The sequence below is a fragment of the Albibacillus kandeliae genome, assembly GCF_003116585.1.
GTDB classification, from domain to species: domain Bacteria; phylum Pseudomonadota; class Alphaproteobacteria; order Rhodobacterales; family Rhodobacteraceae; genus Albibacillus; species Albibacillus kandeliae.
The window spans coordinates 56,969-100,044 of record NZ_QEHM01000014.1; the positions used below are offsets into that span (position 1 = coordinate 56,969).

At 64.3% G+C, this 43,076-nt stretch carries 36 protein-coding genes, 1 pseudogene and 1 riboswitch (1 of these 38 cut by a window edge); of the genes and pseudogenes, 16 read left to right on the forward strand and 21 right to left on the reverse strand.

The window, feature by feature from the left end; all coding sequences use genetic code 11:
- The 6 genes from DDT93_RS24655 to DDT93_RS24680 all read right to left on the reverse strand — a co-directional run.
- Positions 1 to 45: the beginning of a glutathione S-transferase family protein gene (locus tag DDT93_RS24655; RefSeq protein ID WP_109468579.1), read on the reverse strand. It extends 594 nt beyond the left edge of the window; only the first 45 of its 639 coding nucleotides appear in the window; the start codon lies at positions 43 to 45; its stop codon lies off the left edge, out of view.
- 282 nt (positions 46 to 327) lie between these two features.
- On the reverse strand, positions 328 to 1,485 hold the full coding sequence (locus tag DDT93_RS24660; protein WP_109468580.1) for an acyl-CoA dehydrogenase family protein: 1,158 nt from the start codon (positions 1,483 to 1,485) through the stop codon (positions 328 to 330).
- Positions 1,486 to 1,506: 21 nt separating this feature from the next.
- A complete protein-coding gene (locus tag DDT93_RS24665; protein WP_109468581.1) occupies positions 1,507 to 1,719 on the reverse strand; it encodes a hypothetical protein in 213 nt (70 codons plus the stop codon).
- Between the two features lie 107 nt (positions 1,720 to 1,826).
- A complete protein-coding gene (locus tag DDT93_RS24670; RefSeq protein WP_109468582.1) occupies positions 1,827 to 3,608 on the reverse strand; it encodes an acyl-CoA dehydrogenase C-terminal domain-containing protein in 1,782 nt (593 codons plus the stop codon).
- Positions 3,609 to 3,665: 57 nt separating this feature from the next.
- Positions 3,666 to 4,067 (reverse strand): MerR family transcriptional regulator, encoded by a 402-nt coding sequence (locus DDT93_RS24675; protein ID WP_109468583.1) that lies wholly within the window; start codon positions 4,065 to 4,067, stop codon positions 3,666 to 3,668.
- A 217-nt stretch (positions 4,068 to 4,284) separates the two neighbouring features.
- Positions 4,285 to 4,653 (reverse strand): MerR family transcriptional regulator, encoded by a 369-nt coding sequence (locus DDT93_RS24680; protein ID WP_109468584.1) that lies wholly within the window; start codon positions 4,651 to 4,653, stop codon positions 4,285 to 4,287.
- Between the two features lie 116 nt (positions 4,654 to 4,769).
- On the opposite strand from DDT93_RS24680, the gene DDT93_RS24685 reads away from it, so the two are divergent.
- From DDT93_RS24685 to DDT93_RS24750, 14 genes are all read left to right on the forward strand, one after another.
- A complete protein-coding gene (locus DDT93_RS24685; RefSeq protein WP_109468585.1) occupies positions 4,770 to 5,189 on the forward strand; it encodes a PaaI family thioesterase in 420 nt (139 codons plus the stop codon).
- Positions 5,189 to 5,695 carry a PaaI family thioesterase gene (locus DDT93_RS24690; protein WP_109468586.1) on the forward strand — a complete coding sequence of 169 codons (507 nt, stop codon included), beginning with the start codon at positions 5,189 to 5,191 and terminating at the stop codon, positions 5,693 to 5,695. Before DDT93_RS24685 ends, DDT93_RS24690 begins: the two co-directional genes overlap by 1 nt.
- The gene (locus DDT93_RS24695; RefSeq protein ID WP_109468587.1) at positions 5,688 to 7,016 is read left to right on the forward strand and encodes an MATE family efflux transporter; all 1,329 of its coding nucleotides are present in this window, start codon (positions 5,688 to 5,690) and stop codon (positions 7,014 to 7,016) included. Before DDT93_RS24690 ends, DDT93_RS24695 begins: the two co-directional genes overlap by 8 nt.
- Positions 7,017 to 7,234: 218 nt before the next feature.
- A complete protein-coding gene (locus DDT93_RS24700) occupies positions 7,235 to 8,860 on the forward strand; it encodes an AMP-binding protein (protein WP_109468588.1) in 1,626 nt (541 codons plus the stop codon).
- 76 nt (positions 8,861 to 8,936) lie between these two features.
- Positions 8,937 to 9,611: a nitroreductase gene (locus DDT93_RS24705; protein WP_109468589.1), complete on the forward strand. Its 675-nt coding sequence runs from the start codon at positions 8,937 to 8,939 to the stop codon at positions 9,609 to 9,611.
- Positions 9,611 to 10,048, forward strand: a complete 438-nt coding sequence (gene dtd, locus DDT93_RS24710; RefSeq protein WP_109468621.1) for a D-aminoacyl-tRNA deacylase — start codon at positions 9,611 to 9,613, stop codon at positions 10,046 to 10,048. Before DDT93_RS24705 ends, dtd begins: the two co-directional genes overlap by 1 nt.
- The gene (locus DDT93_RS24715; RefSeq protein WP_109468590.1) at positions 10,045 to 11,166 is read left to right on the forward strand and encodes a glycerate kinase type-2 family protein; all 1,122 of its coding nucleotides are present in this window, start codon (positions 10,045 to 10,047) and stop codon (positions 11,164 to 11,166) included. Before dtd ends, DDT93_RS24715 begins: the two co-directional genes overlap by 4 nt.
- A 32-nt stretch (positions 11,167 to 11,198) precedes the next feature.
- A complete protein-coding gene (locus DDT93_RS24720; protein ID WP_109468591.1) occupies positions 11,199 to 13,193 on the forward strand; it encodes a CocE/NonD family hydrolase in 1,995 nt (664 codons plus the stop codon).
- 120 nt (positions 13,194 to 13,313) lie between these two features.
- The gene (locus DDT93_RS24725; protein WP_109468592.1) at positions 13,314 to 14,897 is read left to right on the forward strand and encodes an ABC transporter substrate-binding protein; all 1,584 of its coding nucleotides are present in this window, start codon (positions 13,314 to 13,316) and stop codon (positions 14,895 to 14,897) included.
- 1 nt (position 14,898) lies between these two features.
- Complete coding sequence (locus DDT93_RS24730) at positions 14,899 to 15,858, forward strand: ABC transporter permease (RefSeq protein WP_109468593.1); 960 nt, start codon at positions 14,899 to 14,901, stop codon at positions 15,856 to 15,858.
- A gap of 10 nt (positions 15,859 to 15,868) precedes the next feature.
- Positions 15,869 to 16,681 (forward strand): ABC transporter permease, encoded by an 813-nt coding sequence (locus DDT93_RS24735; protein WP_109468594.1) that lies wholly within the window; start codon positions 15,869 to 15,871, stop codon positions 16,679 to 16,681.
- The gene (locus DDT93_RS24740; protein WP_109468595.1) at positions 16,678 to 18,315 is read left to right on the forward strand and encodes an ABC transporter ATP-binding protein; all 1,638 of its coding nucleotides are present in this window, start codon (positions 16,678 to 16,680) and stop codon (positions 18,313 to 18,315) included. The genes DDT93_RS24735 and DDT93_RS24740 overlap by 4 nt, the downstream gene beginning before the upstream one ends.
- 205 nt (positions 18,316 to 18,520) lie before the next feature.
- The gene (locus tag DDT93_RS24745) at positions 18,521 to 19,288 is read left to right on the forward strand and encodes a hypothetical protein (protein ID WP_109468596.1); all 768 of its coding nucleotides are present in this window, start codon (positions 18,521 to 18,523) and stop codon (positions 19,286 to 19,288) included.
- Between the two features lie 64 nt (positions 19,289 to 19,352).
- Complete coding sequence (locus DDT93_RS24750) at positions 19,353 to 20,189, forward strand: alkaline phosphatase family protein (RefSeq protein ID WP_109468597.1); 837 nt, start codon at positions 19,353 to 19,355, stop codon at positions 20,187 to 20,189.
- Between the two features lie 42 nt (positions 20,190 to 20,231).
- Here the strand turns inward: DDT93_RS24750 and DDT93_RS24755 are convergent, their stop codons facing one another.
- Entirely contained in the window at positions 20,232 to 21,791 is a 1,560-nt protein-coding gene (locus DDT93_RS24755; protein WP_109468598.1) for a sensor histidine kinase, read from the reverse strand.
- Positions 21,792 to 22,089: 298 nt separating this feature from the next.
- Positions 22,090 to 22,259, forward strand: a riboswitch (yybP-ykoY riboswitch).
- A gap of 5 nt (positions 22,260 to 22,264) precedes the next feature.
- On the opposite strand from DDT93_RS24755, the gene DDT93_RS24760 reads away from it, so the two are divergent.
- Positions 22,265 to 22,828, forward strand: coding sequence for a manganese efflux pump MntP (locus DDT93_RS24760; RefSeq protein ID WP_109468599.1), 564 nt, complete (start codon positions 22,265 to 22,267; stop codon positions 22,826 to 22,828).
- A gap of 3 nt (positions 22,829 to 22,831) precedes the next feature.
- Here DDT93_RS24760 and DDT93_RS24765 read toward each other — a convergent pair whose 3' ends face one another.
- The 7 genes from DDT93_RS24765 to DDT93_RS24795 all read right to left on the reverse strand — a co-directional run bounded on the left by DDT93_RS24765 (position 22,832) and on the right by DDT93_RS24795 (position 34,563).
- Positions 22,832 to 23,758, reverse strand: a complete 927-nt coding sequence (locus DDT93_RS24765; protein WP_109468600.1) for an alpha/beta hydrolase — start codon at positions 23,756 to 23,758, stop codon at positions 22,832 to 22,834.
- Positions 23,759 to 23,773: 15 nt separating this feature from the next.
- Positions 23,774 to 25,654: an acyl-CoA synthetase gene (locus DDT93_RS24770; RefSeq protein WP_109468601.1), complete on the reverse strand. Its 1,881-nt coding sequence runs from the start codon at positions 25,652 to 25,654 to the stop codon at positions 23,774 to 23,776.
- Between the two features lie 211 nt (positions 25,655 to 25,865).
- The gene (locus DDT93_RS24775) at positions 25,866 to 27,671 is read right to left on the reverse strand and encodes an ABC transporter transmembrane domain-containing protein (protein ID WP_109468602.1); all 1,806 of its coding nucleotides are present in this window, start codon (positions 27,669 to 27,671) and stop codon (positions 25,866 to 25,868) included.
- A gap of 305 nt (positions 27,672 to 27,976) precedes the next feature.
- Positions 27,977 to 29,368, reverse strand: coding sequence for a sulfatase-like hydrolase/transferase (locus DDT93_RS24780; protein ID WP_232825565.1), 1,392 nt, complete (start codon positions 29,366 to 29,368; stop codon positions 27,977 to 27,979).
- Between the two features lie 457 nt (positions 29,369 to 29,825).
- Positions 29,826 to 31,631, reverse strand: coding sequence for an amidohydrolase (locus tag DDT93_RS24785; RefSeq protein WP_109468603.1), 1,806 nt, complete (start codon positions 31,629 to 31,631; stop codon positions 29,826 to 29,828).
- Positions 31,632 to 31,846: 215 nt separating this feature from the next.
- Complete coding sequence (locus tag DDT93_RS24790) at positions 31,847 to 33,010, reverse strand: carbohydrate porin (protein ID WP_109468604.1); 1,164 nt, start codon at positions 33,008 to 33,010, stop codon at positions 31,847 to 31,849.
- A 212-nt stretch (positions 33,011 to 33,222) separates the two neighbouring features.
- On the reverse strand, positions 33,223 to 34,563 hold the full coding sequence (locus DDT93_RS24795) for a metal-dependent hydrolase family protein (RefSeq protein ID WP_109468605.1): 1,341 nt from the start codon (positions 34,561 to 34,563) through the stop codon (positions 33,223 to 33,225).
- 172 nt (positions 34,564 to 34,735) lie between these two features.
- Between DDT93_RS24795 and DDT93_RS24800 the strand changes: the two genes are divergently transcribed.
- The gene (locus DDT93_RS24800) at positions 34,736 to 35,692 is read left to right on the forward strand and encodes a helix-turn-helix domain-containing protein (protein WP_157960286.1); all 957 of its coding nucleotides are present in this window, start codon (positions 34,736 to 34,738) and stop codon (positions 35,690 to 35,692) included.
- A gap of 511 nt (positions 35,693 to 36,203) precedes the next feature.
- Here DDT93_RS24800 and DDT93_RS24805 read toward each other — a convergent pair.
- The 7 genes and pseudogenes from DDT93_RS24805 to DDT93_RS26835 all read right to left on the reverse strand — a co-directional run.
- Positions 36,204 to 37,739: an arylsulfatase gene (locus DDT93_RS24805; RefSeq protein ID WP_109468607.1), complete on the reverse strand. Its 1,536-nt coding sequence runs from the start codon at positions 37,737 to 37,739 to the stop codon at positions 36,204 to 36,206.
- An 833-nt stretch (positions 37,740 to 38,572) separates the two neighbouring features.
- Complete coding sequence (locus DDT93_RS26620) at positions 38,573 to 38,740, reverse strand: hypothetical protein (protein ID WP_157960287.1); 168 nt, start codon at positions 38,738 to 38,740, stop codon at positions 38,573 to 38,575.
- Positions 38,741 to 40,722: 1,982 nt separating this feature from the next.
- Entirely contained in the window at positions 40,723 to 41,469 is a 747-nt protein-coding gene (locus tag DDT93_RS24820) for a lysozyme (RefSeq protein ID WP_198654965.1), read from the reverse strand.
- 67 nt (positions 41,470 to 41,536) lie between these two features.
- Positions 41,537 to 41,791: a holin gene (locus tag DDT93_RS24825; RefSeq protein WP_109468610.1), complete on the reverse strand. Its 255-nt coding sequence runs from the start codon at positions 41,789 to 41,791 to the stop codon at positions 41,537 to 41,539.
- Positions 41,791 to 42,210, reverse strand: a complete 420-nt coding sequence (locus DDT93_RS24830) for a DUF4376 domain-containing protein (protein ID WP_109468611.1) — start codon at positions 42,208 to 42,210, stop codon at positions 41,791 to 41,793. Before DDT93_RS24830 ends, DDT93_RS24825 begins: the two co-directional genes overlap by 1 nt.
- Positions 42,207 to 42,533 carry a hypothetical protein gene (locus DDT93_RS24835; RefSeq protein ID WP_109468612.1) on the reverse strand — a complete coding sequence of 109 codons (327 nt, stop codon included), beginning with the start codon at positions 42,531 to 42,533 and terminating at the stop codon, positions 42,207 to 42,209. Before DDT93_RS24835 ends, DDT93_RS24830 begins: the two co-directional genes overlap by 4 nt.
- A 12-nt stretch (positions 42,534 to 42,545) precedes the next feature.
- Positions 42,546 to 43,076: pseudogene (locus DDT93_RS26835) on the reverse strand (hypothetical protein); the annotation flags it as partial.

Sequence of the window (43,076 nt, forward strand, 5' to 3'; positions counted from 1 at the left end):
GTAGGAATTCCCGCTTTCGCCGAAGCAATGCAGTTTGATGGTCATCGGAAGGCCCCTCCCCGGGCGCATGTGGGTGATGTGGGATTTGAGTATTTAGAAAGAGAAGAAAAAACTATGAAGGTAACCCTGTCTTAACTTTGCTCGAGTTTTATCGATGTCGCGGTACAGGCTGGAGAGCCGATGACCGCAAGGGAAGAAGCCCCGCCCTCCGACCTGAGTGACGGAGCGTTGGATCGGCGCCGGAGGGCGGGGTATTTTCGAAAGCTGCATTTCTTCTCTTTCCAAATACTCAAAATCCGAACGTCGCCGCCCTCGCCGCGCCAGAGGTCAGAGCGACCGCGCGATCAGTTCCTTCATGATCTCGTTGGTGCCGCCGTAGATGCGCTGGACGCGAGCGTCCGCCCACATCTCGCCCACCGCGTATTCCATCATGAACCCGTAACCGCCGTGCAGTTGCAGGCATTCGTCCAGGACCTGGCCCTGGGCCTCGGTGGACCAGAGCTTGACCATTGCCGCCTTGTCGACCGTGAGGTCTCCGGTCAGGTGCTCGGCCATGCATTCGTCGAGGAAGGCGCGCGAGACCATGGTCCGGGTCTTGCACTCCGCCAGCTTGAACCGGGTGTTCTGGAACTGGGTCAGCGGGCCGTTGAAGGCCTGGCGTTCCTTGCAGTAGGCGATGGTGCGTTCCAGCGCGCCTTCCATGGCGCCTTGCGCGGTGCAGGCGATGGTCAGCCGTTCCTGGGGCAGCTGGTTCATCATCTGGTAGAAGCCCTGCCCCTCGGCGCCGCCGAGGATGTTCTCGGGCGGGATCTCGACATTGTCGAAGAAGAGCTCGGAGGTGTCGGCCGCGTGCATCCCGACCTTCTCGAGGTTGCGGCCGCGCTGGAAGCCTTCCGCCTTGTCGGTCTCGACCACCACCAGCGACACGCCTTTGGCACCCAGCGCCGGGTCGGTCTTGGCGGCGACCACGATCAGGTTGGCGTGCTGACCGTTGGAGATGAAGGTCTTCTGCCCAGAGAGGCGGTAGGAATTGCCCTCGCGCACCGCCTTGGTGCGGATAGCCTGAACGTCGGAGCCGGTGGCGGGCTCGGTCATCGCCAGCGCGCCGATCAGCTCGCCGCTGACCATCTTCGGCAGCCAGCGCTGTTTCTGCTCCTCGCTGCCGTAGGCGAGGATGTAGTGCGACACGATGGGCCCGTGGATCGCCGCGCCCCAGCTGGAGAGATTGGCGCGGGCGGCCTCGATCAGGATCACCGCCTCGTGGCCGAAGTCGCCCCCGGCGCCGCCGTAGGCCTCGGGGATCGAGGGGCAGAGCAGGCCGAGTTCGCCGGCCTGGGTCCAGGCCTCGCGGTCCATGATGCCGGCGTGGCGCCAGGCCGCGAACTTCGGCGCCCATTCCTTCTCGATGAACTGCGCGGTCATGTCGGCGAGCATCCGGTGCTCGTCGGTCATCCACCCGCTCTTGGCGGCACTAGCGTCTTTCATGTCATCCTCCCCAGGGTCGTGTCATCGCTTGCGGTCGTCCAGCTCGGCGTTGAACAGCCGCAGCCGGTGCGCGAGGTTGTCGTGGTCGACAACGCTCGTGAAATTCTCGAACAGGAAGGACAGCGCCTCGCCCTCGTCCAGCCCGGCCTCGGCGGCGAAGCTTTTGAGCCTGCGGTAGCCGTCCTCGGTCATGGCCGCCTGGAAGCGGCGCGTCAGCCGGAAGCGTTTCGGCATCTCTCTCCTCCTGTCGACGGCGCTCCGTCCGATGGCGCGGGGGCGGACAGGATGCCCGCCACCACATCGTTCCGGTGTCGGGTGGGCGCGGACGCCCACCCCGGGTCTCAGAAGTTCGCCGCGTCGAGCGCCATGACGGTGGCGCCGCCGCTCTGGATGCGGGCGAGGTGCATGCCCGTCGCCGGCAGCTGGCGTGCCATGTAGTAGCGCCCGGTGGCGAGCTTGGTCTCGTAGAACTCCGGGTCGGAGGTCCCGCCCGCAAGCGCTTCCATCGCGACCTTGCCCATGCGCGCCCACATCAGGCCGAGGCAGACATGGCCGAAGAGGTGCATGAAGTCGGTCGAGCCCGAGAGCGCGTTGTTGGGGTTCTTCATGCCCTCGGCCATGAAGTACATGCCTGCCGCCTGCAGGTCCTTCGACGCCTGCTTGAGCGGGTTCAGGAAGTCCTTCACGAAGGCCTCGTCAGCCTCGCCGTTCTCCTTGATGAAGGTCTTGACCAGATCGAAGAAGGCCATCACGTGCTTGCCGCCGTCGGCGGCCAGCTTGCGGCCCACGAGGTCCAGCGCCTGCACGCCGTTTGCGCCTTCGTAGATCATGGCGATGCGGGCGTCGCGGGTGAACTGGGACATGCCCTGTTCCTCGATGTAGCCGTGGCCGCCGTAGATCTGCTGGGCCTGGACGGTCATGTCGTAGCCCTTGTCGGTGAGGAAGCCCTTGATCACCGGAGTCATCAGCGAGACCAGCCCGTCAGCGTCCTTGTCGCCCATGCGGTGTGCACGGTCGATCAGCGAGGCGCCCCAGAGCATGAAGGCGCGACCGCCCTCGGCAAAGCTCTTCTGGTCCATCAGCGAACGGCGGATGTCCGGGTGGACGATCAGCGGATCGGCCGGGCCGTCGGGGTTCTTGACGCCGGTCACGTCACGGCCCTGGAGCCGGTCCTTGGCATAGGCCACAGCGTTCTGGTAGGCGACCTCCGCCTGGGCAAGGCCCTGCATGCCGACGCCGACCCGCGCTTCGTTCATCATGGTGAACATGGCGCGCATGCCCTTGTGCTCTTCGCCGAGCAGGTAGCCGGTGGCGCCGTCGTAGTTCATCACGCAGGTCGAGTTGCCGTGGATGCCCATCTTCTCCTCGATCTTGCCGCAGGCCAGAGCGTTGCGGTTGCCAAGGGAGCCGTCTTCCTTCACCATGAACTTGGGCACGATGAAGAGCGAGACGCCCTTGATCCCCTCGGGGCCGCCGACGATCTTCGCCAGCACGAGGTGGATGATGTTGTCGGCCATGTCGTGCTCACCGGCCGAGATGAAGATCTTCTGCCCGGTGATCTTGTAGGTGCCGTCGGCCTGCGGTTCGGCCTTGGTGCGCATCAGGCCCAGATCGGTGCCGCAGTGCGGTTCGGTCAGGTTCATGGTGCCCGTCCATTCGCAGGCGACCATGTTCGGCAGGTAGGTGTTCTTCTGCTCATCAGAGCCATGCGCGAGGATGGCCGAGGCGGCACCGTGGGTCAGGCCCTGGTACATCGTGAAGGCCTGGTTCGCCGAGGAGAACATCTCGCCCACGGCGGTGTTCAGCACGTAGGGCATGTTCTGGCCGCCGTATTCCTCGGGCATGTCGAGCCCGGGCCAGCCGCCGGCCTTGACCTGTTCGAAGGCCTCCTTGAAGCCGGTCGGCGTGCGCACCACGCCGTTCTCCAGCTTGCAGCCCTCGGTATCGCCCACCACGTTCAGCGGCGCCAGCACCTCGGAACTGATCTTGCCGGCCTCTTCGAGGATGGCCGCGGTGAAATCCGCTTCCAGCTCGCTGTATCCCGGAACATCGGCCTCGGCGATCTTCAGGACGTCGTGCAGGACGAACTGCAAATCCTTGGTCGGTGCGGTATAGGTGGGCATGTCGTGCGCTCCAATCGTTAGACGTTGTCCCGGCGGGCAGACCTCCGGGCGGCCGTGTTACTCGGCCGCCTTCTGCTCGCCCTGGCTGGCGGCGACCATCTTCTCGCCCCAGTTCAGTTGCTCCTTGAGCTCCTCGATCGCCGTCGTCAGCTCGTCGCGCTGGCGCTCCATGTCGGAGAGACGCTCGCGGGCGATCTCGACCGTCCGCTTCAGCTGCGTGTGCTGCTGATCGCCGACGTAGTACAGGTCGAGCAGCTGGCGAATCTCTTCCAGCGAGAACCCGAAGCGCTTGCCGCGCAGGATCAGCTTGAGCCGCGCGCGGTCACGCTTGGTGAACAGCCGCTTCTGCCCCTGCCGGATCGGCGCCAGCAGTTCCTTGGATTCGTAGAACCGCAGGGTGCGCGGAGTGACTTCGAAAGCCTCGCACATTTCGCGGATCGTCATGGTCGTTTCTGTCATCGTTCCATTTTCCACTTGCTTGAACGGCGACGAATTGAGGATCTCGCCCACCGTTTACAACAGCAGTTGACGTGCACGTAAGCTCGACGTCACGTCACAGCCAGATTGACGTAACAGTATGTCGTGAAGTCACGGTATCCCGAAATTTCGTATCGCGGCCTCGTGCTCGGGGTCCGACCGGCGTCGCAGCGCGTGACCGGCCGGGCGGGCCACCGGACTACTCCAGACCCCGGGCGAGTTCGTCCCGTTGCTGCTTGAGTTCGGACATCGCCTCTTCGATCTGGCGACGCTGCTCGGCGAGGTCCAGAAGCTGGCGGTCGGCCATCTCGATGAAGGTCTGCATCTGCGCCGCGTTCCCCTCCTCGTCGTAGAGAAGCAGCCACTGGCGAATCCCCTCGAGCTGGAATCCCCAGCGCCGGCCCCTCAGGATCAGCTTCATCCGCGCCACTTCGCGCGGACCATAGAAGCGCGAGCGCCCCTCCCGCTCGGGTTTGAGCAGCTCGATATACTCGTAATACCGCAGGGTGCGCGGGGTCACATCGAACTTGGCGCACATTTCCTTGAATGACAGACGGGTGTCAGACATAGGGCCCTCTTGTTTCTGACGTGACCCTACGGCGGGTCGCGACCAAGCGCAACCGGCGGGCTTGCCCTTTCGGCAACGTCCTGATCAAAAGGAACGGCAGACGACCGGAGCCGCAGATGGATCACAAGGAAAAGCTGGCGCAACAATTCATTACGGCCTTGCCGCACGCCCGCGAGCTGGGCCTGACGGTGACCCGGATCGGCGACGGACACGCCGAGATCGCCATGCCCTACGACCCGCGACTCGTCGGTGATCCAGCGACCGGCGTCATCCACGGCGGCGCCGTCTCGACGGTCATGGACACCTGCTGCGGCGCCGCGGTGATGAGCCACCCCAAGTCGACCGGCGTGACGGCCACCATCGACTTGCGCATCGAGTACATGCGCGCGGCCACGCCGGGCCAGACCATCGTGGCCCGCGCGACCTGCCACCACATCACCCGCTCAGTCGCCTTCGTGCGGGCCGAGGCGGTGGACGACGATACCGGCCGCCCCGTCGCGGTGGCCTCCGGCTCCTTCACTCAGGAGGGCCGGTGATGCCTCAGCCCGAACCGGTGCAGGTGGTCAAGCAACGCCGCGACGCCGCGCTCAAGGCGCTGGTCGCCGGGGTCCCCTACATCCGCTTTCTGGACATCACCTTCGACCGCCGCGGTGACGAACTGACAGGCGTGCTGCATTTCTCCGACCGCGTGATCGGGAACCCCACCCTTCCGGCGATCCACGGCGGGGTGACGGCGGCCTTCCTCGAGGTGACCTCGATCATCACCCTCAGCTGGGCCTACCTCTGGCCCGACATCGAGAGCGGCGAGATCGACCTGACCGATGTCACGCCCGAAACCATGCCGCGGTTGCCCAAGACCATCGACTTCACCGTCGACTACCTGCGCACCGGCCTGCCGCGTGACGCCTACGCCCGCGCCACGGTGAACCGTCAGGGTCGGCGCTATGCCTCGGTCCGCGCCGAGGCCTGGCAGGACAACAAGGACCGTCTCTTCGCCCAGGCGACCGGCCATTTCCTGATGCCGGGCAAACGCGGTGGCTGACGCGGCAAGGCCGATCACCCACGGCCGAGTCCTCAAGATCGCCCTGCCGATCGTGCTGGCCAACGTCACCGTCCCGATCCTCGGGGCGGTCGATACAGGCGTGGTGGGCCAACTCGGCCAGGCCGCACCGATCGGGGCCGTCGGCATCGGCTCGATCATCCTGACCTCGCTCTACTGGTTCTTCGGCTTCCTGCGCATGGGCACCACCGGGCTGACCAGCCAGGCCCACGGCGCCGGACGAACGGGCGAGGTGACCGCCCTGCTGGTGCGCGCCCTGATCGTCGGCGCCGCGGCGGGTGTGGCGCTGATCCTGCTGCAGTTCCCCCTGTTCTGGGGGGCCTTCCGCATCTCGCCCGCCTCGGAAGAGGTCGAGACGCTGGCGCGGCAGTACATGACCATCCGCATCTGGTCGGCCCCCGCCGCCATCTCGATCTTCGGCATCACCGGCTGGCTGATCGCACAGGAGCGCACCCGCGCCGTGCTGGGCCTGCAACTGTGGATGAACGGCATCAACATGGGGCTGGACCTGCTCTTCGTGCTCGGGCTTGGCTGGGGCGTGCGCGGCGTAGCCTTTGCCACCTTCCTCGCCGACTGGAGCGGCCTCGCGCTGGCGCTCTGGCTCTGCCGCGACGCCTTTGCCAGCCCGGCCTGGTGCGACTGGCCCCGCGTCTTCGACCCCGCGCGGCTGAAGCGGATGATCGCGGTGAATGCCGACATCATGATCCGCTCCATGCTGCTGGTCTCGATCTCGGTCTCCTTCCTGTTCCTCGGTTCCGATTTCGGCGACGTCACCCTCGCCGCCAACCAGATCCTGCTGCAGTTCATCGAGATCACCGCCTGCGCGCTTGACGGCTTCGCCTTCGCCGCCGAGGCCCTGGTGGGTCAGGCCGTGGGCGCCGCCAACATCCCGCGCCTGCGCCGCTCGATCCGCCTTGCCAGCCTATGGTCGCTCGGCGGCGTGCTGCTGCTGACTCTCGCTTTTACCCTCTGGGGCGGAAGCATCATCGACCTGATGACCACGTCGGTCCCGGTGCAGAGCGAGGCGCGGGTCTATCTGATCTACATGCTGTTCCTGCCGCTGATCGGGCTGCTGCCCTTCATGCTCGACGGCATCTTCATCGGCGCCACCCGCACCGCCGACATGCGCAACATGATGATCGTCTCGGCGCTGGTCTACGCCGTCGCGGTCATGATCCTGCTGCCCGCCTTCGGCAATCACGGCCTATGGCTCGCCTTCCTGATCTCCTTTGCCGCGCGCGGCGTGACCCTGGCCCTACGCTACCCCGCGCTGGAACGCGCGGCGGCAACGGGCGCGGCCTGAGACGCAGGCCCCCGTCCCCGGCGTTGCGCAAACGTCGGTTAGAATTTGAGTATTTCTGGAGAAAAGAAGTCAGGGGCGCGGCGCCAGTCCCATCTCTTTTCTTCAAATACTCACGGCCCGACGGCCCCGCCGGGATCGCCGCGAGGGTGGTCGCGCCCCCTTTTCAATCCCGGTTTTCCATCGCAGTATCCGCGCCATAGCAGGAGGGGAGGCTGATCATGGGCTGGATGAAGGACGAAACCGGGCTGGGCCGCAGCGCGGCCAATTACATGCCGCTGACGCCGCTCTCGGGCCTGCAGCGGGCGGCGCGGATCTATCGTGACGAGCTCGCGGTGGTCTATGGCGCGCACCGCAAGACCTATGGCGAGTATCATGACCGCGTGACCCGCCTTGCCTCTGCCCTCGCGGCGATCGGGGTGAAGCCCGGCGAGGTGGTGGCGACGCTGATCCCCAACCTGCCCGCGCAGGCCGAGGCGCATTTCGGCGTGCCCGCCTGCGGCGCGGTGCTGAACACCATCAACACCCGGCTCGACGTGGCCACGGTCGCCTATATCTTCGACCACGGCGAGGCGAAGGTGGTGCTGGCCGACAGCCAGTTCGTCCCCCTCGCCGAGGCGGCGATGGCGCAGATGAAGGGCGAGAAACCTGTCCTGATCGAGGTGCCGGATGCCGAGCACGGACACCCGGCCACCGGGCGCCACCCGCTCTACGAGGACATGCTGTCCAAGGCCGACCCCGCGTTTCAATGGGTCCTGCCCGAGGACGAGTGGGAGAGCATCGCGCTGAACTACACCTCCGGCACCACCGGACACCCCAAGGGCGTGGTCTATCACCATCGCGGCGCCTACCTGAACGCCATGGGGCAGGTGCTGAGTTGGCGCATGGTGCTGCGCCCGGTCTACCTGACCATCGTGCCGCTGTTTCACTGCAACGGCTGGTGCCACACCTGGATGATGCCGATGGTCGGCGGGCGGCTGGTCTGCTGCCGCGACATCACCGCGCCCGCGATATTCGACGCCATCGCCGACGAGGGCGTGACCCATTTCGGCGGCGCGCCCATCGTGTTGAACATGCTGGTGAACGCGCCCGCGTCCGAAAAACGCAGTTTCGACCATACCGTCGAGGTCTTTACCGCCGGCGCGCCCCCTGCACCGGCGACGCTGGCCAAGATCGAGCCGATGGGCTTCAACGTCACCCAGGTCTATGGCCTGACCGAGACCTACGGCCCGGCCACGGAATGCACCTGGGGCGAGCACTGGGATCACCTCGCGGGCGACGACCGCGCCGCGATCAAGGCGCGTCAGGGCGTGGCCATGCCGATCTTCGAGCATATCACGGTGCTCGACGACCAGATGCACCAGATCCACATGGATGGACACGAGCAGGGCGAGATCGTCATGCGCGGCAACGGCGTGATGAAGGGCTACTACAAGAACCCGGAAGCCACGGAAGAGGCCTTCAAGGGCGGTTATTTCCACTCGGGCGACATCGCCGTGCAGCACCCCGACGGCTATATCCAGATCACCGACCGCGCCAAGGACGTGATCATCTCGGGCGGCGAGAACATCTCCTCGGTCGAGGTCGAGGGCGTTCTGATGTCCCACCCCGACGTGAACCTCTGCGCCGTGGTGGCGAAGCCGGACGAGAAGTGGGGCGAGGTGCCCTGCGCCTTTGTCGAGCTGAAGCCGGGTGCGGCGGAGGACGACAAGGGGCTTATCGCCTTCTGCCGGCAGACGCTGGCGGGCTTCAAGACCCCCAAGACCGTCGTGTTCCAGGAACTGCCCAAGACCTCGACCGGCAAGATCCAGAAGTTCGAACTGCGCAAGATCGCCAAGGAGCTGTGATCGGCCGGGCCATGGCTTTGGCCTTGTCCCACGCATGGCAGGCCCGCATCCTGCGGGCCATGACAGGAGAGTTTTCATGACAACGAGCCCGGCGGACCTCGACGCGCTGATGTCCGCACGTTTTTCTTGCCGCGCCTTCCGGCCCGACCCGGTGCCGCGCGCGGTGATCGAGCGTATCGTGACCACGGCGCGGAAGGTGCCCTCGTGGTGCAATGCGCAGCCCTGGCAACTGATCATCACCAGCGGCGCCGAGACCGATGCCTTCCGCGAGGCGCTCAAAGCCGAGGTCGCGAGTGCCAGCTTCTCGGCTGACCTGCCCTTCCCCACGCGCTATACCGGCGTCTACCAAGACCGGCGGCGCACCTGCGGCTGGGCACTCTACGAGGCGGTGGGCGTGCAGAAGGGCGACCGCGAGGGCTCGGCCCGGCAGAACATGCGCAACTTCGACCTCTTCGATGCGCCGCATTGTGCAATCGTCTCCTCGCCCGCCGAGCTCGGCGGGTACGGCGCGATGGATACCGGCGGTTTCGTCACCGCCTTTACCCTTGCCGCGCAGGCAGAGGGGGTCGCGACCATCCCGCAGGCAGCGGTGGCAAGCTACTCGCCCTTCCTGCACCGCTACTTCGGGATCGGGGAAGACAGGCTGACGCTCTGCGCCATCTCCTTCGGCTATGCCGACATGGACGACCCGGTCAATGCCTTCCGCACCGAACGTGCCGGGCTGGACGAGATCGTGGAGTGGAGAGGCTGATGCGGGCGCTGGTCCAACGGGTAAGTTCGGCGAGCGTCAGCGTTGGCGGCGCCGTGATCGGCGAGGTCGGAGCGGGCGTCCTGATCCTGATCTGCGCCATGCAGGGCGATACCGAGGCGCAGGCCGACAAGCTGGCCGCGAAGATCGCCAAGATGCGCATCTTCAAGGACGAGGCGGACAAGATGAACCTGTCTCTCCTCGATACCGGGGGCGGCGCGCTGGTGGTGAGCCAGTTCACGCTCGCCGCCGATACCTCGCGCGGGAACCGGCCCGGTTTTTCGACCGCCGCACCGCCCGAGGAGGGCGAGCGGCTCTACGAGTACTTTGCGCGCGCCGTGACGGAACAGGGCATCCCTGTCGCCACCGGTCGGTTCGGCGCGGACATGGCGGTCAGCCTCGTCAACGACGGGCCCGTCACGATCTGGATGGACGTATGACCGGGCGCGACCGGGCCATCGTCCTCTGGCAGGCCGGGGTCGACGCGGTCGGCGGCTACGAGTCCGTCGCGCGGGCGCTGAAGGAGAACGGCGGAGATAGGCCCGATCGCATCCTCGCGGTCGGCAAGGCGGCGGGGTCCATGACCCGGGCCGCATTGGATCACTACGGCCATGTTCCGGCGCTGGTGGTGACCAAGGACGGACATGGCGAAGGATTGCCCGACGGGGTCGAACTGATCGAATCGAGCCACCCGGTGCCGGATGCGCGCAGCCTGAAGGGCGGGCGCGCGCTGGTCGAGGCGGTCGAGGCCATGACGACGGGCGCGCGCCTGCTGCTGCTGGTTTCGGGCGGGGCCTCTGCCCTCGCCGAGGATCTTGTCGAGGGCAAGACACTTGACGATCTGGCCGCGCTGAACCGGCGGCTGCTGGCCAGCGGCAAGGACATCGGCGCCATCAACGTGGAACGGCGGCGGATCAGCCGGGTCAAGGGCGGCGGGCTGCTGTCGCGGTTCGGGGGAGCCTCGGTCCGGGTGCTGGCCATCTCGGATGTGCCGGGGGATGATCTGATGGTCATCGGCTCCGGCATCGGCGCGCCACCGGAGACCCCCGCCTTCGAGGTCACGACCGAGATCGTTGCGTCCAATGCCATCGCGCGCGCCGCCGCCGTGGCGGCCGCTGAGACCGAAGGGCTCGCCGTACTCTGCGAGGAAGAGGCGCTGCACGACGATTACTTGGCTGTGGCGGCCTACTGGGGGCCGCGCATCCGCGACATGGCGCCCGGCGTCATCGTGCTGGGCGGAGAGCCCACCGTGGTTCTGCCCGACGAGCCCGGCGAAGGCGGGCGCAACCAGGCTTTGGCGCTTGCGCTGGCCCGGGAGATTGCCGGAAAAACAGGCATCACCATCGTCGTCGGCGGGACCGATGGCAGCGACGGGCCCACAAATGCGGCAGGCGGCGTCGTGGATGGCACCACCTGGGAGCCCCGCGCGGCGGAGTTTCTCACCCAATGTGACAGCGGGTCGTATCTAGCGGAAAAAGGGGCGCTTTTGACGACAGGTCCGACCGGCACAAATGTGATGGATCTGGTCATCGCCCTGAAACTTCCCTCTCAGGGTTGACATTTATACAGCGGTTTCAGAGACCTGCGCCCATGACTTCTGCATCAAACGCCCTGCGCGAGATCGAAGAGCTGCCCGACCTCGGGATTGTCCTTTCTGACGGATGCCGCCTTTCGGCACGGGTCTGGAGGCCGGTGGATGCCGGTGACGACCCGGTTCCTGTCATCCTTGAGTACCTCCCCTACCGCAAGCGCGACGGCACCACCGCCCGCGATGCCCTCACCCATCCGTGGTTCGCCAAGCGCGGCTATGCCTGCGTCCGCGTCGACATGCGCGGTAACGGCGATAGCGAAGGGCTGATGGAGGATGAGTACGCCCTGCAGGAACAGGATGACGCCATCGAGGTGATCGAGTGGCTCGCCGCCCAGCCCTGGACCAACGGCAACGTCGGCATGATGGGTATCAGTTGGGGCGGGTTCAACTCGCTGCAGGTCGCGGCGCGCGAACCCGAGGCGCTGAAAGCGATCATCACGCTCTGCTCCACGGTCGACCGGTTCGCCGATGACATCCATTACAAGGGCGGCTGCCTGCTGAACGAGAACATGGGATGGGGCGCGACCATGTGGTCCTTCTCCTCCCGCGCTCCGGATCCGGCCCTGCGCGACGACTGGCGCGAGATGTGGCTGGACCGGCTCGAGAACGAACCTTTCCTGCCCTCGCTCTGGCTGCGCCACCAGCGGCGTGATGAGTACTGGCGGCACGGGTCGGTCTGCGAGGATTATTCCAAGCTGAAAGCCAAGGTGCTGGCCGTCGGCGGCTGGGGCGACAGCTACAAGAACGCGGTTCCGCAGCTGGTCGAGAACGTCGAAGGCGCCAAGGGCATCATCGGCCCGTGGATCCACAAGTACCCGCATTTCGCCGTGCCCGAGCCGCGCATCGGCTTCCTGCAGGAAGCGCTGCGCTGGTGGGACCAGTGGCTCAAGGGCAAGGACACCGGCGTCGAGGATGACCCGGATTACCGCGTCTACCTGATGGACTCGGTGCGCCCCGCCACGTGGTACACTGAGCGCGCGGGCCGCTGGATCACCGAGGCCGAGGGGGCCACCGCGCACCTGCCGCTGCAGGACTGGTACCTGACCGATGCCGGCCTGGCGCAGTCCGCGGGCGACTGCAACCGCCTCGTCGCCTCCCCCGCCCATTGCGGCGCGGCGGCAGGCGAGTACTGCGCCATCTGGCTGGGGCCGGAGATGCCGGGCGACCAGCGCGGCGACGACGCCCTGTCGGTCTGCTTCGATTCCCAGCCACTGGCCGAGACAACCGACATCGTCGGGGCGGCGAAGATCACCTTCACGATCACGTCGGACAAACCGCAGGCCCAGATCGCGGTGCGCCTCTGCGACCTCGACGCTGACGGCGCCTCGACCCGGATCACCTATGGCGTGCTGAATCTCAGCCACCGCGATGGTCCGGCCGAGCCCAAGGCGCTGCAACCCTGCGTGCCGACCGAGATCACCATCAGCCTCGATCATATCGCCTATCGCCTGCCGCGCGGGCACCGGATGCGGCTGTCGGTCTCCAATGCCTACTGGCCCCTGCTCTGGCCCTCGCCCGAGGCTGGTCAACTGACCATCAGCGGCGGCCGGATGGCCCTCCCCGTCCGCGCCACGGCCAACGGGGACGAATGTGCCTTTCCGCCGCCCGATGCCGAGAAACCCTGGCAGATCGAGACCCTGCGCGAGGCCACCAGCACGCGCCGCACCGAGATCGATCAGGTCACCGGTGAGGTCCACCTGGTGATCGAGGATCAGATGGGCAAGGTCCGCGATCTCGAGCACGGGCTGATCAACGGCGAGATCGCGCGGGAGCGCTGGACCATCCACCCCGACGACCCGCTTTCGGCCAAGGGTTTCTGCCACTGGACCCAGGAGCAGGAGCGCGGCGACATCGTGCTGAGGACGGAAACCAGCTGCAGCATGTGGTCGGATGCCACCACCTTCTACCTCGAGGCCAAGCTCGAGGCGTACGAGAACGAAAAGCTGATCTATGAGCGCAGCGTGGAGGACCGCATCGCCCGCGATCACCTGTAACGCGCGTGTCACGATCCGAAACCATTAACACTTGCGAGGTGGGCGGAAATACGCGTACGTTGACTCACCAATCAACAAAAACTGCCTCAAAACGCAGATGACTTACCACGGGAGAACCTCATGAAAGACCAACTCGACTACCTTAAGTGGCGCGTGGGTGCAGGACGCCTGTCCCGCCGCGAATTTCTTGGCCGCGCCTCGGCGCTGGGCCTGTCCGCTTTCGCCGCCAACACCATGCTGGCCGACGCCGTCCGCGCCGCCGGAGCGCAGAAGGGCGGCACCATGATCGTCGGCCTTCAGGGCGGCAGCTCGTCCGACAGCCTCGACCCCGCCCTGGCCACCAACCAGGTCGCGCTCAGCGCCATCCGTCTCTGGGGCGAGTCCCTGGTCGAGCTGGCGCCCGACGGCAGCGTCGAAGGCAAGGTCGCCGAGAGCTTTGAATCCTCGCCCGACGCCAAGGTCTGGACCTTCAAGATCCGCTCCGGCATCCAGTTCTCGAACGGCAAGGACGTGACCGCCGAAGACGTGGTCGAAACCATGGACCGTCACTCGGGCGAAGACACCAAGTCGGGTGCGCTCGGCATCATGCGCGGCATTTCCAGCGTCAAGGCCGAGGGCGACACCGTCATCTTCGAACTCGAAACGCCGAACGCCGACCTTCCCTACCTGCTGGCCGATTACCACCTGATCATCCAGCCCGGCGGCGGCAAGGACGATCCGGCGGCAGCCATCGGCACCGGCCCCTACATCATCAAGAGCGCCGAGATGGGCGTTCGCATCGTTGCCGAGAAGAACCCGAACTACTGGGGTGATCTGGGCAACGCCGAAACCATCGAGATCGTGGTCATCAACGACAACACCGCCCGCGTCGCGGCGCTGCAGTCGGGCCAGGTCCACATGATCGACCGCGTGCCGCCGCGCACCGCCGGTCTCGTCGCTCGCGCACCGGGCGTCAACGTCTACTCGACCAAGGGCCCGGGCCACTACGTGTTCATCGCCCACTGCAACACCGCGCCGTTCGACAACAACGACGTGCGTCTTGCGCTGAAGTACGGCATCAACCGCCAGGAAATGGTCGACAAGATCCTGTTCGGCTATGGCTCGATCGGCAACGATACCCCGATCAACGCCTCCTACCCCTACTTCACCGAGATCGAGCAGCGCGAGTACGATCCGGACAAGGCCAAGTTCCACTTCGACAAGTCGGGCTACGACGGCTCGATCCTGCTGCGGACCTCGGACAACTCCTTCCCCGGTGCTCCGGATGCCGCCGCGCTCTACCAGCAGTCGCTGGCTGCCGCGGGCATCAACATGGAGATCAAGCGCGAACCGAACGACGGCTACTGGTCCGAAGTCTGGAACGTCCAGCCCTTCTGCACCAGCTACTGGGGCGGTCGCCCGACGCAGGACCAGATGTACACCACGGCGTACCTCTCGTCGGCGGACTGGAACGACACCAAGTTCAAGAACGAGCAGTTCGACCAGCTCCTGATCGCCGCGCGCGGCGAACTCGACGACGCCAAGCGCAAGCAGATGTATGCAGACATGGGCAACATCCTGCACAACGAGGGCGGTCTGATCTGCCCGATGTTCAACGACTTCATCGACGCAACCACCGACAAGATCGCGGGCTGGGAAGAGGGTGTCGCGGGCTATGCCCTGATGAACTCTTACGCCCCGCTGAAAATGTGGGTCGTCGCGTGATATGCCGACACTTGTAAAACTTCTGGCCCAGCGCATCGCGCTGGGCCTACTTCTGCTGTTCCTCGTTTCGATCCTGATCTTCGCAGGGACGAACATTCTTCCCGGGGACGTGGCCCAGTCGATCCTGGGGCAGTCCGCCACTCCCGAAGCGCTCGCCAATCTTCGCAAGGAGCTGGGTCTGAACGACCCCGTCGTCACGCGATACTTTTCGTGGCTTGGCGGCGCGCTGCATGGTGATCTCGGCACGGCGCTCACCTCGCGCCTCGACATCGCGACCGAGATAGGCCGACGCCTTGGAAACACGCTGTTCCTTGCCTTCTGGGCAGCCGTCATCGCGGTTCCGCTCGCGATCTTCCTTGGCCTGCTCGCGGTCCGTTACCGCGACCGCTGGCCCGACAAGGTCATCTCGGCCTTCACCCTCGCCTCGATCTCGGTGCCCGAGTTCCTGATCGGCTACCTCCTGATGTTCTTCATCGGGGTCAAGTTGCGCTGGTTCCCCTCGACGGCGATTTCCTACCGCCCCGACGCGGACCTGTTCACCCGGCTCGAATCCATCGCCCTGCCGGTGGCGGTGCTGACCTTCGTGGTTCTGGCGCACATGATGCGGATGACCCGGGCGGCGATCCTCAACGTGATGCAGTCGGCCTATATCGAGACCGCGGAACTCAAGGGGCTGAGGATGTTCACCATCATCTGGCGCCATGCCTTCCCGAACTCGATCGCACCGATCGTCAACGTGGTGATGCTGAACCTCGCCTACCTCGTCGTGGGTGTCGTGGTGATCGAAGTCGTCTTCGTCTACCCCGGGATGGGGCAATACCTGGTCGATCACGTGTCCAAGCGCGACGTACCGGTGGTGCAGGCCTGCGGCCTGATCTTCGCCGCCGTCTACATCGGCATGAACCTGATCGCGGACGTTGTCTCGATCCTCGCCAACCCGCGCCTGCGGCATCCGAAATAGGGAGGACGAGATGCGTATACCTCTTGCAGCCCTGATCGGCCTGATCCTGACGGCGATCTACTTCCTTGCCGCGATCTTTGCGCCGCTGATCGCCCCCTACGGCGTGGCCGAAGTCGTCGGGCAGGTCTGGGAACCGTCCTCGGCCGACTACCTGCTCGGCACCGACAACATCGGGCGCGACCTGCTGAGCCGGATGATCTATGGCGGGCGGACGACAATCTTCATCGCCACGGCGGCGACGATCCTCAGCTTCACCACCGGTGCGATCCTCGGCTTTCTCGCCACCGTCCTCGGCGGCTGGTGGGATCAGCTCATGTCGCGCTTCGTCGACCTGCTGATGTCGATCCCCACGCTGATCTTCGCGCTGGTCGTGCTCTCGGTCATGCCGGTGACAGTGCCGGTCCTGATCCTCGTGATGGGCTTCCTCGACTCCACCCGCGTCTATCGTCTGGCCCGCGCAGTCGCGGTGGACATCAACGTGATGGACTATGTCGAGGCGGCACGCCTTCGCGGTGAAGGCAATCGCTGGGTCATCTTCCGCGAGATCCTTCCCAACGCCCTGTCGCCGCTGGTGGCGGAGATGGGGATGCGGTTCATCTTCATGGTGCTCTTCGTCTCGACCCTGTCGTTCCTCGGCCTTGGCGTGCAACCGCCCGGCGCCGATTGGGGCGGCATCGTGAAGGAGAACGCGGACGGAATCGTCTATGGCATCGGCGCTGCGCTCTACCCGGCTGTGGCCATCGCCACACTGGCGATCAGCGTAAACCTCGTGGCCGACTGGGTCCTGAACCGCACCACCTCGCTGAAAGGAGGCCGCGGATGAGCGATCCTCTCGTCAAGGTCAAGAACCTAAAGATCGGGGCCACGGTCTACCCCCCGGGCGAAAAGCCCCACGACATCGAGATCGTCCACGGCGTCGATTTCGAACTGGAAAAGGGCAAGGTCCTCGGGCTGATCGGTGAATCCGGCGCAGGCAAGTCGACCATCGGCCTCTCGACCCTCGGTTACGGCCGGGGCGGCGTGGAGATCACCGGCGGCGAAGTCTGGATCAACGGGCGCGACATTCTCAAGGGCGGCCTCGGTGCCCTGCGCAAGCTGCGCGGCTCCGAGGTGACCTACGTGTCGCAATCGGCGGCGGCCTCGTTCAACCCGGCCAAGAAGATCATGGACCAGGTGACCGAGGCGGCGATCCGCCACGGCAAGTTCTCGAAGTCAGAGGCGGAGAAGCGTGCCGTCGACCTGTTCCGCCAGCTGAGCCTGCCGAACCCCGAGACCATCGGCAACCGCTACCCGCACCAGGTGTCGGGCGGCCAGCTTCAGCGCTGCATGACCGCGCTGGCGCTTTGTCCGCAGCCGGATCTGGTGGTCTTCGACGAGCCGACCACCGCGCTCGACGTGACCACGCAGATCGACGTGCTGGCGGCGATCAAGCAGGCCATCGCGGCAACCGGGGTGGCGGCGCTCTACATCACCCACGACCTCGCGGTGGTGGCCCAGGTGTCGGACCACATCATGGTGCTGCGCAACGGCGACATGGTGGAATACGGCGACACTGACCAGATCATCAACGCCCCGCGCGAGGAATACACCCAGGCCCTCGTCTCGGTGCGCTCGATCACCCACGAAGAGAAAAAACCGACGCCCGAGCCGGTGCTGACGGTCAAGGGCATCAACGCGCGCTACCGGGGCACCAACTTTGACGTGCTCAAGAACGTGAACGTCGAGGTGCACCCCGGCCAGACCCTCGCCGTGGTGGGCGAGTCGGGGTCCGGCAAGTCCACGCTCGCACGGGTGATCACGGGTCTGCTGCCACCGCGCGACGGCAAGATCGAGTTCGCCGGGCGCAACCTCTCGGCTGACCTCAAGGGCCGGACCCGCGAGGACCTGCGCGAGTTGCAGATGATCTACCAGATGGCGGACGTGGCGATGAACCCGCGTCAGACCGTCGGCACCATCATCGGGCGCCCGCTGGAGTTCTACTTCGGCATGAAGGGCAAAGCCAAACGCGAGCGCATCCAGGAGCTGCTGGACGAGATCGAACTGGGAACCGGCTTTATCGACCGCTACCCGGCCGAGCTCTCGGGCGGGCAGAAACAGCGGGTGTGCATTGCCCGCGCCCTCGCGGCCAAGCCCAAACTGATCATCTGCGACGAGGTAACCTCGGCGCTCGATCCGCTGGTGGCAGACGGCATCCTCAAGCTCCTGCTGAACCTGCAAAAGGTTGAGGACGTGGCCTACCTGTTCATCACCCATGACATTGCCACCGTGCGCGCCATCGCCGACAGCATCGCGGTCATGTACCAGGGCAAGGTGGTCCGCTACGGACCCAAGAGCCAGGTCCTGAGCCCGCCCTTCGACGACTACACCGACCTGCTGCTGTCCTCCGTCCCCGAGATGCGTCTCGGCTGGCTGGAAGAAGTCATCGAGCACCGCAGGATGGAAAGCGCCGGGAACTGACCCCGGAGCCAGCGCGCTGACAGACGGCCGGGGCCCATGGCTCCGGCCGTTCGCGTTTCCGCGTAGCCCATGGTCCCCTGCCTTCGGCCACCTTCCGCACATCGCGTCCGGAGCAGTGACGGAACTCCAGCGCTGGCGCGTTCAAGGGATCATGCGGCGCCACACTGGTCCCGCGCCCCGACAACATGCGTGGAAAGTCAGCCACATGACAAACGATTGCCCGAACGCTGTCCGCAAGATCATCCTCCACCCCGGTTTCCACAAGACGGGCACCACAAGCCTCCAGCACTTCCTGCGCGAGAACATCGAGGTGCTCTCGGACTACGCCGATTTCTACTTCGAGGACGACCTCGGCGACGTCTCGTGGGAGGCGCGGCACTATGGCAAGCGCCCCCTGTTCTGGCTGAAAGAGCGTTTCCGCGCGCATTTCCGCGCCTTCCTCGCCACCGTGCCCGAGCGCGAGACCATCGTGATCTCCTGCGAGGCGCTGTCCGGGGTCATGCCGGGCTACAACAACCTCTTCCATCGCCCGGTGATCTCCTACGAGCCGATCGCGCGCCCGCTGATCGAACTGATCACCGAGGAACTGCGGGCCCGGTTCGGAGACGCCCCGGCCCTGACCGTGGTCTTTACCACGCGCGAGTCCGACAGCTGGCTCAAGAGCGTCTTCGGGCACGTCTCCCGCACGCGCGGCACGATGGAGGGCTTTGCCACCTTCCGCAGCGCCTTTCCCCGCCGCTCGGACCTTGCCCGAGAGGCGCGCGCCATCACCAGCCATATCGACGGCATCGACGTCATGATGGCCCCGCTCGAGGTCTACACCCACGCGGAGTTCGGTCCGGCCACGGCGATTCTCGATCTTCTGGAGCTTCCCGAGGCCGCCCGGCGCAGGCTTGTCGCGCAAGAACGACAGAATGTCGGAACCTGCCCGCCAAGCCAGGAATCGTTTAGAAATCAGCGTGTCAGCGCATAGGCGGCGCCCTGCGGCCATGCTAGGTTCGGCGCAGATCGGACCATCTGGAAGCAGGACCAAGACGATGAACGGCAAGCTCCTCCTCATCATTCTCGACGGCGTACCCTGGCGCAACTGGCGCCGCCTGTTCGGCAACCTGGAAGGCTGGGTCGCGAGCGGCGAGGCGCGGGTCTGGAAACACCGCGCGGTGCTGCCCTCGATCTCGGCCTCCTGCTATGCGTCGATCCACACCGGGGTCAGCCCGCAGGTGCACGGCTGCACCGGCAACGGCAACGTATTCCGCCTGAAGGAACCCGACGTGTTCAGCCAGGTGCGCAAGGGCGGCGGCGTGACCGGCGCGGTGGCGCATTCCTTCTGGTCGTCCTTCTTCAACCGCCATCCCTTCGACGTGGTCCGTGACATCGAGTACGACGAGCCCGAGAGCGACACCATCAACCACGGCCGGTTCCACACGATGACGGGCTATGGGCTGATCAACCAGATGACACCCTCCGACGTGGACCTCTTCGGCACGCTGACCAATCTCTGCGGCCGGTTCGGGCTGAACTACGGGATGCTGCACACCTGCACCCTCGACAGCATGGGGCACCGCTTCTACCACGAGAGCCAGGAGATGGATCACGCCTGCGCGGTTATGGACGAGATGCTGGCCCCCTTCATCCCCCGCTGGCGGGCGATGGGGTACGAGATCATCGTGACCGCCGATCACGGGCAGGACGAGCGCGGCCATCACGGCGGGCGCAGCGCCCTGCAGCAGGAGGCGGCGCTCTACTACTTCGGCGATGCGGAAGGCCCCGGTGTGGATGACGTGATCGACCAGCTGCAACTGGCCCCGACCATCCTCAGCCGGCTTGGCGCCCCGATCCCCGAGACGATGAAGGCCAAGCCGTTCCTGCGCTGACGGGCTTGGCAACGCACAGCGAGATCCCCGTGGTCGGCTGCTTCAGCCGGCCATTCGCATTTCGCCGCGATTGGCCGCCTCTGTCGCCTCGTCGTCGACCGCGCTGGCCGGGAGGGAGACTGTAAAGGTCGTCCCCTTCCCCAGATTGCTGCGCACGGTCACGTCGCCGCCATGCGCCATCGCCAGCTTCCGGCAGATGGCAAGGCCAAGGCCGGTGCCCCCTTCCTTGCGGTTGTCCGCGGTTTCGACCTGCCGGAAAGCTTCGAAGATCTGGTCGAGGTATTCTTCGGAAATGCCGCAGCCGTTGTCCGTAACCTCGATCCTGAAGCCGTCGCTCTCCAGCGCCGCGCGCAGGTGGATGTCCGTGGCCTTGGAGAACTTGAGCGCGTTGCCCACGAGGTTGGTCAGAATCTGCAGGCACCGCCCCCGGTCGGCGAGGGCAATGATCACATCGCTCTCCAGATGCAGCATAGCCGACTTTTCACGGGCAGCGTCACCGAACTGATCCGCAACTTCGGACAGCAGTTCATCGACCGGGAAGGATATCCGGGCGAGGTTGGCATCGCCCAGTTCCATGCTGGTATAGTCGAGGATCTCGTTGATCAGGGTCAGCAGATGCGACGCCGCGCCCGAGATCTTCTGGCCATAGAGTTCGGCCTGATCCACCAGCGGGTTGGCTCCGGGCTCGACCACTGTGCCGTTGAACCGGGCACGCTGCGCCTGGGTTTCCTGCAGTTTGGAGAGCATTCCGGAATAGCCCAGCACGATGGTTAACGGCGTTCTGAGTTCATGGCTCAGCACGCTCAGGAACTCGGACTTGGCGCGGCTGGCGCTTTCGGCGGCGTTCCGTGCCGCGGTCAGCTCCGCGATGCTTTCCATCCGGGTCCGGTTCTCGATGGCATAGCAGAACAGGCCGCCCAGCACGATCAGGATGGCCGTTCCGCCGATGGCGACGGCCAGCACCTTGAGCGCCTCGGGGTTCACGTACTCGCCTGAGATATCCATCGGCGCCACGCGGAACGCCGCCATCCCGGTGAAATGCAGGCTGACGATGGCGACCGTCAGCAGCAGGGTCATCTGAACCTCTGACATCTTCCTGCCCTTGCTCCCGTAGTACAGGGCTATGGAGGAGAACAGCACCGCCAGCGCGATGGACACGACGAGGAACCCGAGCTGCCAGGACACGAGGCCCTGAACCCGATAGGCGATCATCCCCGCGTAGTGCATGCCCGAGATCGCGAGACCAAGGATCGCGCCTCCGATCAGCGGGGCATGGCGCATGTTGGACATGGCGGCAAACATGATGCCAAGACCGCTGCCCAAGATCGCGATCAGCAGCGAGGCGAAGGTCAGCACTAGTTCGAAGTTGACGGGAACCTCCGGCCGGAACCCGAGCATGGCGACGAAATGCGTACACCAGATCGAGATGCCCGCAGTCAGCGCCGACAGCAGATGCCACGAGATCGACTGGCGGTGCGAGCGATTCCGTGCGTACCGGTGCAGCCGCGAGGTGACCCAGCTTCCGAACAGGCAGATAACAGCCGCCAGAACGACGAGGCTGAAATCGTGCTGAACCGTGATGCACGAAAGGACGGTGAACATGGACTTGACCCTGAGGAGAGAGGTTCGAAGTGTCCAGTTGCCTTGGCAACCGTGGCAAAGCTGGGGCCAGAAAAAGATTTAAGCATGAAATACCTATTCAATTGCGGTGGCTAACGCCACGTCATGCACCTGACGTGCGCGGAAAGTGCGGCCATGGGCCCGGATCGTGACGCGCCCGGAAAAAACTTTGCGGCCCACAACGGCGGCAAAACCCTGAACTGGCAGGCGTTTACGGCGTTTCTGCAAATGCGTCGCAAGAACACATCACATTGATATCTTTACATCTTTTCGAACTCGCCCTAAGTGCCTGCGCATCGGGGAGTAGCAGCCGCTGAGCCAGCGGGAGCGCGTCAACATCCTCGCGGGGATATCCGCGTGGCGCGTTCAGCCTTCGGGCCTTGCAAGACCGTGACGGTGGTGTCCTTCGGGCTGGGGGGCCGTGAACCGTCCGGATCTGCCCGGGAGGATGACTCATGTCGCCCCTTGCCATTGGATTTCTGGCCATCGGCCTGTCCGTCGATGCTTTCATCGCCGCGATCGGAAACGGCGCCACGGAACGTCACCCGGGCTTTGCCCGCGCGTTGCGCACCGGCCTTGTCTTTGGTGCGGTCGAGGCTGTCACGCCCCTGCTGGGCTGGGGTGCCGGGATGCTGGCCAGCGGCTACGTCGAGGCCATCGACCACTGGATCGCCTTCACCCTGCTGTTGCTGGTGGGCGGTCGCATGGCGCTGCACGGCTGGCGCGACCGTGACCTTCCCGCGCCGGCGCGCGGAAGGCAGAGTCCGCTGGTGCTGCTGGCCACTGCGGTCGGCACCTCGGTCGATGCGGCGGCGGTGGGCATCTCGCTCGCATTCCTGCAGGTCAGCATCCTGACCGTCGCGCTGGTGATCGGTCTGGTCACAGCCGTGATGGCCACCGTGGGCGTCATGTTCGGACGCGTCATCGGCAGCCGCTTCGGACATATCGCCGAGATGGCCGGCGGCATCGTCCTGATGCTGCTCGGATCGGGGATCCTGCTGGAGCACCTGACCCACTGAGGGTCAGTCGTAGGGCCAGTAACCCTGCCCCAGCGCTTCCACCGCGACCTCGATCCGCTCGAAACTCTCGGCCGCCGCCTGTGACATGAACCGTCCCCGCAGGTAGCCGTGCACGAGGCCCGGTTCGCGGATCACCCGCACCGGCACATCCTCGGCCTCGAGCTTTGCCGCGTAGGCTGGGCCGTCGCTTTCCAGCGGGTCGCATTCGGCGGTGAAGATCACCGTGCGCGGCAGATCGGCGAAGTTCTTGTCCTGCAGGGGGGCGAAGGTGGCGTCATCCGTCGGCACACCGTCCTCGTCCGCCCGGACCTTGTTGTAGTACAGCACGTCGGCGGTGCTGAGCATCGGGGCGTTCGCGTGTTCGACGTAGGATCCCTTGGTGGTGTCTCCTCCAAGGCCCGGATAGATCAGCACCTGCCCGATGATCCCGCCTAGACGGCCGCGCGCGTGGTGCGCCACGGCGGCGGCGAGGTTGCCCCCCGCGCTGTCACCGACCAGCACGACGCGCTGATCGTAATGATCCACCGCCCACCGTGTTGCCTTCCAAGCATCGCGAAAGGCCGCCGGGTGCCTGTGCTCGGGTGCAAGCCGGTAGTCGACCGAGATCACCCGGTACCCCGTGCCCGCGCAGATCTCGGCGCAGACGTCGTCGTGGCTCTCAAGACCGCCCACGACGAAGCCTCCGCCGTGAAAGTACATCACCGTGCTGCCGGGCTCACCCGCCCAGTAGATGCGAACGGGCACCCCGTCCACGGTCCGGTCCTCGGTGCTGATGCCCGCAGGATGAGGACGGTGAAACGCCTTGCACATGGCATCGTAGACGCGGCGCTGTCCCTCGATGTCGAGGTCGACCGCGTCCTCCGGGTAGTATTCCGCCGTCTTGCGGATGAACTCCCAGGTGTCCGGCGCAATCAGCTTGTCGTAGTCCATTCGGTCCCGGGCTCCTCAGGCCGCCCATTCCCAGGGCCGGGTGAAGCTGCCAAGCACCTTCGCAACCTCCGCCTCGTCAGCGCCGCGACGGTCAAGCTGGGCCACCAGACCGCGCTTCTTGTCGTCGATCACCGAGACGACGCGCGCCTGCAACTGCGCCTCTTCCAGCGCAGCGTTGTAGACGCGGGTGATCGCCATCTTGCGCAGTTCGGGCTTGAACACCTTGCCGACCGCCGTCTTCGGCAGTTCGGGCAGGATGGTCAGGTGCTTGGGACGCGCCGCGCGCTCATGCACGTGGATGCTGCAGTGGTCCATCAACTCGCCCTCGGTCACCGTGGCACCGCCGACCAGTTCGACAAAGGCGCAGGGCAGTTCGCCCGCCTTGGCATCGGGCTGGCCCACCGCCCCGGCGAAGGCAACCGCGGGATGGCGCAGCAACGCCTCCTCGATCTCGGCGGGGTCGATGTTGTGACCGCCGCGAATGATCAGGTCCTTGGCACGGCCGGTAATCCAGAGATAGCCGTCCGCGTCCAGACGGCCGAGGTCTCCGGTCCGCAGGTAGATGTTGTGGTGATAGAGGTCCTTGTTCTTGGCCTCTTCGGTGTAGGTATGCCCGGCAAAGACACCCGGGTTCGAGATGCAGATCTCGCCCACTTCGTCGGTCGCGCACTGCACCGGCGCGCCATCCACCACCCGGTAGATCTTGACGTCGGTATAGGGGAACGGCACGCCCACACTGCCGATCTTCTTCTCGCCGTCGACCGGGTTGCAGGACACGAGGCAGGTCGCCTCGGTCAGGCCGTACCCTTCGACGATGTTCACGCCGGTCGCCTCGGTGAAGCGACGGAACAGTTCCAGTGGCATCGGCGCCGAGCCGGAGAAGGCGTTCTGCACGGTCGAGATATCGGCGTCGACCTTGTTCTGCATCAGCGCAGAAACGGCGGTGGGCACGGTGATCACGAAGGTGGTCTTCCAGCGCTCGCAGAGCTTCCAGAAGTTCTTGAACACCCCGTCGCCGCGATAGCCTGCAGGCGTCGGGAAGACGACATGCGCGCCCGATTTGACCACGGCCATCAGGATCACGTGGCAGGCAAAGACGTGGAACAGCGGCAGCGGGCACATCACGCTGTCGGTCTCGGAATAGAGCAGCTCGTGCCCGATCCAGCCCTGATAGACGATGCCCGAGTACTTGTGCTGGGCCACCTTCGGCATGCCCGTGGTCCCGCCGGTGTGGAAGTAGGCGGCGACGCGGTCCTTCTTGACGTCCTCGAAGCTCAGCGTCTTCGGCTGGGCGGCGACTTCCTTGTTGAAGCTCTTGATGTCGGCGTGATGCGAGCCGGTGATCTTGGGGCGGATCAGCGGCACGAGCCAACTCTTCGGCGGCGTCAGATAGCGATTGAGGTCAATTTCGAGGACCGTGTGCACGCCGGGCGCATGGCGCACGGCCTCATGGGCCTTCTGCGCGATATCGGTCTTCGGAAAGGGTTTGAGCGTGACCACGACGCTGGCCCCGGTTTCGCGCAGGATGGCTCCGATCTGTTCGGGCTCCAGCAGCGGGTTGATCGGGTTGACGATCCCGGCCACCGTCCCGGCCAGAGTGGCGATGACCGTCTCGGTGCAGTTCGGCAGGATCAGCGCGATCACGTCGTCGGGCCCGATCCGCAGCGAGCGGAACAGGTTGGCAGCCTGGGTCACCTTGTCCTTCAGCTGAGTCCACGTCAGCGTCTCGGCCTTGTCGGTCGGTCCGGACAGCAGCTGGAACGTCACAGCCGAGCGGTTCGGGAACTTGGCACTGGTGATCGACAGCATCTCGTAGACCGTCGTCGGCAGGTCGCGCGCCTCCCAGGGCATTTCGTTCTGAATACGTTGACTGTCCTGCAGCGACGCGAATGTCATGTGAATTCTCCCATCCGCCCCTCTTGGGGGGCCTCCTCTTGGCGCGCAGAATGTAAGGAAATCCAAGGCGGTGCAAGCGCGAGGCCCAAATGACGTCACGCAATGGGAGGGCCGGGCAAGGAGCCCCTGCCCGGCTGGTTGTCTACGTGCCGGGGCCGACCCTAGACGCGCGGCCCTGTGGCAGGCGCCAAGCGCCCGCCCTCAAACAAAACTATTCCGCCGCGATCCCGTCGGTGAACTGCAGCCGCGCGAGGCGCGCATAGAGCCCGCCCTCGGCCACCAGCGCGTCGTGGGTGCCGGAGGCGACGATCTCGCCGCCCTCCATCACGATGATCCGGTCCGCTTTCTTCACCGTGGCGAGGCGGTGCGCCACGATCAGCGTGGTACGATCCTTCGACAGCTCGTCGACCGCCTGCTGCACCGCGCGCTCGCTCTCGGCATCGAGCGCCGAGGTCGCCTCGTCCAGCAACAGCACGGGGGCATCCCGCAGGATCGCACGCGCGATGGCGATGCGCTGCTTCTGTCCGCCTGAGAGCATCACGCCGCGTTCACCCAGCGGGCTGTCATAGCCCTGGCTCAGCCCCATGATGAACTCATGCGCGGCTGCGGCCCGGGCCGCTTCCTCGACCTCGGCGTCGGTGGCGTCGGGCCGGCCAAACCGGATGTTGTCGCGCGCCGAGGTGGCAAAGATCACCGGGTCCTGCGGGACCAGCGCGACATGCTTGCGGAAGCTGTCGCGCGACAGGCTGTCCAGCGGGATGCCATCCAGCAGGATACGCCCGCTGTCCGGATCGTAAAAGCGCAGGATCATCTGGATGATCGTGGTCTTGCCCGCGCCGGAGGGACCGACGAAGGCGACCGTCTCGCCCGGGTTGATCTCGAAGGAGACCCCGTTCAGGGCCGGAACTTCGCGGCGCGAGGCATAGGCAAAGTTCACGTCCTCGAAGGCGATGGCACCGCGCACCGGCTCCGGGAGGGTGGCAGGCGCGGCGGGGTCGTTGACGGTATCGCGGCTGTCCAGCAGTTCCACCAGCCGTTCGGTCGCCCCGGCCGCACGCTGCAGTTCGCCCCAGATCTCCGAGAGCGCGGCAACCGCGCCCGCGACCATCACGGCGTAGATCACGAACTGGACCAGCGCCCCGTCCGACATGGTGCCCCCGCGCACGTCGTTGGCACCGATCCACAGGACACCGACGATGCCGCTGAACACGAGGAAGATGACGATCACCGTCATCAGCGCGCGCGTCCGGATGCGGCGCAGCGACACGGCATAGGAAACTTCGGTGACCTCGGCGAACTGCGAGCGGCTCAGAGTCTCGTGGGTGAAGGCCTGCACCGTCTGGACCGCCGAGAGCGACTCCGAGGCGCTGCCCGAGGAGGCGGCGATCCAGTCCTGGTTCTCGCGGCTGATCCGGCGCAGGCGGCGGCCCAGCGTCATGATCGGAACGATCACCAGCGGCACCAGCAACAGGACCAGACCCGTCAGCTTGGGAGAGGTGGCGAGCATCAGCACCATGCCACCAAGGAAGAGGAGGATGTTGCGCAGCGCGATGGAAGCGGAGGAGCCTACGACAGACTGGATCAGCGTGGTGTCGGTGGTGATCCGGCTCAGCACTTCGCCGGTCATGATCTTCTCGTAGAACGAGGGGCTCATCCCGATCACACGGTCGAACACCGCCTTGCGGATATCGGCCACCACCCTCTCGCCCAGCCGGGTCACCAGCGCATAGCGAAGGCCAGTCCCGACGGCGAGCAGCGCGGCGATGGCCAGCGCGGCGACGAAGTACTGGTTCAGCAGCGCGTCGTTGCCGCCCCGGAAGTTGTCGATCACCCGGCGCACCGCAAGCGGCAGGGTCAGCGAGACCCCGGCGGTGAGGATCAGCGCGAGACAGGCGGCGACCAGCAGACCGCGATAGGGCCGCAGGAAGGGCCAGAGCGCTTCGAGCCCGCGGATGTTGCGCGAGGGGGCACGGTCTTCGGTGGCGCCCGGCGCCTGTGTCTTGGGGGAACGGGCCATGTGCTTCCTGTAAGAGACCTGCGCGGCCCCTGCAATTGAACCGGGCCGCCCGATACTGGGCTGGTTGATGGCCCCAGTGGCCGTCAGGGTCAACCGCGAAAGCCTGCGACACTCTCGCGGGAACCGGTAATTTCCCCGCGCGGACGGGGTTGAAACAGGCGCGGAGTACACCGCTGCCGACCCGCCAGACCGAAGCGGGGACCACCTGCCCCACGAAAACGTGTTCCCAGGGGCCGCCGGTCTGCCTGAAACGAAAACACCCGGGCCGCCAGCCCGGGTGTCCTGTTCCTGTCTAGTCAGTCACCTCACTGCGGCGGCGGCGCCGCCTGCATGATCTGCTTGGACATGTCCTCCACCGATGTCGAGAAGCTGGCGATCCGCGGCGGGAACTGTTCGAACGAGGCGACGAACTGGTTCACCAGCGCCAGCGCCGGCCCGATCGCCCAGGACCGGTTCTCCTGCCATTCGTCAAAGCCACGCGCCTCGTGGAAACGCTCGAAGGGATCGAGGTCAAGCCGCGTGATCAGCGGCGAGGTCATCGCGTACTGCTCTCCGTTGAACCAGCGGTCCTGATGGGTGAACAGGAACTTCCACTCGCCAAAGCGCAGCCCATGAAAGGTCGTCTCGGTGAAGAAGAAGAACTCCTGGCGGTTCGAGGGGCCCGACTGCGTGAGGATGGGGGTCTGGTCGTACCCGTCGAGGTGCACCTTGTAGGATTTCCCTCCGATCTCCGCGCCTTCCAGCAACTGCTGCTTCAGCTCGGGCTCGCCAAGCTGGGACATGATCGTCGGGATCCAGTCCTCCATCGACATCAGTTCGCCGGTGGTCGATCCCGCAGCAATCAGCCCGGGCCACTTCGCCATCATCGGCACCTTGAAGCCACCCTCGTAGCCGCCAACGCCCTTCTCTCCCCGGAACGGCTGGTTGCCGCCATCCGGCCAGGAATTGGAGGCCGCGCCGTTGTCGGTCGAGAACATCACCATCGTGTTGTCCGCAACGCCCAGCGAGTCGAGCAGGTCGAGCAGTTCTCCGACGTCGTCGTCCATCTCCACCATGCCGTCTGCATAGATGCTGCCGGTTCCGGTGATGCCGTTGTAGTGATCGTCAAGGTTCGTGCGATAGTGCATCCGGGTCGTGTTGTGCCAGACGAAGAAGGGGTCGCCCGCCTCGACGGCTTCGGTGATAAAGCGCTTGCTCTGCTCCAGCACATCCTGGTCGAGGTGCTTCTGAACCTCCTGACCGAAGGGACCGAGACCCTCGATCTCCTGACCGCCGTCCGCAGTCGCAAAGCTGTGGATGATGCCACGCTGCGCGAGGCCCGCATCTTCGAAGGCCTGGGCGGGGTAGTCGGGCTGTTCGATGTATTCACCGGCGTTCAGGTGGTAGACGATCCCAAAGAACTCGTCGAAGCCGTGATTGGTCGGCAGATGCTCGTCCCGATCGCCGAGGTGGTTCTTGCCGAACTGCCCCGTGCGATAGCCCAGCGGCTTCAGCATCTCGGCAAGGGTCGGGTCCTCGGTGGAAAGCCCCTGCGGCGCACCGGGCAGGCCCACGGTCGAAAGCCCCACGCGCAGCGGATACTGGCCCGTGATGAAGGCCGCGCGCCCGGCGGTGCAGGAGGCCTGCGCGTAGTGATCCATGAACAGCATACCCTCGTCGGCGATCCTGTCGATGTTCGGCGTCTCGCAGCACATCATGCCACGGTGTTAGGCGGAAATGTTCCACATCCCGACGTCATCGCCCCAGATCACCAGGATGTTCGGACGTGCGGCATCTTGTGCGAGCAGCGGGGGTGCCAAACACGCGAGCGAGGCAATGGCCCCCAAGAAAAGGCTAGTCATTTGAGAATCCTCGAATAAAACAACCAAAAGTTTAGTAAGACCGTGCTCTCACACTTTTTTGACGTTTCAAGACAATCTTTTGACACAGAGGGGACTCTGTCCGGGTCTGGCCGCGACCCTCGTTCCCTATATCAGACGCAAAGCGCACCGGCCGGGGGCGTGGTGACGGGATCCCTGACCGTTGCCCCGACCAGCCAACCCGCAAAGCGAAAGCGCCCGCCGGATTCCCGGGGGCGCTTTGCGTGGTTCTGCGGCCCGTCGATCAAGGCCACCAGAGTGGGCTCTGCGATGACCGCAGAAACGTGGCCCCGCCTCAGTTCGACTTCATCGCCGCGTACATCGAATCCAGCAGCTCGTGGCCCATCTCGGGATCTCCCAGGAAGGGGCGGTCGCGCAACTCGGTCTTCTTCTCGCCCTCGGGCGCCTCGTAGACCACTTCGCCGTCCTTGATGGTGACCCTGATGCTCAGCTCGGCAAGTGTCTCCGGATCGACCGCTGTCGGATCGTCGGAGAGGATCACGAAATCGGCCAGTTTGCCCACTTCGATCGAGCCCTTCCGGTCCTCCTCGAAGTGCTGCCACGCGGGCCAGATGGTCAGGGCCTTGAGCCCATCCATGACGCTAACACGCTGAGCCGGGCCAAGGATATCGCCCGAGCGCGTGCGCCGGGTCACCGTGGCCGAGAGGATCCGCATGCTGTCCGGAAAGGCCACGGGCGCATCGTGATGCGAGCCGAACATCATTCCGCGCTGGCGGACCCAGCCGGTCGGCGAAATGTTCTCGGCGTTGACCGGACCCACCGTGTGATCGCGGTGCCAGTCGCCCCAGTAGTAGGTGTGCATCGGGAAGAGCGACGGGAAGACGCCCAGCGCCTTGATGCTGTCCACCTGATCCTCGCGCAGGAACTGGCCATGTATCAGCACCGGGCGGTTGGTGGGCTCCCCGTACTTCTCCTCCGCCGCCGTGATGGCGGCGATCAGCATGTCCGAGGCGCCTTCGCCGTTGGCATGGGTGAGAATCTGGAACCCGTGTTCAAAGCACCAGTCGACCGAGTCGTTGACCTGTTCTTCGGTAACGGCGGCATAGCCCTTGTAGCCCGGGGGATAGTCGCCGACCGGGTCGTAGTAGGGCCGGTCGCGTAGCGCGGTGAAGCCCTGCGGAGAGCCGTCGATGGTCAGCTTGCAGCCGCCCACGCGCACGCGCCCGTCATACTCCAGGCTGGTATTGGCCTCGATGAAGTCCTGCGCCTCCAGCACGTCGGGAAACGCCACCACGTCGATCGGCAGCTCGCCCTTGGCATCCACCGCCTTCAGCGCCGCGACGTTGCCAGCGCTCGAGCGCCCCTCCTGCGCGGTGGTGTAGCCGAAGCGCGCCCACATCTCGGCCCCAGCCTTGGCGAAGGTCTCGAACCCCTCCGGCCCGAGCTGGCTCAGCAGCGGCACCAGCGTGCCGAAGAAGGCGTATTCCTCCAGCACGCCATTGGGCGAGCCGTCATCGCCACGGCGGATGACCCCGCCCGGCGGGTTCTCGGAGGCGTCGGTGATCCCCGCGACCTCCAGCGCCTTGGAATTGGCGACACCCAGATGACCCGACTGGTGAATGATCATGATTGGAACATCCGCCGAGACCTCGTCGAGCTCGTCCCGCGTCGGGTGCCGCAGCTCGGCCAGCTGCGCGTTGTCGTACCCGAAGCCGATGACCAGGTTCACCGAGTCCACGATCTCCTTGTTCTCGGCAATCCAGTCGCGCAGCCCTTGCTGCAGGCTGGCGATGTCAGTGATTTCGCCATCGGGCGGCGCCAGCATGTTTGCCGAGAGCGCCTGAATCCCGCCCATCACGACGTGGCCGTGGCTGTCCACAAAGCCCGGCAGCATGGCGCGCCCGGCCAGTTCGAACATCTCGGTCGCATCGCCCTTAAGCGCCGAGATCTCGTCCATCGTTCCGACCGCGAGGATCTTGCCATCCTTCACCGCCACGGCCTCAGCCGTCGGCTGTGCATCATTGATGGTCAGGATCGGACCGCCGGAATAGATGGTGTCCGCTATGTCCTGAGCCATGGCGCCTGCAAAGGACACCACCGTCCCGAGCAAGAAGGCACTGCTGCCCGCCAGAACACGCATGAGAAATACCTCCAAGAATTAAGTCACGAAGTACATGCATAGCGCGAGTCAGTAACGACCCCGCTACTTCCACGAGATTAGGTTGGTCCAGACGATATGTCATTCTTTAAACGAGCGATCTCAACCTCCTGCCCTGCGTCTGTTTTTTGGGGGTTGGGCATGGCTCGACGACAGCTCCGGTCTCCCCGTCTCCTTCTAGCGCCGCCTCTCTCGGTTCAGAACAGGGCCCGGAACCGCACCCCTACCTGCGTGTAGTCATCAAAGCCCGGGGTACCCGGGTGGATCCGCATCGCGTTGACGCCAAGCCGCATGTGCTCGGTCAGTTCCGCCTCGTAGAAGGCCTCGACCGCCCACTCGTCCCGAAGCCCCGCACCGCCGCCGGCTTTTAATGCAGCGATCATGGCGTCCGACCAGTTGTACCGTGACCAGGCGATGCCCCAGCGGTCCGCGGCCCGCCCTTCGATCGGTGAACTGCCCGCAAGGCCGAGGATGAAGGCGTTGTCGAGCTGGTTGGGGTTGCCGTCGCCAAAGCTGATCTGACCGAAGACGCCCCAGCCTTCGTCGTTCCCCTTGTAGGAAAGGTACTGCTGGAACTTCAGAGCGGCGAAATTGATGCCCTTGGTGGTCCGGCCGAAGTCGTCGATGTCGGCCGAGGTCGCGAGAGAGGTGTAGTCGGTTCCCTCCGCCGTGCTGTGGATCAGGTTGATGCTGTAAAATCCGGGCAGTCCGGCAATGGAGGTCTTGTAGGTCGCAGTGCCATTGAAGACGACACCATCCTCGAACAGATCGCTCCAGAATCCGCTACCCTGCGCATTGTTCGGATCGTAGATCATCAGGGAGTAGTTCCAGTCCTCCGTGGTGACCGAAAGCGAGCCGCCAAAGACGTAGGGAGGGAAGACAAAGCTCGGCGGCGCCGCGATCCCGGTGTACTGGAATCCCCCCCTGCCCCTGCCGCCCGCCAGCGGCGTGCCAAGGGCCAGTTCGATCACGTTGAACTTGCCGACGGTGATCTTTGTGCTGGGCGAGATTTCCTGCGTCAGCGTGAAGGACAATGTCGCGTTGTTGTCACCTGTCGCACGGGGCACTGCCGCGAAGACGTTCGTGGGCCAGATCACGCCCGCAGCCCCAAGGCCGAGAAACTCGTCCCCATCGCCATACTCCAGCTGAAAGCTCAGCGTCGCGCCCTCCCAGAGCTCCCGCACCGTCAGGAAGGCATCGAGCCTTGCGCTGAAGCGGTCGTCCTGACCCCCTTGTGTCGGGAAGTCGCCAAAGGCGGTGAAGCGGAAGGCATGGTCAAACGTGACTTCGGCCAATCCCTCGTTCGCAATGGTACACGACAGGGATGCGGCCACGAGAATGGGAAGAAATCTGTTGGTCATTCAATGTTTCCCCGGATCGGAAGGCAATTTCTTTCGGTCGCTTGTTGGGTCGAAAATTGAGCCTCCGCGAGATGCGCGATGGCCATGAGAGGCGCGGCGTACCGCACATCTCGCATGAGTCCCCCCGCGCGCGTCATGGCCCCAAGGTACCACGAAACCCACCAGACAAGAACTCTTTGAGCGCGCACCGCGCCTGGCGACCTGGGGCTCTCTTAGTCGAGCGTGTTCTTGTAGACCTTCCCGTTCTTCATGATCAGGTCGAAGTTGCTGTCCACGTCCTTCAACAGGTCGATATCTTCCAGCGGGTTGCCATCGACGAGGATCAGGTCGGCATAAGCCCCGGGTTTGAGCACGCCGAGCGGGCCTTCCTGATAGGGATGACGGGGACCGGAGAGTTCCAGCAGCTTGGCGTTGTTAGACGTTACCAGCACCATGATCTCTGCCGGGGTGAACCATTCCTTCATCTTGGCGACGAAAGCGGCCTGCTTGCGCGACAGGACCGGGTCGAACAGCATGTCGGTCCCGAAGGCGATGTTTACCCCCATCTCCTTGGCCAACCGGATCGAGTTCACCGTGCCCTCGGTGACGGCCTCGAACTTCGCGGTGCTGATCGGGTCAGCGAACTGGATCGCGTCCTCGTCATTCAGGATCGGCTGCACCGACAGCCAGGCGTCCTTCTCCTTGATCATGCGGAGGGTTTCTTCGCTCAGCAGGTTGCCGTGCTCGATCGACTTCACACCGGCTTGCAGCGCGATCTGCGCGGCCTCGTCGGTGAAGATGTGGGCAAGGACGTAAGTGTTGTAGGTGTCCGCCACTTCCACGAAGGCTTCCAGCTCTGCCCTGGTGTATTGCCTGACATCGAGCGGGTCATAGAGCGACGACACGCCGCCCCCGGCCGAAATCTTGATCTGGGTCGCGCCCATGCGCATCACTTCGCGGGTGCGCAGGATCACCTCGGGAACGCCGTCGGCCTGCAGCATGACGGCATTCGCATACCAGTACCACAGCGCGTCGCCCGGGTTCGACGGGACCGACTGGTAGGGGCGATAATCGGTATGCCCTCCCGTCTGGGTGATCGGCGGGCCCGAGGGCAGGATGCGGGGGCCGACAAGGTCGCCCGCGTCGATCAGCTTCTTGATCGAAAAGACGTTGCCACCAGCGTCCCGCACGGTTGTGAAGCCGCGCATCAGGGTTTCCTCGGTCCCAAGAGCACCGCGGATCGCGAGTTCCGAAACGTCGCCGGTGATCACCGTGGTCTGCAGTGCACAGCAGTAGGTGGTATGCCAATGCACGTCGATCATTCCCGGGATCATGGTCCGGCCACCGCCGTCGATCACGGTGCCGCCCGCAACGGTAAGGGGCTCGGAGGAAATCTCGGAGATCAGATGGCCGGTGACGACAACGTTCGCGTTTTCGATCAACTGCTCGTTCACGCCGTCAAAGACGTTCACATTGGTGAAGAGGATAGGCGTCGAGGCCGCGTCCTGCCCCCGCGCCGCGCTGCAGGCGATCAGGCCCGCAACAGCAAGTCCCAGAAAATTAAGTGGTTTCATCACGCGCTCCTAAAATCGTCCGCAGCCCGGGACAGCATGCCCAAGCCCAAAGCGTTGTTTCAGAAATTCCGGGTCAGAGGTCTGACCCAAAATAATAAGTCGCGCGTTTCCGTCCCGGAGGTTAGCATCTGAAAGGGCTTTGCCTAGCCGGTTTCTATATGCAGAAATTTAAGTGCGACGAGCGATTGCCATGCCCGAAGGATTAATCGAGTTCGATCAACCACTGTTGGACCGCGACCGCGACAGGTCCCGTCAGCAGGTGGAAATCATTCAGCTGGAACAGGGCGCGACACGCGGGCGCTACATGGGGAAGCGGTCGGAGACCACCGCGCTCCAGATGGTGCATTTCCCCCATGAAGCCCTCATTCGGACACCCCTGCCGAAGCAGGCCGCCTGCTTCACGGTTCCGCTCGGCAACGAGCGTGAGTGGTTCGTGAATGGCGTTCAGGGCAGCGAAAGCTCCGTGTTCCTGAACATCGACCTCGACGAAACGCTGATCTACACGCCCGACCGCAACTCCCTGTCCGGGGGCGTGCCGCGAGACCTCTTTGTCGGATACTACTGCGCCCTGATCGGTAGGGACCCCGAGGATGCCGATATCGCGCCCGGAAACGTGCAGATTGATCCCGCAGCGAAAAGCGCCTTCATCCGGTCCCTGACTGAGATGCTAAGGGCACATCCCGAAACAGGGATGAGCGGTGGCGACGCCTCGGATGCCTTCGGGACACGACTGGCGCACCTGCTGGCATTCCATCTCGCCTCGGCCTCGCGCCATCATACGAGGGATGCCGGGGCCTGCCGCACGCCTTATGCCCTGGTTCGCCTTACCTGCGACTTTGTCGAGACGATCCCGAAGCGCCCCATCCTGCTTGCCGACCTCTGCGCGGCCGCGCGCGTCAGCGCACCCACACTAACCTGGGCCTTCCAGCGCGTGACGGGCACCTCGCCCGTTCGTTTCTTCCGACTGCAACGACTGGCAAAGGCCAGAGAACTCCTGCTCGCCAGCGATGGATCGACGGGCGCGGTCAAGGCTGCGGCAATGGCCAACGGCTTCACCGAACTGGGGCGGTTCAGCGGCCTCTACCGCAGCATCTACGGAGAACTGCCCAGCCAGACGCTTGGCGGATGATGGTCTGGCTGATCATGCCGAAGGCCAAAGTCTGCCTCGCTGTCGCTCAATGAACTTCGATCCTGCAAATATCTCAGTCGCCGGGAACTCAGCCAGTTCGGTTCAGGAAGGACGTGCGGAAGAGATTGGAGCGGGTAGACAGACACTTGGACAGGACTCTTAGCAAGTCTTTTCAGAAAATTGGTGTCCCACAAAAGAAGTTCTCAGGCGTTATACAAATCAATTGGTTACGAGATAGGTGTCCCACGACCCGTCACCTACATCTGGCAGTGTATTTATCGAAGAACGGTGACCCGCTTCAATCTGCTTGGCAACACGCTTCCAAGGTCCAACTAACTTGCTCGTTCTCTCGATCATATGCTTCTGGGGGCAAAGCGCCGCAGTCGAATGACCAGACAACCGATGGATACTAAGGCGGCACGTGCTGCCCCGCGCGTGGTAAGTGCGTTGATGGAGAGTAAAACACCCGGGCATTCAGCCCGGGTGCCGTGGTCCTGTCCAGCGATTCACCTCACTGCGGCGGCGGCGCCGCCTGCATGATCTGCTTGGACATGTCCTCCACCGATGCAGAGAAGCTGGCGATCCGCGGCGGGAACTGTTCGAACGAGGCGACGAACTGATTCACCAGCGCGAGCGCCGGCCCGATCGCCCAGGACCGGTTCTCCTGCCATTCGTCAAAGCCGCGCGCCTCGTGGAAACGCTCGAAGGGATCGAGGTCAAGCCGCGTGATCAGCGGCGAGGTCATCGCGTACTGCTCTCCGTTGAACCAGCGGTCCTGATGGGTGAACAGGAACTTCCATTCGCCAAAGCGCAGCCCATGAAAGGTCGTCTCGGTGAAGAAGAAGAACTCCTGGCGGTTCGAGGGGCCAGACTGCGTGAGGATCGGGGTCTGGTCGTACCCGTCGAGGTGCACCTTGTAGGATTTCCCTCCGATCTCCGCGCCTTCCAGCAACTGCTGCTTCAGCTCGGGCTCGCCAAGCTGGGACATGATCGTCGGGATCCAGTCCTCCATCGACATCAGTTCGCCGGTGGTCGATCCCGCAGCAATCAGCCCGGGCCACTTCGCCATCATCGGCACCTTGAAGCCACCCTCGTAGCCGCCAACGCCCTTCTCTCCCCGGAACGGCTGGTTGCCGCCATCCGGCCAGGAATTGGAGGCCGCGCCGTTGTCGGTCGAGAACATCACCATCGTGTTGTCCGCAACGCCCAGCGAGTCGAGCAGATCGAGCAGTTCTCCGACGTCGTCGTCCATCTCCACCATGCCGTCGGCATAGATGCTGCCGGTTCCGGTGATGCCGTTGTAGTGATCGTCAAGGTTCGTGCGATAGTGCATCCGGGTCGTGTTGTGCCAGACGAAGAAGGGTTCACCCGCCTCGACGGCGTCGGTGATAAAGCGCTTGCTCTGCTCCAGCACGTCCTGGTCGAGGTGCTTCTGAACCTCCTGACCGAAGGGACCGAGATCCTCGATCTCCTGCCCGCCGTCCGCAGTCGCAAAGCTGTGGATGATGCCACGCTGCGCGAGGCCCGCATCTTCGAAGGCCGGGGCGGGGTAGTCGGGCTGTTCGATGTATTCACCGGCGTTCAGGTGGTAGACGATCCCAAAGAACTCGTCGAAGCCGTGATTGGTCGGCAGATGCTCGTCCCGATCGCCGAGGTGGTTCTTGCCGAACTGCCCCGTGCGATAGCCCAGCGGTTTCAGCATCTCGGCAAGGGTCGGGTCCTCGGTGGAAAGCCCCTGCGGCGCACCGGGCAGGCCCACGGTCGAAAGCCCCACGCGCAGCGGATACTGGCCCGTGATGAAGGCCGCGCGACCGGCGGTGCAGGAGGCCTGCGCGTAGTGATCCATGAACAGCATGCCTTCGTCGGCGATCCTGTCGATGTTCGGCGTCTCGCAGCACATCATGCCACGGTGATAGGCGGAAATGTTCCACATCCCGACGTCGTCGCCCCAGATTACCAGGATGTTCGGACGTGCGGCATCTTGTGCGAGCAGCGGGGGTGCCAAACACGCGAGCGAGGCAATGGCCCCCAAGAAAAGCCTAGTCATTTGAGAATCCTCGAATAAAGCAACCGAAAGTTTAGTATGTTTATGCTCTCACACTTTCCTGACGTTTCAAGACAATCTTTTGAGACTGCGTGTACCCCGTCTGGGTCTGGCCGCGACTCTCGTTCCCTATGTCAGACGTAAAGCGCAGCGGCCGGGCACATCGTTACGGCATTGGCAAAAATGCCTGCGACGAGATAGCCAGTGCTATCAAATGACCGTATTGGTCTCCTACCGACCTCCGCTGCGCCTTGCCTGGGCGTCGGCATCGCGGACTTTCGTATGGGAAGACATGCCAGTCTCGGGTAATCTTGCGTTCTTGCGACCTCCGGTTCGGATTTGCATATGGCCACTTATGCAACTCCGATCATCCGGTTCGGCGTCAGTCATCGCCGAAGTATGACCAGAGGAGCACTATGTAGCCCCCGATTATCAGCGAAAGCCCAATGGGAAAAAGCAAGGTGTGGGGAGTTGTTGCACCGGCCAGATAATCGGTGCCGAAAGCGTAGCGCTCGAAAATTAGTAGTATGGTTCCAAGTGTGACGGCGCAGATGCCGATCCGGAACTTGACATTAGGGCTCCGCATATGGCGCCTCCAGTTTGGTCTCGTGTGGCGTGGAAGACTGCCGAGCCCTAGATGCCGTTCAACTGGGGCTCTCAGAAGGCATAAATCATCGTGTGCCGTAGCAACACGTACGCCAGGGCCAGACCTAGCCCCAGAAGCATGCAGATCAAGTATAGCCGCATAGCTGCCCCCCGTGATTATGGGCTCCCGTATTGTGCGCGCCTTTCCTCGCACGGCTACTACTTTCGATCAAGCTTGCCCGCCGGTGAGATCACGCCACCCACTTACGCGGCATCTCAGCACACAAGAGGTTGGCGACAGGATGGATGCGATCGGCCGGGTACCAGTTCACCCAGCCCTCCACTTCCACTTTGAAGATCACATCGTTGTTCCGGAACTTTGGGCCCGCGACGATCTTGCCAATCTCGGGCTGGCTCATCGGAAAGAGCCTACCCTGGACGCGAGTTCCGACCCCTAGATGACTGGGTGGCATCGCTGCCCCCTTCACAGCGCTCTATCTCAACTTCGTCATACACTCGATCTGCTTCGGAATTGCATCAACCGCGAGGAACCCCTAGTTTTCTAGATACCTGCCTTGTTCACCCTCTGCTGTATGATTTCGAAGTCACGGCGCATGGTTTCGACCCTCGCTCCAGTTACGAATGGTCGGTCGGTTTCACTACGTGGGCCAAAGGTACGCTCGGGGGCCGAAGAACGCGGCCCGCTTTTTGCGACAACCAGTCGTCGCCTCCAAGGCATCGGGCCTTCGCTCATTACGTCGCGCACCATGGAATGCCTCCTTGCTAAACTTCGGGGATTTGACGTCGTTCCACGTTGTCCCTTCGATCACTTCGACGGCAAATGTGGCAATGGTCACACACAAGACTTAGCGCATTGATGTAAAGGGGCCAATAGGATCATAGTTTCATTGCAAGAGAGAAACTGCCACCCGAACATGGTAAATACAGGGAACATGGTGTCCGGGAGGCAGCTCAGTGGGCTGCCCGCAATGGTTCCCACATGGACTGGCCCTCGCGGGAGGAGCCAGACACGAGCAGCCTATAACCCTTCAGACCTTGAACAAGAGTCACAGGAATGGAGTCTACAAAGCAGCGAACTTCTGCCGAGGAAGGCCTCTAGCTCCAAACCAAGTTAGCAGCTTGAGATACTTGTATCGTGCTTCAATCGAGGGAAAAAGCCGCCCGGTTCTCGTGCTTGCAGGGTTGATCGCCGGACGGCAGTTCCAGGGTCGATCGGATAGGGGACCCATTTGCCTGATCCTCGGGGGAGTCTCAGGCCTCTTGATCGTAGGCGGGTCATCGAGAACGAACAAGGAAAGTTCCGGCACCTCACGCGATGGAGCAACTTTCTGCCGCTATGGAAGCGCCCTGGAGGTAACGCTCTTACGGTTGGCCAGGCCAGCGCTGAACTGCGCGCTGGCTAAAAAGAGTCCGTAAGACCAGCAACTTTTAGCTCACGAAGCTGAACGTGTTTAGAGTTCTAGGAATCGAAATGGACAGGACCTAGCAAATTGGTATCTTTCAGGATCGCGAGAGGCGTTCCAGGTATGAAGTTCCACGTTGACTAAGGCGTGAACCGTTTTCCATTCACGCAGCTTTTCTAGAATAACTCCTTTCATATTCACATTTTCTGGAACTAACTGTCGCAAGGCCCCCGGATTGCCGTCATCCCAAAATGTGCTAGTCCGGGGGCCTTCTCTCCTGAAATGAACTAACTGCTACAGATACTCAAGTTTCACAGTCGACTTTTCAACTCCCGCGAACAGAACAACGAGTCGTTACATTCCAAGATGGCAAACCACAAGGCTTTTACGCATTCTTAACTTTTGAAGTTGCTGCGAAACTAAGAATCAAGGTTTCGTGGCGCAAGTTCTGTCTGATTGAGACGTTTGTTGTTCCAGACACCCGGCAGACCGATTTGATGCTTAACTATTGCGCAGGAACATATTTGCCGTGACCTGTTACTGATCAGATCGACGCCCGTCGCCTGAGCCGACAGGTGACGCACCAGTTCCGGCACGTTGCCGGCGCCTCGCCCTCAACCATGTCGATCCCAAGTCTAGAGGTTGGGGGCGGGTCACTGCCAACCTTACCAGCTGCCCCGGCCACCTGACCGGACTGTCGAGCACAACTGCGATCACGAGTGCCAGCACGAGCCAAGGCGGTGCCTCGTTGGTTACCACCCTCTCGATCCGCTCGGCCCGCACCTGCCGTGCTGCACTCTCCTGGCGCACGGGCCCGCTGACGCGGCTCGCGATCTGACGGCTGTCGCGGTGCACCCCTTGCACGTTCTCCGCCCCGGCCTGGACGTTGGCGGCCAGGTTAGGGCCCGCCCCGAGGCGGACCGGAAGTTTGCCGCACCCTGGGAGCGCCAGGAGCAACGCGACGGCGACAAGGCGCATCAACCTGGCAGCCCGGAGAGGCACAGGGCGCGTTCGCGTTCGCGGCGCAGGGTGAGGCCACGGACGGGCTGAAGGCTGCCCCCTGCCCCGACCCGCGCCTTGTTCCAGAGCCGCAAAGCGTCACAGGCACCGCGAAGATCTCCGACGGCGGCCCGGCGTGCCATACTGGAGCCGCAGAAGGCCCCGACGCCGATGTTGTAGCTTGCCGAGACGAACGCCGCCTGCATGGCCACGGGCAGCCGTTCGGGCAGACAGGTCGCGATCCCGGCTGCAAAGGCGCGCACGCGCGCCTCCAGCTTGCGATCACACTCGGCCGACGAAGCCACGTCGCCGGGGCCGACCTCGAGGGTCTCCCCGTCACAGATGGTCCAGACGCCGACGATGTCCTGGTAGGCCACGAGGCTGCGCCCCTCCGAGCGCTGGATCTCAGGCACCGCCAGGGCCAGCACCGCGACCAGTCCGGCCCCGGTGAGGCTTGCCACCGTGCGCCGGCTCACGGCGCCGCTCTCATCCTCGAGGAAGCTCTGCGCCCGGGCGAGCCCGCCCTGCACCACCAGCCGCGCTGGAATGGCGAGGAGATTGATGATCGCAGAGGCCGCGGCGAACCAGACCGGGTTCCAGCCGAGCTGCTCGGCCGAGACGAGGCCGAGGAAGGCCGCGAAGGCCGAGATCGCCGCCGCCAGCAGCATCAGGCGGACAGACCAGGCGCCGCCGAGGATGACTTTCCAGTTTGCAAGTAGGGTCATGTCAGGTCTCCAAACGAAGACGCCCCGCACAAGGCGGGGCGTTGGTTGCGGGGAATTGAGGATCAGCTCAGTCGAGGTCCGCCTCGAACCGGGCGCGATCAAGCGCCAGGCGGTCGCGGGCGATCCGCTGCATCGCACGCTTGTGCCACCAGCTGAGGATCAGACCGCCGATACTCACCACGATGCCGACGATCGCGACGGCACTCTGCGAGCCGAGCCAGGCGAGAAGCGAGACCGCCGAGCCGCCGTAGACGCCGGCGCTTGAGACCGCGCCGAGCGCCTTTGGGCCCACCGTCTGTTCCAGGTGCTCGAGGACCGCCATCAGGCACCCTCCTGCGCCGCAAACGCCGCCTCGAAGGCCGCGACCACGTCGAAGCCGCCGAGGTCCTCCATCGCCGCGACCTGGTTGCAGACCGCGCGCTCGGCATTGAAGCAGGCCTGCACGTGCCGGGCGACGGCCGCCGCGCAGGCCTCGACCTGCGCCTGCGCCAGGTCCTGCCAGCCATTGGCGAACTTCCAGGCGACCGGCGCGCTTACCATGCCGTCCTGCAGGCTGGTGACGGCCGCCGTGAGCTTGGCCACCGTGCGCTCGTCGGTCGGCAGCTCGGTGCCGTCGCCGAGGGTGATCCCGCCGGTCTCGCGCGCCCAGCGGATCGCGGCGAGCTCGGCGAGGAGCGCGGCGCGTCCCGTCGCCGCCTTGGCCTCGGCCGTGATCACCTGCGTAAAGTCGATGTTGCTCATGCGTCAGACTCCGGCTCCGGGCTGGGATTGCTGTGGGGCGGCAGGGCCACCGGCCCGTCTCCGGTGATCAAGAGCGGCGCCGGGAAGCGGGTTTCTTCCGGGGCTTCTGCCCCATGCGGCAGGATCAGCGTGAGGTGCAGCGCGCCGGCGATGCGCTCCACGTCCGAGGCGAGCCAGGCGCAGGCCACGGCCGAGTTCGGCAAGGTCGCGCCTTCGGCCAGGCCGGAGAAGTCGAAGACCTCGCCGTTGATCGTGAGCGCATCGCCGGCGACGGAGAGAGCAAGCTCCGCGTCGTGGCGCATCGGGGTGAACGAGATGTGCAAGGCAGATCCTCCTTAGAACCAGCGGCCGATGGCCGTTAGGTTCGCATCAATGGTCATATCGATATTGCTTGCCGAACCCCGGAACGCCTGGACCGCCGTCACGGAGGTGGTGCCAGGAGCTCCGCAGCGCACGTAGTTGGCGCGTCCGGTATGATCGGCGGAGTTGGTGGTCTCGGCGATGCCGCTGACCACCGGGTTGGCAATGAAGACCGCCGGGAACGTCCAGCCGATTGGCGCGCTTCGATAGGGGTCGGCGAAGGTGCCGGCACCTGCCGACAGGATGGAGCCCAGGTTCAGGCGCTGCCAGCAGAGCTGAGTTCCATCGGCAAAGCGGACGTAGTCGCCATTCGCATTGGTGCCGCGCTCGATGATCGCGCCCGCGCCCCCGTTGACCGCCGTTCCCGCCCAGGTCGAGGCCAGCACCGTGGTGAACTTCCCGGCCGCCGGCGTGGTGAGCCCGATGGTGGTGTCGTTCAGCGTCCCGCCGACCACCGTGCTGTTGGCTTCGAGGAAGGCGGCGAAGGCGAGGAACTCGTCGCGGTA

Bases quoted from the DNA above. Each gene is read 5' to 3' on its own strand.
- DDT93_RS24715 (WP_109468590.1), top strand. From the start codon at position 10,045: ATGACCGGGCGCGACCGGGCCATCGTCCTCTGGCAGGCCGGGGTCGAC.
- dtd (WP_109468621.1), top strand. From the start codon at position 9,611: ATGCGGGCGCTGGTCCAACGGGTAAGTTCGGCGAGCGTCAGCGTTGGC.
- DDT93_RS24805 (WP_109468607.1), bottom strand. From the start codon at position 37,739: ATGACTAGGCTTTTCTTGGGGGCCATTGCCTCGCTCGCGTGTTTGGCA.
- DDT93_RS24790 (WP_109468604.1), bottom strand. From the start codon at position 33,010: ATGACCAACAGATTTCTTCCCATTCTCGTGGCCGCATCCCTGTCGTGT.
- DDT93_RS24780 (WP_232825565.1), bottom strand. From the start codon at position 29,368: ATGATGTGCTGCGAGACGCCGAACATCGACAGGATCGCCGACGAGGGT.
- DDT93_RS24770 (WP_109468601.1), bottom strand. From the start codon at position 25,654: ATGACATTCGCGTCGCTGCAGGACAGTCAACGTATTCAGAACGAAATG.
- DDT93_RS24730 (WP_109468593.1), top strand. From the start codon at position 14,899: ATGCCGACACTTGTAAAACTTCTGGCCCAGCGCATCGCGCTGGGCCTA.
- DDT93_RS24700 (WP_109468588.1), top strand. From the start codon at position 7,235: ATGGGCTGGATGAAGGACGAAACCGGGCTGGGCCGCAGCGCGGCCAAT.
- DDT93_RS24705 (WP_109468589.1), top strand. From the start codon at position 8,937: ATGACAACGAGCCCGGCGGACCTCGACGCGCTGATGTCCGCACGTTTT.
- DDT93_RS24735 (WP_109468594.1), top strand. From the start codon at position 15,869: ATGCGTATACCTCTTGCAGCCCTGATCGGCCTGATCCTGACGGCGATC.
- DDT93_RS24825 (WP_109468610.1), bottom strand. From the start codon at position 41,791: ATGGCGGTCCTCGAGCACCTGGAACAGACGGTGGGCCCAAAGGCGCTC.
- DDT93_RS24660 (WP_109468580.1), bottom strand. From the start codon at position 1,485: ATGAAAGACGCTAGTGCCGCCAAGAGCGGGTGGATGACCGACGAGCAC.
- DDT93_RS24690 (WP_109468586.1), top strand. From the start codon at position 5,189: ATGCCTCAGCCCGAACCGGTGCAGGTGGTCAAGCAACGCCGCGACGCC.
- DDT93_RS24725 (WP_109468592.1), top strand. From the start codon at position 13,314: ATGAAAGACCAACTCGACTACCTTAAGTGGCGCGTGGGTGCAGGACGC.
- DDT93_RS24785 (WP_109468603.1), bottom strand. From the start codon at position 31,631: ATGCGTGTTCTGGCGGGCAGCAGTGCCTTCTTGCTCGGGACGGTGGTG.
- DDT93_RS26620 (WP_157960287.1), bottom strand. From the start codon at position 38,740: ATGAGCCAGCCCGAGATTGGCAAGATCGTCGCGGGCCCAAAGTTCCGG.
- DDT93_RS24665 (WP_109468581.1), bottom strand. From the start codon at position 1,719: ATGCCGAAACGCTTCCGGCTGACGCGCCGCTTCCAGGCGGCCATGACC.
- DDT93_RS24755 (WP_109468598.1), bottom strand. From the start codon at position 21,791: ATGTTCACCGTCCTTTCGTGCATCACGGTTCAGCACGATTTCAGCCTC.
- DDT93_RS24830 (WP_109468611.1), bottom strand. From the start codon at position 42,210: ATGAGCAACATCGACTTTACGCAGGTGATCACGGCCGAGGCCAAGGCG.
- DDT93_RS24745 (WP_109468596.1), top strand. From the start codon at position 18,521: ATGACAAACGATTGCCCGAACGCTGTCCGCAAGATCATCCTCCACCCC.
- DDT93_RS24775 (WP_109468602.1), bottom strand. From the start codon at position 27,671: ATGGCCCGTTCCCCCAAGACACAGGCGCCGGGCGCCACCGAAGACCGT.
- DDT93_RS24720 (WP_109468591.1), top strand. From the start codon at position 11,199: ATGACTTCTGCATCAAACGCCCTGCGCGAGATCGAAGAGCTGCCCGAC.
- DDT93_RS24740 (WP_109468595.1), top strand. From the start codon at position 16,678: ATGAGCGATCCTCTCGTCAAGGTCAAGAACCTAAAGATCGGGGCCACG.
- DDT93_RS24750 (WP_109468597.1), top strand. From the start codon at position 19,353: ATGAACGGCAAGCTCCTCCTCATCATTCTCGACGGCGTACCCTGGCGC.
- DDT93_RS24670 (WP_109468582.1), bottom strand. From the start codon at position 3,608: ATGCCCACCTATACCGCACCGACCAAGGATTTGCAGTTCGTCCTGCAC.
- DDT93_RS24795 (WP_109468605.1), bottom strand. From the start codon at position 34,563: ATGAAACCACTTAATTTTCTGGGACTTGCTGTTGCGGGCCTGATCGCC.
- DDT93_RS24760 (WP_109468599.1), top strand. From the start codon at position 22,265: ATGTCGCCCCTTGCCATTGGATTTCTGGCCATCGGCCTGTCCGTCGAT.
- DDT93_RS24685 (WP_109468585.1), top strand. From the start codon at position 4,770: ATGGATCACAAGGAAAAGCTGGCGCAACAATTCATTACGGCCTTGCCG.
- DDT93_RS24675 (WP_109468583.1), bottom strand. From the start codon at position 4,067: ATGACAGAAACGACCATGACGATCCGCGAAATGTGCGAGGCTTTCGAA.
- DDT93_RS24680 (WP_109468584.1), bottom strand. From the start codon at position 4,653: ATGTCTGACACCCGTCTGTCATTCAAGGAAATGTGCGCCAAGTTCGAT.
- DDT93_RS24765 (WP_109468600.1), bottom strand. From the start codon at position 23,758: ATGGACTACGACAAGCTGATTGCGCCGGACACCTGGGAGTTCATCCGC.
- DDT93_RS24820 (WP_198654965.1), bottom strand. From the start codon at position 41,469: ATGACCCTACTTGCAAACTGGAAAGTCATCCTCGGCGGCGCCTGGTCT.